The following is a 57,236-nucleotide window of genomic DNA, read 5'->3' on the forward strand; positions in this document are numbered from 1 at the left end:
TTACGCGTACAACGTTTTTTTAAATTTGATTGTTGTTGGGATGGTTATTTTTTTTTTATTTTAAATTTTTAATTTATTAATTGTTTTGTAAAACTAACATTGTTTTTCCGGGTGAAATATTAAGAAAGCATATATGAAAAAAAACATAACTGATAGTGAACTACCTAAAAAGTGGGCAATATATATACGCTTATTTCGAAGTACATTATTAATCGCAAATTGTAGAAAAGTCACTTTTCACCCTCCTAACAAAGATAAAACATCTAGAATCTTTTGATAGAATACTTTGCGGTTATCTCCACAATAAATTTCATTATAAAATTTTCCATCTTTAATAAATATAATACGATCACAATAACTTGCAGCTATTGCATCATGTGTCACAAGCATTATCGTTGTACCTAGCTCATTATTAATTTTCGATAGTTCTTCCATTACTTCTTCTGCAGCTTTTGAATCTAAGTTTCCTGTAGGCTCATCGGCTAGTATTAATTTTGGACTATGGATTATTGCACGAGCAATAGCTACCCGTTGTGCTTGACCACCAGAAATTTCATAAATATATTTATTTAAGATATTTGAAATACCTAGTTTTTCAGCAATAGTTAATACCTCATTATTCATATCTTGAGGATGTACACCATCAAGTGTAAGCGGCAAAATAATATTTTCTTTTACTGTTAATGTAGATAATAAGTTAAATGTTTGATGAACAAAACCTAGCTCCCTTCTTCTAAATAAAGCTAGTTTTTCTTTTGATAATTGATGAGGTTCTTTTCCATTTAAAATGACTTTCCCCGAAGAGGGGGCATCAATAGTTGAAATTGTATTTAATAAAGTTGTTTTTCCACTTCCTGAAGGTCCCATAATACCCACAAACTCACCCTCGTTTACCTTTAGGTTAATATTGGATAGGGCAGTATAAGGTACTTTACTTTTATAAATTTTGTCTAAGTCACATACATTTAGTAATTCCATAAATTTTCACCTTTCTTACATTCTTTTATTTAGCAGTATAATCAATTTCAATATTGACTAGTAGCACATTCACTAACATTTATCTAACAACATTGTAAGAATAAAAAGCCGATAAATGATATCCATTTATCGGCTATAACGAGAAGGAAAAACGACTTGAACTGTCGTTCCTTTTCCTACTTCAGATTCTAATGTAATGTTATGATTTAATTTTTTACATACTTCATGTGTAAGGTATAATCCCATTCCTGTCGATTCCTTAAATTTCCGACCGTTTTCCCCAGTATAAAATGGTTGAAACACTCTTGGTAAATCAGAGGCTACTATACCTACTCCGGAATCTTTTACTTCTAAAATAACCTCACGTTCTCTGCTAAAAGCTGAGATTTTAATATTCTCTTTACTTCCTGCTGAATATTTTATTGCATTAGAAAAAAGTTGATTGAGAATAAATCTAAGCCATTTTTTATCAGTTTCAACTTCCAAATCGGTATTAACTTTTACTTCTGGATAAACATTATTACGGATAAAATAGCGTTTATTTTCATCGATAACTGATTCGATTACTGTCAACAATGATACTCTTTCTACTATGAAATCTTGTTCAAAGGTTTCTAAGCGTGCAACGTATAACGCCATTTCTAAGCCATTTTTTAACCGATCTGTTTCTTCTGCAATACTATCTATTCTTTCATCATCTGCATCCTGTGCTATTAATTCAATGACAGAGAGGGGTGTTTTCATTTGGTGAACCCATTGATTCATAAAATTTAGTTGGTCCTGTTGTTTCTTTTCCCATTTCCTTAATTGATATTGATAATTTCGGTATTGTGCTTCTAGCAAATTTTCTAGTGCTTCTGTTAGTACAGTTAAATCATCGTTCTTTTGCATTTCATTCATTGTTTCTGGTGGATTAGATAAAATCGAATAAAATGAACGATGGCTAAGGTATCGATAAATAAGATATCCAACAAATAAACAAACGCAAAGGAATACAACGTAAAACATAACCCAAATACTAGAAAAACCTTCAAGCCAATAAACTAGAAGGATAATGGATAGTTGAACAATTGTTAAAACAATAAGCGGAATATGTTCTTTTAAAAATATTTTCATTTCTTAATCAATATCCTTTTTCCAAGTAATAATTAAACGATATCCAGCACCACGAATGGTTTCGATTCCATCATTAATACCTAGGGATTGTATTTTTTTTCTGACCCGACCAATATATACACTAAGTGTATTTTCGTCTACATAAGCATGTGTGTCCCAAAGCTGTTCAAAAAGCGCTTCACGTTTAACAAGAAGGGGAGCTTTAATTAATAACATCTCTAATAACACTGTCTCCTTTTTAGTCAGATTAACGACCTTTTCTCCAAAACTGAGCTCCATTCTTTCCGGGAAAAGTGTCAATCCAGATTGCTCTACAACGCGTTCATTTAGTTTAGGTGCATATTCACCATATACTCTCCTCAATTGACTACGAATTTTTGACATCACCACTTCATAATAAAATGGTTTTGTAATGTAGTCATCTGCACCATTATCCATTGCCATTACTTGATCCATCTCTCCATTTCTTGCCGATATAAAAATGATTGGACACGTAGAAACAGTGCGGATTTGACGGCACCAATAGTAGCCATTAAAGCTGGGTAAATTTACATCTAATAAAACTAAATCAGGTTTTATTTTATTGAAATCGTCCAAAATATTATCAAATTCTTCTATAATAATGCTTTCGTATCCATATCTTTTAATATGTGTTGCGAGAAGTTCAGCCATTTTAAAATCATCTTCTACAATCATTATTGTACTACTCATTTACCACACCACTTTCAAAAAGGATTTTTCAAGTACTGATAAATAATAACATACCAACTTTTACACTTTAAGTCTCTTTTACTAATACCTCACTCCAACATCTAAAGTAAAAGGACATACTTACACAAAGTTCCTAGTAAGTATGCCTCTTTTAATAAAAATATAAAATTATTGAAATCCATAGGAAAATAATTTTTTTGTTTCTATAAAACGCTTTGTATCCTCATCAGTTCCAATGATAACAGAAATCAATCTTCTATTATCTATCTTTGCTGTTCCTGTAAAACAATAACCGGCTTCATCTGTAAATCCAGTTTTTAATCCATCGATTCCTTTAAACTGCAATTCAGAAGCATAAAGCATTTTATTTGTTGGGTGAACGCTTGTCCCATTAGTTAAAGTATAAGAAGTTTGTTTTGTTACATCTAATACTTCAGGATAAGTTTTTAACAAGTGCTGTGCAAGCATCGCCAAATCTAAAGCAGACATTTTTGATTCTACATTTTCTGCATTAGGTAGCCCAGTAGCATTAACAAAGTGAGTAGTATCTGTTAAATGTAGTTTCCTTGCTTTCTCATTCATGAGATCTGTAAATGTCTCTTCATCCTTAGTAATATGTTCAGCTAATGCAACAGCAGCATTATTGGCTGATGAAATAACCATTGCATAAAATAAATCTCTTACAGTTAGAAGATCACCAGCCTGTACCTCAATTTTAACCCCTATACTATTTACAGCATTAGGACCAATGATAACTAGATCGTCCCAGTTTAATGTACCATAATGAATTTGCTCTAGTACTAAATACATAGTCATCATTTTTGACATACTTGCTGGGGCAAGAGGTAAATTTTGATTTTTACTATAAAGAATTTCTCCTGATTGAGCATCCATTAGTATTGCTGCACTCGCTTCTATATATGGTTCTTTTATAGAGGAATACTGATAGTAATATGCGAATAATAAGATAGAGATAAATAATAATGAAAATTTCTTTAATAACTGCATTTTAAACTCCTTATGTGCTTGTGATATTACATTTACAAATGTTAAGGTATATCAACTTTTTTCAACTTTTCTGATGTTGAGTTTACCTCATCTATCAAATAGCTCATATTGAAGTATCTTTAATTTACCTAACAAAGATTTTAAGTTTCTGAAAATTACAACAAGAGAGATGGAGGGGACAAATGAATAACATTTTGTTATTAGATGGGGTCATTTAAGGTTCCTTTGATGGGCTTTCGGTACGCCGAGTGCTAGCAGACATATATGTAACTCAATAGGCAAGAAACTACCTAAAAGTCCCGTGAGAAACCTTTTATGGCAAACACCCTTTAAGGGTATACCTTCATAAATATTGAGTTCAATTTTTGGTAATGTATTGTTTCACCTTATTCGCATCTTCAAAAGGGTATTGATATTCGAGAATACTTGCTACTTCAATAGCTACTTGCTCAAACAAGTCAATTGTTTCAAACAACGAATTCCAAACTTGTTCGTAATCTCCACTTGGATATGTTTTCATCAATCTTTCCCAAATTTCGTTATCAAGGTAGCACTTTAAGTACTTACTATTTTTTCCTACACTCAAAGAAAAATTGGTTTCTATACCAACTTTCCACTCAAGCATTGTTAGTAACATTTCTCTTACACTATTTAAGTGATCATAGGCGTAAAGTATTTCTTGTCTCCATAACCCTTTTGCGACATAAGTTGAAACCCACCAAAATTCATTACAACAATCAGCAAAAAATTCAGCAGAAGGCTTTTTTATCCAGTAATATTTATCTGTTGGTTCAGAAAGCTTAGGCATATTCCCATCTTTATCTAATAAAATAACTGTTAATCTATCTTCAGAACAATAAATATCTTTTTCCTCACTCGGAATCAGCATTAAATCAATTCTATTACCATCCTCAAATAGCATTAGATAGGTGAATCTCCCACCCAATTCAGGTGGAAACATTGCCATACCCTCTGGTGTTTGCATTATTATTCTTTTTCCGAAAACATTTACCCAATCAGGATTGATTAGAAACGATTGTAAGTCAGATACAAGATAAACAATGTCATAATCTCTGAAAGTATCTTTAGGCACATTAGAATTTGTTCGAGAACCATTCATTGCAACAGCTCGTACTCTTTCATCTTTCTCAGCAACTCGTAATATCAATTCCATCATTTCTTTTTCTGAACGCATTTTTTCTCCTTCTAAATAATTAATTTCGTAATACCCATTTTTATTAGGAGGTCCTCTAATTAATAATAAGCAACGTTATAAAAAAGGTTCTTTATTGACATCCTAACTTCTCCAATTATTTTAAGATTAAAATTTAATAATGTATAAAAGTTGATTTTCCGATAGCAGCACAAGAAAAAGCGACCATCATAATGAAGAATCGCATCCGTTTCTTGAAGAGGAAGTATTATAATTTAAGTAATAAAACCTTTTTCTCATAGTTGTCTAAGCACCATTGATACTTCTTTAATATATGATTGTTAATTTGTTTTCCCTCATAGTCAAATTCTTCAAAACCAAATTTCCCATAAAAACACTTTAACTCTTCAAATGGTAGACAGTAGATTTCTTTTAAATTACTTTTTTTAGCTTCTTTTACTAAGTAATCTACTAACTCATTTGCAAGCGATAGTCCTCTGAACTCATCTAATATACATATACCGCCAATTTCAGCTTCTTCTCCATTAAGATAAACAATTCTACCTACGCCTGCATATTTATCTTTATATGTAACTATTGCAATTGTTTCTCTTTCTAAATTACTTGGCACAAAACCTATTTTCTGATACTGTTCATTTACCCATTGGAGTTCATTTTTAGTTGCTAATTTTATTCCCATTTTATTTCTCCTCCCTAATTCCATAAATCAAGTATAACAAAGAAAAATTATTAACCTAAACAAACCACTCTGTTAATTCAATAAGAATTAAACAACTTTATTATCTCTGCACACATTTGAGTACCTGGGTTTTTTTTGTTTCCAAAAATTTAATATTGCTAAAAAGAGAACGTTTGTTCTAAAATGTATACAAACAAACGTTCTTACATATGATAGGTAAAGAGGAAAATCATTGTGCCAATAAAAAATATCATAATACACAGCTATTATTTGGAGTAGGAGATATTTCAATTCAAATTGGATATAAAAGGTTTATAAGTCCAGGTGCCATTCAATTTGTGGAAGTTGAACCGTTATCAGGAGGCACATCCGCAGAAATTGAAACTAATGAAAAGATGAAAATTGATGAAGCTCCAGTTACATTTATTTTTAATCAAATCGAAAGTCTATATAAAGTGATTAGCCAACATTTAATAAAATTTTGAGAGATAGTGGGAGGAACTAAGGTGAGAGAGCAACTGATTAAAGCTATGCAACGCAATCAATTAGTGAACATTATGTATGTAGCGAAAGATGGTTCCGTAACAAAAAGGCGTGTAAAAGTCATTAAAATTGTTGGTGATTTATTTCAAGCATTTTGTTTTACAAGATGTGCAAAAAAACGTACTTTTTTGATCAGTAATGTTCTAGTCGTTATTCCTTTTGTTAGTAAGGGGCGCGAAGTTATATGAATTATGAGGGTATGCCAAATAGACCTATTATGTGTATCGATATGAAATGCTTTTACGCCAGCATCGTAGCGATGTTACATGGGCTAGATGTTTTAAAAACTCCAGTTGCAGTAGTAGCAAATTTTGACCAACCAGGTAGCGTAGTGCTTGCTGCATCCCCCTTAATGAAAGAAAAATTTAGTATCAAAACTGGTAGTCGTCGTTATGAAATACCTAAACATCCTGACATTAGATTGTTTGAGCCTAAAATGAGTTTCTTTATTCAAATGTCGATGACGATTACAAAATTGATCTCTAATTACGTCCCAGTTGATGCTATACATGTGTATAGTGTAGACGAAAGTTTTGTTGATTTAACCGGCACTGAAAAGCTTTGGGGTTCACCTGAAGAAACGGCTAAGGAAATACAAAGGGCTATTCTTGACCAATTTAATATACCTAGTGCAGTAGGGATGGGACCCAATATGTTAATAGCCAAATTAGCTTTAGACCTTGAAGCAAAGAAAACAGGCTTTGCTAAATGGACGTATGATGATATTCCAAAGAAATTATGGCCAGTTAGACCCCTTTCTGAAATGTGGGGAATCGGTAAACAGATGGAAGCAAATCTAAATGCTATGGGGATACAAACAGTCGGTGGCTTGGCTAATGCAGATCTAAAAGAATTAGAAAAGCGCTTTGGTGTAATGGGCAATCAACTCTATTACCATGCATGGGGAATCGATTTATCCACATTAGGGGAGCCGTTAATAACAAACGGAGCTTTAAGTTTTGGGAAGGGCCAAATGCTGATGAGGGATTATCACACACGGAAAGAAATCTCTGTAGTGCTCCTAGAAATGTGCGAAGACGTAATGAAACGCACACGTGATGCAGGGTTTGTTGGCCGTACAATCAGCTTAGGTCTTTCCTACAGTCATAATGCCATGACCAAAGGGTTCCATCGGTCTAAAACAATTGCAGTGCCCACAAGTGAAACTCTTGTGATGTATAAAACCTGTATTGAATTACTGGATGAACACTTTGCAGGAGAGCCAGCTCGTCAATTATCTGTACGAATAACGAACCTTGAAAGAGAGCATAGTGTCCAATTAGATTTATTTGACGAACGTAAACCACAACGTCAAATCATAGGACCTACTATGGATGCCATACGCAATCGGTTTGGAGCAACATCAATATTAAGGGCAGTTTCTTATACAAAAGCTGGTACAGCTATTAATCGAGATCGCTTAGTTGGTGGTCATTTGGCATAGGAGTGATTTATTAATGATACAAGACAGAGGTAATATTAAATGGGCATCGATGATGTTGCCGGAGCATTTAGAGCTTCTTAGAGAGTACAAACAAGAGCGCATAGAACAGTTTAGAGAATTGACTGAGTGGGAACTGGAAGAACTACAAAAAACAATCGATCAAGCTTTTAATCGGCAATTGGACATAAAATTAGAAGTGTGGAAGGACTACAAAATCACACAATGGACTGGAATAATTAAATCGATTAATACTAATGTACTCATACTTGAAACACTACTTAAAACGAAAAGTATTCCAATCCAAGGTATCCAATCAGCCCAACTGGATGCTGATTATTATGATTAAAGCCGACGAAAGACAGTTACTTCATAAGTATCTTTTGTTAGAGCTAGCAGTTAAATCATTACAGGTTGATTATTGTAAATTAGAGCAGTTTAAAATGAAAACGGTATTTCTTCCAATGATGGATTCATTGCTAAAGGATCTAAGACAAGAATATTTTAACCTCAAACGAGAACTTGCACAAAAACGTATAAGAGTAGTAGGTTGGCAACCAGTAGATGAATACTTTAGTGACGTGCAAGTTGCCACTACAGGTAATGATGTAGTACTCCGTTATGCAAATCAAGCTCTTAAATCACAAGTGGAAAAGCTGTTGATTAATCATATTAGAAACAACAAATGACAGGTAATAGGCCTGTTTTTTATTAGGCTGTTTTCCCATAGATCTAAAGTTGAGTCGACTAATTTGATTGAAATTGATTTAATAAATTTATTTACAAAATTAATCTTCGTATTGAAGGTCTATATCTCTTTTAGCTTGCATTTCTTGTTCCACATCTTTTTTTAAATATAAAACATAATCCATAACAAAATGTAAATCTACCTGCCCTTTATTGTATGCCGATTCCAGAGCTTCATAATTTTTAGCGACCAAGTAATAAAATAGGTCATCTTTGTTTATTCCTTGAATTTCAGCAATTTCTATCATACTTTTCTCTTCCCGCATTTGGAAATATTTATTCTCAGTAAGATTGAAAAAATTTGCTAAAGATTTGAAATCTGTTTTGTAATTAAAAACAACTGTCCCTTCATCTTTTTTTTCTATGTGTGAAGGATTTTCAATGTTTTCCGAAGTTTGGGATTTTGCAGAAATTGAATTGTACAAAAAAATGGAAATCAAAAACATAACGACTATTGAAGGGTATAGAATTTTCTTCATGTTTACACTCCTTAATTACTATAAATTTTTATTTCAACATAACTTATTATGTTCCAGAAATATTGATTAAAATCCGAGTAAGGAAAATGCTAACAGATATAATCAATTTTGAGAGTTTTGAAAACAAATGACAAAACCTAGCTAAATAATAAGGGCTAGTTACAGGAACTGATACAATCAAAAAGGAATTGTTACTAGAGACGGATGTAGGATTCAAGACGCAAAGATGGTGGACGTTGATGATTAATGGTGAGGATCGTAGTGTTTTGTATGAGTTTATAAAATTAGATATGGCTATCAGGTCATTACAACAAGACTATTCATAGCTCGAAAAGTTAAAAATGTCCAAAATCTACATCCATATTGTAGACGATTTATTAAAAGATATAAGACATGATTTCTACAATAAAAGGCGAGTTCTGGCTAAGAAAAATATTGCCGTTGTAAAATGGGTCAAAATTGATGAATATTTCAGCGATGTAATCATCAAAACAGCAGGTGAAGATGAAGTGCTACGTTATGCCAATCAAGCTCTAAAAGCACAGGTAGAGGAGCTCATTCATAGCCGTTTGAATAAATGTGTGAAGAATATCAAATTTGCATGCAAGGAATCTTTTGCATTTGAGTGATCAGCACCGTTCATTCTTCTTAGTAAAAATTAGTACACATAGGAACAACTAAATTAGCCAACCTAAATTTATGTCAAATTTCAGGAGGTTACCATGGCTAATTCAAGACACTCAAAACCAGATGATAGATCCAATAACGTTGAACGAATCCGTGATATCGTTAAAAACACTGAAGAAAAACTTCATGAAGCGGAAATTAGTTTGGAGTTTGCAGACCCTATGCAAAGTGAAATGATTAAAGAAAAAAATAAGCGGCGTCAAAAGTCAATTGAAGGATTAAAAGAAGAAATGAAAGATGAAATGGCGGCTCGTAAAAAAGGAGAAGTGTAGAATTGGAGACTAAGAAGAGGAACTAACCTTATCTCCATTCTTTTTAATGATAAAAAAGTGCTTGCCTATAAAAGCAGATGGCTTAGAAGTTCTGTAATGGACCTCTACATAGTCATCTGCTTTTATTATGAGGTTGTAAATGACTTATTACAGCCCGTTTTACTACCTCTTTTTTGGGAGGTATAGCTGCAGATGACGGTGGGGGACAGGAATGTTCCCAATCAGTTTAAACTTACCTGTTCGAACCTAACTGAAATGGGAGAGCATTCGAGAGAAATTGAGCATCAAAGAGTTTCATTTCAAATAAAAAGGTATTGATGTTAATGTGGAAATATGAAACAAATAGGTAATTTTATTGAAAATTCTATGAAGTGCTTTTCGTATGCAGGATAGGAAAGGAGATCAAGATAAATGAAAATTACCATGCGATATGGGGTAGACGCTCCATTTTTTTAAAATTTTACGTCAATAATCGACAATTGATTGGTCTCATTGCAAAACTTTGTAAATTAATAGTGCATATTGTTACTACCTTGTGAATATAATAGCCACATGCAATTTAAGCTTTTAATTGATTTATTAAGGAATTAGGATGAAACGAAGGAGTGTGAAATTGTCGATTTCAAATCCTCAATACGCATTTTTAGAGGTTGATTTTCATAATCCTAATTTAACTCAAGCAGAACTGAAGGTTGAGAATATTTCAGAAGGGGTACGGAAAAATAATGAACTCGTAGGAAATACAAAAATAACATTGAAAATAATACCATCTAATGTATATATAAAATTAAACTGGATAATAGGATTGCTCTTATTGATACCAATAGATATTTATTGTATTACGGCTTTGGTGGTATCTGAATTCTTATCAAAATAAAAAGTTAAAACCACCATTATAAGGGTTAACCCGATGAGTACGATAGATCGTTTACTCTGAATAACCAACAACTGTAAGCTAAAGCACCGTTGTCTTAGGTTATTCTTAAGATCGAATGCGAAAGCGAGACAGTGTGTCATGAAGGAAAAAAGTAAGTGGTAATCAGCCCGGAATTATTTCCGGTTTTTTTGTACTTTAAGAAATCGAAAGAGACGGATCTAGGTGATGTTTACACAATAAGAAAATCCCCAATACACACCTTTTTCTAAGGTGAATATTGGGAGTTAGTTTATCACTATTAACGTTTATTTTCATTTTGAATACTACTGAAATCTACTTCTTCAGCGAACTCTTCTCTGTTTTCATTTTTACGTTCTCTGTTAGCATTTTGATTTTGATTCTGCTGTTTTTTGTTGTCTTGAGTTTTATTATTTTTATGTTTATTATTACCCATGATCATCTCACCTCCACCATTAGTGTGAGAGGAAGATGATTTTTTATCCGCATAACTTACAATTAATTAATGAAATATATGTGATGAAACAAAAGGTATGGATATAGTAACATTTTCACCTCCACTTTCTGAGAACGCAGCCGGTAATGTTAATTCACTTGTTAGTGGTTACTTGTCTCTTCTTAGAAAGTTCCGTTTATTCTTAGATTCTGATGGAACTGCAGATCCATCTGCGCTCAAGCAGAAAAAGACTTTTAATCGTGTATATACTCGTAGAAGAAAATGGATGTTGATGTTCCTTATCCATCGATCGAGCGGGTTGAGTTTTATCTTGTAAAGTGGGACGGCCTTGAGATCTACCACCTGCAGGAGGATGCACTTAATAAACTGTTCTTTAAGCTATGCCCGAAGAATACAGACGTTATCGATATTCTTTTGAAGACATCAACGCTTAACGATTTTTATAGTACGAACATTTTCTCAATCTATCCTGTAGCTAAGCATATTTACAGATGCGAGACTTAAGGCCGGTGATGTTACCCTGGTAGGAGATGTCCAGTATGTAACTATAGGTAATACAGGGAAGAATTTTTACTCCTTTGCCTCAAAGTATTGTAGCCATCACAATCCACTCGATTATCCGATTTACGATAGCTACGTAGATGAGGTGCTTCGCTATTTTAGAAATCGTGATAGCTTCTCAGATTTTCAGGATGGCGATTTGAAGGACTATGTTAAATTCAAAGGTGTACGTGAGCTCTTAAAAAAGGACACAATCACTGTTGAAGAAAGAGTGCAAATAACAGAGCAGATGATGATAACTATTACAGATCGTATTTCAGCAAAGGATACTGAAAACAAAGATTTTCTCAATGGAATAATTAAGTACGGAGGAGTTCCTATCATAGGAGGCGCTCTTGTATTGGAGGTTGTAATCTTAGGTGTTAGGTACTAAGATTCCGGCTTTGAAAAATTGTAGTAGATATGTTTCCGCATACCTGTTAAAACAATAAAAAATGGTTGACCTGTTCCCTATAACCAAGAGATTAATAATGGCAACTAAAGTCGTAGAAGTGGTTGGAGTTAGTTTAATAATAAAGAAATGATAAAAGAACGGATTCCCAGTAGTAGATTTTTTTGTTACACAAAGGATTGAAGATATTTTCGAAGAAATTATATAATGAAGCATGTGTTAAAATTTTTTATGGAGGCGGACTATGAAGACGGAAATGATTATAACCGTAGTTTTAATTATAGGAATGGTAATCTTAATAGAAAAAATATACGACAAAATTAATATAGAAAATTATTCTCCTATTTGGGAGTATTTTTCTAAAGCAATTCTCTATGGGTTTATTGCTAGCATTACATTACTCTATGGAAAGGAAACGCTAAGAGATGTTAATCCACTAGAATGGGCCATCATTGCAGTTTCAGCAATAGAAGGAACAGGGAACTATATTAATTATGTAAAAGAATCAAAAAGAAGAAAAGAAGAAAAAAGAAAGACTTGAGGTAATCAAACTTAGATACATAATGAAATAATTCTTCAACTTAATAGAGTCGCTGATCAAAAAGGGATTGATGCTCTTTTTGTAAGTGAAAGTAGAAAATACAGTAAGTTGGTATTTCGCTAAAGTAGAGCAGAGTCATTTTTTAATTTAATTTAACCCACCAGCACCCATATGTTGCCACATACACTCCGCACATGTAGAGTGTGTCTCGCAACTTATTTTAAAAGAAGGCAACTAACCATGGTTAGTTGCCCTGCTATAAAGTGTTTCGATTTACCACAAACCTCCCCTAACAATACCCCACATCCTTCTTCGGTGAGCTGAGTTTAGAGGATCAACTCCACAATTCATAAGCCAGTGTGCTGCATTATCTCTCTGATCTCTTGTTATAGGTACTCCACAGCAGTCAGATAGACGATCAACAAGACCATATGCACCTGCGGGACTTCTTAACTGATGATAGTTGCATGATCTAAGAGCTCCACATACACGACCGAAACAATGAGGGTTTCTAATTCTTTGTCGGAAAACACGCATTAAATTAGGATCAATATTGCCCATTGACAAAAACCTCCTTTCAAATAAAAGTAAATTACAGAAAAGATAGGAACAATATAGTATATGAGATGAAAAAGGAGGGGGGGTAGATAGATTAACTATTTTTTTTAAAAAACTCCAATAATGAACTAATTGTATTTTTTTAGGTAATGGCTCAATGTAACCAAAGGCCATACGTATTGATAGCTGTGATAGTGTATATAAAAGTGTCCTGGTAAACCTGCACCTGTAGGATAAGTGGTCCGACTAGTTTCTGTATTTTGCCATTCTAAAATTCTAATAATTCCTTCTGTGATTTCTTTTGTAGGAAACTCAGAGATAGAAATTAATGCATCAACCGCCCAACAAGTTTGTACTAGTGTAGAATAGAGTAAAGGAATATATTCTCTATGAAAATCACTCTGGCATGATTCACCCCAGCCTCCGTCAGATTGTCTTATATTTAACAACCAATCTGTTGCTTTCTGAATAGTTGGATGATCAGATGAAACCCCAACTGCCTTTAAGCCTGTGACAGCGGCCCATGTACCATAAATGTAAGATATCCCCCAACGTCCGTACCATGAACCATCATTAGTTTGATTCTTTATTAGCCATTTTACACTGTTCATTACACGAGGATGCTGCATAGTCAAATTTAAATGATTCCCTAGAAATTCCAATGTCCTGCCAGTGAGGTCAGCAGCAGAAGGATCTATAGCAGTGTCTTCAAAACTCTGTATGGGGAAAAGCCATTTAATGTATGAAGGACTATTTTTTTTAAATGCTCCCCAGCCTCCGTCATTGTTTTGCATGTTTAATAACCAATTAACTCCCGAATTCCAGGCCATACGAAATTCAGAATGACTACATGTGAAATTAGATAGTGCCCTTAATGCCGCTTGTGTATCATCAACATCAGGATTAATGGAGTTGCTTTCTGAAAAACCCCATCCTTTATTATAGTGTTTGTGTTGTAATTCCATTAAGAAGTTCGAAGCTAATTGGATAGCTGGATCCTTAATGATAAGACCCGATTCTTGTAAGGAATAAGAAATTAGCGCAGTGTCCCAAACAGTCGAAGGGGAGTTTTGAATATGAAAAACATCTCCTTTTTCGTATAAAAAAGATCTAATACCTCCAATAGCATTTTGAATAATAGGAGAAGATTTTTTATAACCTAGAGAAAGTAGTGCATAAATCATAAGAAATGTAGAACTTGCGTAACTATATAATGTCCCATCCTTTTCAATGCAATTCAATATATGTTGTTCAGCTTTTAGCCTCGTAGATTCTTTATAAGTAGGCAATATCTTTTTAAATAAACTAAACCATCTTTTTTTCTTTTTAAGTGAATTATATTTCTTTTGAGATAAAAATAAATGCTGTAAATCAGGCGTCCATTTATAAGTAACTACAAATTTATCGTGTCCTAATATTAAGATAGGAAGAAAGTGTGCTTGTACGTATGAGCTAAAATGAAAAAAATTAAATGTTAGAAACTTTGGTATATTCATGATGCTAAGTGGGATAGGAAATAGTCTTGGCCAAGGGTATAAGTTGGTAATAGCTAGTAAACACTTAGTAGAAATATGACTTTTTTCAAGTCCTCCATTCTCCACAATAAATTGTTCACTTAATTTCATCGACGGATCATCTTTATTCAAATGTCCAGAAAATAAAAGAGCTGTATATGCTTCAATTGTTGCAGATAAATTTCCTTTTTCATCATCATAAAGCTTCCAAGCACCGTTATTTTGCTGTTGCTGAAGTAGACGTGCAACAAGTTTCTTTATAAGATTCTCATCATCATAATCTAATACTCTTAACATGATAATCATATTTGCATCGGTCGTTGGGCCATTTTCAAAACAATATCTCCAAGAACCATCATTATATTGATCTTGCTTCAGATTTTTAATGATTTGTTGTATTTTTTGGTTAATCTCATTTATTAGATTCATTTAAGTTTTTACCACCTCTCCTGTTGTATTTGTAAAAATGAATTGCAATTAAGATATTTTATGATGAGAGTTATAAAGGTAAATAGACAGGTGCGGAGAATTGAGGAGGGGGAGAGTTGGAATTACATAAATTACCCAGAATTCTATTTTTAATGAGATTAGCTCATATAAACTAATAATCTATCTTATCTATAACGGGGGTGGCATTTCACTTGAAATGAGTGATTCTTTAAATATTAAACATATAACCTTAATTATGTATGTAGATGGTAAAGAAGTATTTAGCGAAATGTTATTAATGCAATTACAATTAATAGTACTTTTGACAAAGGAGATGTCATCTGGTTGGTTGTTTCACCTTTTGAAACGGGGGAAAGCCGGAGATAACGTCAAAGGCTTACCTATTACTACAATAAGCGTCTCTTTTCTTCTTCAACGCTACCATGAGAACTTACCAAATAGGGGAACACTTTATTTATTGAATAAAAATATTATGTAAACTATTAGAAGGAACTTGAAGATTTGATATGAAGTGGAATAATTCAATTAGAACATCCAAAAGAGTATGTAATCCTTACATATGACGTTGGCATTTTTTCTTTAAATAGCCGATTGTCAAAACAGTCTATCTGCACTGACAATTATATGTGTAGGCACCATCAGTAAAAGGGAGAACAGAAAAAAATCACCCATGTCATAAAGAGTGATTTTTGAAAATCATACCTATAAAAAAGTCTCAAATTTAAGCTGCTATGTTTAGATAGTTAAAATACCTCGAATTGTGATGGTAGCAGCTCCTGCAACTTTGATGACTGGTTTTAATTCATTCGGAATAACAGTCACATAAAGCGTTCCAGGTCTTCCAATCGCATCTCCTTGAGCGATTTTAAGATGTGTTATGTCACCTTGAGGAATAACGCCTTCTAAATAGAAGAAGCCCGCTAATGCACCATTTGCTGCACCAGTTACAGGATCCTCTGGTATGCCAATCCCTGGTGCAAAATCTCTTGTATATAGTTCATATTCTTGCAAATTAGTAAAAGTATAAAGATGTGTCGTACTGATATTATGTTCTTTATTATGTTTTGCTAACGCTGCTAAGTCTGGCACTGCATTGTCGATATCGATTTGATCTTTTATTGGAACGAGTAAATGCCAGACACCAGTATTCGCTAGTTTGATTGGATAGGTTAAATCAATGCTTTTGGAATTGACGCCGATTAGTCGACTAAGCTCTTCCACATCAATATCGATATCTTGTGTTTTTGGCGTTACTTGCGTCATTTCCACATCGATAACTTTTCCGTTTTCCTTATGCCATACAACCGGTACTCTACCGATATTCGTTTCTAGCACTATACCTTCCTTTTTCTCAGCAAGACCAAACTCAGTCGCCACAAGCCATGTTAACCCAACAGTTGCATGTCCGCAAAAGTTGATTTCTTCAGTGGGAGTAAAGTATTTTACTTTATAATCAATATCTTCATTATTTGAAGGTAGTAAAAATACAGACTCTGATAAATTTAGTTCTTTTGCGATACTTTGCATCTCATTTTCGGATAATTTTTCAGCATCTAGCACGACGCCAGCTATATTACCTCCAAATTTTTCTGTTGTAAATGCATCCACATGATAAACTCTAATATCTCTCATCTTATTAACCCCTTTCTAACTTTTATTGTTCCCCCCATACTAATACACTTAATGAAACCCTCATTTAGATTGGATAGATACTGTAAACCATACCATAATACAACATTTTAAGGGAATATCACACTATAAAAGAGATGATTTACTAAAACTTGCGAAATTTTCATATCTATTATATAGTAAAAAGACTATTTTAAAAAAGGGTGAACTTTTTGTTAATTGTAGAATTCTAATCTGAATCAACGTTATAGCTTATTTTGTCGAACAAACCACCTATTTAAGGGTGTTATTTGTTGTGCAAAAAAGCAAGATTAGAATTAGTTAGCTTCGTATAAACGTTTAGCGCGACTAGTTTTAGTCGCGCTTTTTCTATTCGTTGATTTAGACAATTTTAATTTTTTTCTTATTAAAATTGAGAGGACGAATCTACAATGCAAAAACAATTACAACAAATTACAGCTGATATGCAGCTTGAAGAACACTATCATACATTAGAAAAAGCTCTACTTGCTTTATATTTCCACGAAAATTGTACAACTAAATCTTTAGCTCATACGACAGACTTACCAATACCTATCGTTTCAGCAATGAAGAAAGAATTTGCCAAGCAAGGTTGGGGTAAACATAGCTTAACAAAAAAGGGCCAGCTCGCTATCTCACAATATTTTCAACTCTCAGGTGCGGATGCTAAACTGTATCTTCAGTTAACGACAGATGATGCATTTCGTACAGAATGGATCACACAAAATATTAGCGAATTAAGCACTATTTATGAAGCTAGACCTTCTGCTGACGTGGCAATCGATCAAGCAAAATGTACAGTTGAGACAGCCTTAAAACGTGCATTGCTCGCACTTGACTATACGATGCTACTCAATAAGCGTATTTTGTGTTTAGGTGATGATGATTTCATCAGTGTTGCATTAGCGTTTTTACTAAAGAAAATTGCTCCAAACTCTACCACTAAAATTGTTGTGTTAGATATTGATAGACGATTTTTATGTACGATTAGCAAAATAGCTAAGGACTATGAGCTTCCGATTAAAACAGATTATTATAACGTTCAGGAGCCTTTGCCTAAAACATACGCCCACCAGTTTGATTGCGTATACACAGACACACCGTATACCTTGACTGGCGCACAGCTTTTTTTATCACGTGCGATTAACGCATTAAAGCCTGAAGCAATGCGACATGTGTTTTTTTCCTATGCTAAACGTAGCTACCAAAAGCAGTGGCAACTACAGCAAAGCTTATATGCTATGGGCTTCGTGATTGGCAGTATCCAATACGACTTAAACACCTATGAAGGTGCGCAGATTTTAGGTGCTACAAGCCAATTATTCGTATTACAAACAACAGAGCAAATGACTCCTTATATTCCTAATCAGCGTAAATTTACGCGACCCATTTACACAGGAGAAATAGAGAGAAAATCCGTCGTTTATCAGTGTAGCCATTGTCAGCACGCCCTTACAGTCGGAGCTGGCTATCAATACAGCACGATTGCTCAACTTCAAGCCAGTGGTTGCCCAGATTGCAAAAATAACAAGTTTTCACAAATGAAGAGAACAGTACAAAAATCACAATCCAAGCATGCATTAGGGCATCATATTTTATTAGAGTTGCACGATTGCAATGACGCATTACTCAATGACGTGCAACAAATTAAAAAGATTATGTGTCAAGCCGCTCATAAAGCAAAGGCAACGATTGTAACCGAACATTTCCATCATTTTTCACCGTATGGGGTTAGCGGTGTAGTCATTATTCAAGAATCACATTTAACGATTCATACGTGGCCGGAGTACGGTTATGCGGCAATAGATGTTTTCACGTGTAACAGTAAATTAGCTCTACAAGACGCTGTTCAATATATTACTGAGCAATTTAATGCAGGGAATGCCACACAACATTACTTGCATCGAGGTAGACCATAAAACTTAAAATGAAACAGGAAAAGAAAGACAAATCGTTTTCTTTTCCTGTTTTTATATTTTCACTTGATGAGAATTACCATATGTGTCTTGCAAAATAAGAGCTAGTAGTATTGATAAAAATATTATGTTTACTAAATGAAAAGACTCAACTATTGGCAATAGAACGGAATAATTCAATCAATTAATCAGGACACCAAAAAGGGGTTTACAAGTTGTCATTAGATTTTAGAAAAGGGGAGAACAAAAAAATCACCCATGTCATGACGAGTGATTTTTGAAAATCCATTAAATGTTTAGGTTCATAACAATTTGCTCGCCAATACGTCCTATTCTTCTTTCCCCATTATCGACAAAGCCAACTTTTAAATATAAATTTTGAGCCGGAATATTTTTAAGATTAACGACTAAAACAACTTCATTATATTCTTTAAATTCCCTCTTCATAAATTCAGACAATGCTAGCATCCCTTTTTTGGCGTACCCATTTCCTTGTTGTTTATGGTCAATAGATAATGCAGTAAGCAGCATAGCTTTTGGATTATTAGAATACTCTTTTACTCTTTCTGTTGCGTGCAGGACAAAAAATCCTACAGGTACATGATCACTCAAAATAACAATCGGATATTGTCCAACCGTTTCTATAGAAATCTCTTTTGGAAGGGCAGTAAATTGACTTTGTTCTTCTGGAAGGTCAAAGTCATTTAAACTATCCACGTACTCTTCTGAGAAATGTACTAATTCGATGGTGTTCGTTTTTTGCATAAAATTGCCTCCTTTTTTCATTATTCTAATACCGGAACAAACGTTCGTCAAGAGGCTTGATTTATAAATGGTGAATAATGATAAAAATGATGCCGGCTAGAAACAATAAATGAGAGGATGTGATAGAACAATAAGGACGAAAGGGGTCACTAGACGACAGTAATCCTCGGTGTCAATATAGGAGATCACAATTGTTAATCAACAGGCGTGATAATCTTTAGAAGAAATGAAGGATATTTCAAACCCCACAATAAAAATGATTAGGGCACAAAAAATGAATAAAGAAAAAAATAAAAAAATTGTTGTAACGAATCAACAAATTTTTGGATATATAGATGATTGGCTTTCAAAAGACTTGATTCAGAATAGCAAAATTCTCATTAGAAAGGAGGTAAATCGTGGATAAAGAAAATATATATCAAGAATATGGGGATTTTATTTTTAGGTATTTATTAACCCTTACAAATGATAGTCAATCTGCTGAAGAATTAACGCAAGAGACGTTCTATCAAGCCATTAAGTCCATTGAAAACTTTCATAATAACGGAAAAGCAAAATTTTCAACGTGGTTATGTTCAATCGCGAAAAACGTGTGGTTACAAGAAATGAATCGCGAAAAAAACAAGCACCAGTTAGTGAACTCACTAAGTGATGAAACTCCTATATTTTATAATTTAGAAGATGAATATTTTAGAAATGAAGACAAAATTAATTTTTATAAAAAAGCTCAACAACTGAGTGAGATAAACCGTGAAATACTTTATCTCAGATTATTAGGTGATTTATCTTTTAAAGAGATTGGCTCCATTTTGGGAAGAACAGAAAACTGGGCAAGAGTAACATTTTATCGTGCAAAACAACAAATCAGAAAAGGTGGGGAAAATAATGAATCATAGCGTTTTTAGAGATTTAATCCCGAGCTACATAGAAAATTTAACAAGCGAAGAGACAAATAAACAAATAGAAAAACATATGGAACAATGTGAGGAGTGCCAACAGTATGTAAAGGAAATGCAGGAAAACCTGTTGGTAGAACGTACCCATGAGCAAAAAAAGGAGGATAAAAATATCGATTATTTTAAAAAGGTGCGATCAAAAAATAGGAAAAAGATTTTCATTATTGTAGGATCACTACTATCCATTTTCCTTATTATATCCATTGGTTGTTTCTTCCTCTTTGCCCACATGTGGATAGCAGATGAAAAGGGCATACAAACAACCGTCCAACAACAAGGTACAACGGTTACATTGTCCTTTCAAACGAAAAATGACAATCGTTATCCTTTATCGATGAAACATAGGGGACAGAAGTATATCTATGAGATCATTATTTATGAAAAGTGGAATGATTTTTCAGAACCAGCCAGGATTTTAAAAGATGGAAGTAATGTCACGTTTACATTTTTAGATGAAAATACATTATTACTGGACAATGGTGAAGAAAAGAAACTGACAGACGAAGACAAAATACTCATTCAATATAAAAATAGTACGGAAGAGATACTATTAAAGGATTTATACGATCCAGAAAATAAAAGAAAATGATATGAACATGAATAAGAAAAGAATAGTTGCTACATTAATCCTAGATTATTCACCGACCAATATAAAATCCCGCAGAAAAGCTTTTTACTGCGGGATTCTCTTTTTCACTTAAAGTATTTTAATTTTTTCATTATACTTGATTCTATGCTTTCCCTCAGCCTAGCTAATTCCAATAGGGAAGAGGATTATTCAATTGTATGTAATCGTCCAAGTCTCCATGTACATAACAATAAAGTAACTATAATCGTTAATATTAACGATAAAATAGACATCATTCCCCATTTATCATCACAGTTGCAAAACTCTACAAGAGATGTTGGTGTACCTATAATTGCACCCATTGTAGCCTATTCAGATCACCATTAAATACCTTTATACAGATTTGAGAGATATTGTGTAATGAGAAAAGGGATATTAATATAGATTTAAAGAAGTGCAAAATTTGGGGGAATGAAAAATGATTTTACTTAAATATAAAGTAGAGGAAAACGAGCTAACAATGTTAAAAGAAGTTTATCAATCGGTAGGATGGATGAAACATGACGAACGCATCATAAAAAAAGTTTTCAATGCAAGTACACACCAAGTTTTCGCAGTAAAAGATCATAAAATTATAGGGTTTGCGAGAGCTCTTTCAGACGGTGTATTCAATGCTGCTATTTATGATGTTGTAGTCCATAAAGATTATCAAGGAAGAGGAATTGCCAGAACTCTTTTAGAGGACATCATTCAACAATTAGAGGATGTTTCTTGTATTCAGCTAATTGCAACGACAGGAAATGAACCTTTTTACGAAAAGATCGGCTTTAAAAAATTGCAAACTGGTATGGCCATATACAAAAATCCGCAACTAGCAGAGGAGTATTTGGAAAAATAATAATCCTTGTGGTGGAGGACAAAAAAAGCTGTAGCGTACGGTATCGCTACAGCTCATTTTGACTTGCTTAGGTTAGTCAGTAAAGCGATTATAACATACAATACGACAAACTAAAAATAACAACAGCTATATTTGATGAAGTATTTAAACACAAGGAAAACTTTAAAGAAATCACAAAAATCCAAACGTGAATTCTGATATGTAAGTATTTAATGAAAAAAATTATCATTTGTCCTTGAATCTCCAGTAGCGTCACCTTTTATGATGAATTTAGTTACTCACTTTAAAAGGTAACAATCAAATATGCTATTGGAGGAAAAGCACAATGAAAAAAGAGAGTTTATTAAACAGAGGATTGGCAAGTTTAATGCATCTGTTCTCGCTACTATTAACCTTTATTTTACCTATATTGGTATACTTAGTATCAAGGAATAAGAATAAATATTTTGCTGATCATGCAAAAGAAGGGATGAACCTTCATTTTACTTTCTTCCCAGTTTTTTTGTTATTAACTTTTATGTCTAAAAAATGGAGCGCAGTTTCAAACCTTTCTTTTGCACTTATTATTCTTGAAACAATATTAATTTTAATTGCAGCAATTTATACTTTAAATGGAAAAAAGTTTTCTTATCCCGTTATACGATACTTTAAAGTCAATCATTAAGGAGAGAATAATTTGTCGGAGAAAGGGATTTTTACGATAGGTGAACTTGTGCAAATGTCTGGTGTTAGTATTAGAACACTTCGATATTATGACAGCATAGACCTACTGAAACCAAGTGATTATACAGAGGGTGGGCATAGATTATATACTACAGAGGACCTATCTACTTTACAAAACATTAAGTCATTACAGTTTCTAGGCTTGTCGCTAAAGGAAATTAAAGACATACTGCAAAAAAACACTGTTAAAGGTGAAATTATCTTAAAATCTTTAAACGATCAAAAACAGTTATTTGAGGCAAAAAAACTTGAAATTATAAATATATTATCTGATATAAACCATCTTATTGAAACAGTGAAAGATGAGGAAATCATCCATATCGAGATATTTTGTGCTATGCTTCAAAAATTAATGTTTGCTGAAAATACTGAAACATGGTTTAAAGAACACTTTTCAGATATAACTGATGAATTATTTAGTATAAATAAATCCGAAGAAATCGATCTAGATAAAAAATGGACTAAAGTTTTATCAGAAATTAAACATTTAACACTTACAAAAGCTATACCTTCTTCAAAAGAAGCTCAAGAAACAGTTAAAACACTTCTGCAACTTATGAATGAAACCTTGAAAGGAAATTTAGATTTGGTTGAAAAAAAGCTACCATCCACAGAATCATTCAACTTTCCGAATCCTTTTACAGAAAAGGAGCAAATATTTTTAAAAGAAGCGATAAATATATATCAAAATAATTGTTACAACACCCAGGCAACGATAAAGAATTAATATATGAAAATCCGGCAATGAAAAAGCCAGTTGAAAAATTGCTAGTATGAAAATTAAACCCCAATTGTTTCTAACAATTGGGGTTTAATGAAAAGCTTAATTAGTAATTAATTTCATTTTTCTAAAGAAGATTTTGATTGTTTCATCTGTGTTGCTACGAAACAAGTTATTATGACAATTACTGATAAAATCAAAAACTCCTTATGTAAATCCAAAGGCAATGGCTTCTTTAATCCAAGACAACCGATAAAAATAATAGTCAATAAACATACTATAATATACAAACTAATAAAGTATATGATAGTCTTTAACATTGAACTTTAACTAAATGCCCTATAAAGCCTCAAACTATACACCACATACTTTGACAATCACAGTTAATATCCTCTCGTACATACCTATAGAAAAAATCAGTAAATCACATAAGAATACGATTCAAGACATATAAATAAAGGTGGCGGAAAAACATAAGTTTAAAATTATAGATGATAATTAAGAAAATCTTCACTTTTTACTAAGAAAAAATGAGCTTCGTTATATATACTTATAAAAAAAGGAAATAAATGAAACCGTTTGAATATTTAAAACGTATTGGTAGTAGGGAAGAATATTGAAGTAGGTGAGGAAATGGCATACACCATTTACATAGTATTAACAAAAACAGGTACATTATTATCAAAAGCTATAGGCATGTATACTGGAAAAGAGATGAATCATGCTTCCATTGCTTTTGATGAGGAACTCTTTGAAATGTATAGCTTTGGACGTAGACAACTAAACAATCCTTTAAGTGGGGGTTTTTTGCGAGAGGACGCAGAAAGAGGGCTATTTGAAACAGCCGATTGTGTCATTTATCGTTGTAAAATATCTCATTTTCAATACTTAGAGATGATGAAAATCGTAGAATATATGCATTGGAATCGTGATCGCTATAAATATAATTTTATTGGGCTCTTTGGCGTGGTGATGCAAAAAGAGGTAAGAAGAGAGCGTGCCTATTTTTGCTCGCAATTTGTGGCGATGCTTTTAAAGGTTGGAGGGCTGAAAGTTTATCAGAACCCAGCATTAATGACACCCCATTGCATTGCACAATTACCTTATTTAGAAAAAGTATATGCTGGGAAGCTTGCAGATTATTTACAAAGTGTCCGTTCACCAGTAATGTTATACGGTTAAGGCGAAATTTTGAATCATTCTAATTATTTTTTATCCTCGCTTTGATAACGCCTCGGCGCATCTAGATATCCGTTGAGGCTTCATATTTAGGCATGTCTTTACAGATTGTCATAGGACTTAGTAACTTTTACTCAATATTCACACAGATTAATGAAAAAAATCTAGTAAGATTAGAGGTAATTAAATTAGGTATTATTCTCTTTGGAGTGTGTTATATACTTTATAGTATAATTATAGGTAATATTGGAATACATAGGGGGCGTTGTTGATGAGCGAAGAAATAAATGCATCTGGCTGGGACGCGATTGATCAGGAAGTATTAAAAGTTTACGGAGACCAGGAGCCGAAGCATTATGGAACCGTTATTCCATATTTATTAGGAGGCGAAGATCCGCTTGAAGGGATCAGTGCCTATAAAAGTGAGACACCAGTTCCACACTGGCATTTTGTAACTTATGGGTTTTCCGAATTATATGAAAAAGAATCAGAGGATGCTGAATACAGCGGATATGGGTTTGAGTTAACGTTTCGTCTTGCTCGAAATGAAGATGAGGAGGAGCCACCAGCGTGGGCGTTAAATTTGCTGCAAAACATGGGAAGATATGTTTTTGACAGTGGCAATGTTTTCAGAGCAGGTGATTATTTGGATGCTAATGGTCCAATCTGCGAAGGCGCTGATACGCTTTTAACAGCACTTGCATATACATTAGATCCTGAGTTGCCAGCGATTGATACACCAAATGGACAAGTGGAGTTTATTCAAATGGTAGGGATTACAGGGGATGAGCTTGAGGCGATGCAAACTTGGAATACTATTGGTGTACTAAATGCAGGCCTAGAATATATCCCGAGCTATGTTACGGACTTATCTCGTGCATCTCTTTTACAGATTTCATCCATTGCCGAAGCGGTAGAAAAAGGAATGGCGGAAGAAGGCTCAAACACTGGCTATTTATTTGTGGACCAACTAGCTTGGGAGCAGGGGAAAAAGGGATTGTTCAGCAAACAGCCTAATAAGTTAACGTTGGGGGCAAAGCAAGCAGGAATAATCGGTAAACTATTACGCGGGCGGATTTTAAAAGGGAAAAGACTAACCTTAGTTGGTCGAGAAATCCGAGTTGTATTTGAGCCAGGAGAAAAATGTGGGTATAGCATGGAGGAAGCGGATGCTACCATAACTTTAAATGAAAAGGCAGTTATGGAACTCAATCAAAACTTGATGCCACAAGAAAAAGAATTTGAATTATCTTCTATACCGGGAATTTCACTCCTAATTGAAAAAACATATATTAAAGATCAGCAAGGAAACATTGTAGAAACAATCGGATGATAGAATATAATCTCCCGCTAAAACGAACAGTATATCCAAATGATATGAGTTTGGGTTCGTATAAAAGTGGGAGATTTTTTTATTAGTTTGGGATGTAACGTGAAAGCTGGAGACATGATTCGAATCCAAGGATGATTACTGTAAGGAGCGTGGACGAGGTACCGATTTTATGTCAATGGCAACCTGAAGAGGTATAGATGGCTATTCACATGAAAAGATGAAATTATTACTTTGGTACCTTTCTGTAAGGGGTGATGTGTTTAAATGAAGAAACAGATGAAAAGAGCATTAAAAATCGTTGATATTGCCAAAGAGCCTTTAGAGAAAATACCATACATTACCGCTGCACCAAAGGGAGCAGGGATTTCTTATGAATGGCTTCCCGTTTACTGGGGAGAGATACTTGGAATGCCGGAGGAGTTGGATGCAATAATTATTGCTTCTGATTTACAAGGAATTGTAGGTCATAAGCAAGAGCAGGTAGAAGAAGCCCAAAAGTTACTGGGTGAGGAACTTGCGGAAGTGCTTTCCCTTTTGTTTCAAATCCATTTGTCAGATTTGGACCCTGCCAAGGTGATGGTGTGCTTATGTGGAGACTTGTATACTAATCTAACCAAAAGGGGTGCTAGCGGTAGTCCTTTGCCTGTATGGAGAGCTTTTCAGAGTCATTTTGGATTTATCACAGGCATCGCAGGAAATCACGATCTCTTGAGGAATGAGGAACTAGCGGAATTGGATTCTACCTCAGGTATCCATTTCTTCACGAATGAGGGTACGATTATGCATGCAAATCTTGCAGTAGCAGGAATCGGAGGAATTATCGGTAGGGTGGATAAACCGAATCGGATGAGGGAAGCCGATTATTTGGAAAAACTCAGAAACATTTTAAGGCAAGTTCCCGACATCCTGCTACTTCATGAAAGTCCGGAAATTAGCTCTCAGGGCCTGCCTGGAAATCCAAATATTTGGAAAGAACTACAAAATGCTGCTGAGCTTTTAGTCTGCTGTGGCCATGTTCGTTGGGACAAGCCATTAGCTGAAACAAGTGAAGGACTACAAATTTTAAATGTGGATGGGCGTGCTTTTATTTTCACAGCGACGACGCTAGATTAGAAATGCTTTATAATGTATAAAGCCATTAGAAAGTGATGAGGGCTTAGATGTAGTCGATTTTTCAGAGGACTATATCCAAAATAATTTAGAATCAAATCATATAGAGCTGTCTGAGGTTATTACCGCGATGAAACGAGGGGAGTTCTTTGGTGAGAGCTTCGATGAAATTGATTTCGTCTTCGATATAAGTGCAATGACGCTTGCAGAGCTCTATGTAATGTATCTTGGTACAGGGAAATTATATGACGGTGAGACGACTTTGAAAAAATACAGTCAATAAATGCGGATGAAGAATCGTTGAAGTTTATTTTAAGATATTTAGCTAATATAAGAGATGAAGTTCCAACTGCTGATGGTATTAGGGTAATCGCTGAATTATGGCGTGAATCAGAATGCTGGATTGAATGGAAATCTAACTTAGAATTTCTATTTATAGAGTTGAAAAGGAAGTTATCCATCCTCTAAAATGACAAGGGTATTGGATTCCAGCATTTTTATGTATAGAGCTACGCAATAGCATATTTATCTCGTCTACAGGGATGCCCCGTATCTCAGCGGCATTAGAGGAGAATGGGCGACATGTGGCCGTTGTCAATGTCTTGATGAATTTGGACAGAACTTATGTTTAACCTTATAGTTCAACCTTTTCTGCTATAATGATGACTGTAGAGATAGGGGTGATAAAAATGCATATCGTCACAATTGAAGGCGTACCATATGATTGGTTGAAGCAATTACAGGAAATTCATGCACATGTATTTGATGGAGCAAATCTCCCACTAGAAAAACTAGAAAGTAAAGAAGGACTCATTTGTTTATTAGCAATAGAAAATGAAGATATCATAGGCTTTAAACTAGGCTACATACATCCGGATGGCGTTTTTTATAGTTGGTTAGGTGGTGTCCATGAAAAGAAACGTGGTCAAGGGATTGCCAGTCGATTAATGAGGCGACAGCATGAACATCTACAGGCACTAGGCTTTAAAAAAGTTCGTACATATGGTAGAAATGAGCGAAAAGCCATGCTCATAACAAATCTTAAACACGGATATGATATTGTCTCAACTTTTTTAGATAAAAAAGATCGACATAAAATAGTGTTTGAAAAAACGTTGGAATAGGAGTTTTATTATGAAGGCATACTTAGCAAATGGATTATTTTCTTTAGGAGATCGTTTAGTTAACGAGCAGCTCGCTGCAGCAATTAGAGAGGCAGTACCAGGTATTGAATTATACGTACCACAGGAGAATGATGCGATAAATGATAAGACGGCATATGCTGATAGTTTGGCGATTGCGCAAGCGGATTTAGAGATGCTGCAAAATAGCGATGTATTAGTGGCCGTATTAGATGGCGTTGAGATTGATTCAGGTGTGGCAGCAGAAATTGGTGCATTTGCGATGCTGAATCGACCAATCGTAGGTGTATTTACAGATGTTCGCCAACAAGGCCGGGACAATATGATGAAAATAGAGGCACTTGTACGGGACGGAATTGAAAATCAGTTTGTTTATCGTAATTTATTTGTTATTGGCTTGATTAAGCGCACGGGAGTGATTACGACTTCCATTACTGAAGCTGTTAAAGCCGTTGAAAAATATAAAAAATAGGAGGAGTATTGTATGTTACTATCAACAACAGATATTGTAGCGGGAAAAGAAATTGTAGAAACTATAGGTTTAGTAAAAGGTAATTCGGTACAATCGAGAAATATTGGCCGCGATATGATGGCTGGACTTCGTAATATTGTCGGAGGAGAGATGAAGGAGTATGCAGAAATGCTCACTCGCTCTCGAGAACTTGCCACACAAGCTATGGAGGATGAAGCAAGACAACTAGGGGCAAATGCAATTGTTGCGATAAGATTTTCAACATCATCGGTCATGGACGGCACATCGGAAGTATTAGCATATGGAACTGCAGTAAGAGTAAAGGAATAATCTGCAAAAGATTTCGGTCAACAAGATTTTTACTTGGTTAAAAAAATGGTAGATGAAATTCATTAAGGTGTCACTTAAATAAAGTATGACGCTTAGGCAAAGCTAGAGGTTGGTTTCCGTTCTGGCTGGGCGCTTTGTAGCTGCCGCTTTGCTTTCGCTACAGAAAACATTTGTTGTTGCTGTCGCTACGCTTTCGCACAGATAAAACAATTGCTGCCGCTTCGCTTTCGCACAGAGCAAAACTTCCTGGGGGCGTCCGATGAGCCACTTCACTCGCGTTTCTCGCTGCAGGGTCTCATCTGTGACGCTGTGTGATCTGATCTGAGTAGCCTAGAACGGAAATCAAGCTCATTTTAAGGGCAACTTTATTAGCATAATGAAGGACTTCAATCAACGAGATTGAGGTCCTTTTTATCTGCTAATACGGAATTAACTGTAAAAATAAAGTGAATTATAACAAAAGTATAGTATGTCGTGCCAATTATACCAATAAAATAGAAATTACGTAGTTAAAAGGACTAATAGTGTCCAACTCTTTTTGTATAATAGAAAAGTAACTTTGAAGAAAGAGTGGGATATATGGTAGATTCACAACAAAACAAAGGCTATCGCGTCATTTCGATGTTTGACAGACTAATGGATGGCCAAGGAATTAACAAAAAACAAGAAGCATTTACACATAATGTTGGTGAAAAAACCATACAACGGGATTTGAATGAAATTCGAGCGTATCTGGAAAAAGCTAAATTGGGTTGCCATTTAGAATATGTGCGGACAGAAAATGTGTACAGGCTGACAAATAAAGGGGAAAGTATTTTATCGAAGGAGCAAGTTTTAGCGATTGTTAAAATTCTCATCGAATCAAGAGCACTGCTAAAATCAGAAATGAGCGCTATTATAGATAAGCTTATTTCGATTGTTGCGGCTGATAAGCAGGAGTTTATTCACAATATTATTTTAAACGAAAAACATTTGTACGTAGATTTAAATCATAAAAAGTCTCTATTGCCTTTAATTTGGGTTCTATCTGAGGCGGTTCAAAAAAAGAAAATCATTAAAATTGATTATTTACGTGAAGGCGAAATAATTCCTACAGAAAAGATTTTAAAACCACTCGCGGTCATTTTCTCAGAATACTACTTTTATTTAATTGCTTATGATAATAAACACGAAAAGGATTTGCCCATTGTGTATAGAGTCGACCGAATTCAACATTTTCATGAGCTTGATAAAAAATTCCAAATACCATATGCCGAACGTTTTCAAGAAGGGGAATTTCGCAAACGTATTCAGTTTATGCATGCTGGCGAGCTAATGCGTATGAAGTTTATCTTTAAAGGAACATCCCCGCAAGCTGTGTTAGATCGCTTACCAACAGCAAAAATATTATCCAAAAAAGATGGGCAATATTTATTTGAAGCAGAAGTTTTTGGACATGGTATTAAAATGTGGCTGCTGAGCCAAGGGGCAAACATTGAAGTGCTAGAGCCAATTGAGCTTAGAGAAGAGATGATTGAAACGATTCAATCAATGCAGCAAAATTATCGCTACATATAAAAAATAAGATAAAAATCCGCGTAGATTCTAATCTAGGCGGATTTTTACCTTATAAGAATGTAATTTCATAAAAAAGATCACCTTATTAATTCTGAAAATTTGCACATAGGTATTCTTTTCCACGCTATAATTGAGCATATACTGAATGGATAAAGGGTGGCAATAAAATGACATATAATCATGAAGAAAAAGATATATTGTATCCAGATGGTACATTAATGTATCGTGGCGGTGTGAAGAAAAATGACTTTGGTCATGACATTTATGATGGAAAAGGTACGTTATTTGACCAAGAAGGGGAGCTGTTATTCGAAGGAGAATTCGTCAATCATATGAAGCAAGGTAATGGCATCATGTATTTAAAAGGTCAAATGATTTATCAGGGCGAATTTATTCAAAATAAAAAACAAGGTAATGGAATTTTATATAAGGATGGTCAGGTATATTATGAGGGGCATTTTCGTAATGATTTAATGGAAGGTTACGGGATTTTGTATTATGAGGAAGATACAATTGCTCCATTTAAAGAGCTTCGTACACAGTATCCGCATTTAAATCAGCCGCAATATGAGGGTGATTTTGTCCATGGCATGAAGAAAGGCAAGGGAAAACAATACTATCCAAGTGGTTTTTTACAATATGAAGGTGATTTTATCTGGAATCATATGCAAGGTGCTGGAAAGCTTTACTTCGCACCAGAATCGCCAAGTGCTAAGGAGCTTTCAAATGGTGTAATATCCCTTCAATATGAAGGCTATTTCTTTGAGGATATGAAGCATGGAAAAGGTAAGAACTATTCTAGTCAAGGTGTGCTAGTGTCGGAGGGGCAATTTAAAGAGGATGCTATGACGGGACATGGTACTCTTTATTATACTAATGGACAGGCTTCCTATATCGGAGACCTTGTAAATGGAGAAAAGCACGGTCGAGGAGATTATTTTAATGAAGTGGGAAAAATTATTTATAGCGGTGAGTTTATTAACGGTGAACGTTTACGAATAACACCAGAAATAGAGCGAGAAATTGAAAAGTTACAGAAGCAGCTGGATGGACTTGTAGGACTTCCAAATGCCAAGAAGGAATTACACAATCTAATTAATTTCATTAAAATTCAAAGCTTGCGTGTTGACCATGGTTTAACAAGCTTCCCAATCACCTATCATCTAGTGTTCTCTGGAAATCCAGGTACAGGAAAAACAACAGTGGCACGTATCATAGGCCAAATATATAAACATCTTGGCGTACTCTCAAGCGGGCATTTTGTTGAAACAGATCGTGCAGGCTTAGTAGCAGGATATGTTGGTCAGACGGCTTTGAAGGTCCAGGAAGTTGTGAATAAAGCAAAGGGCGGCGTGCTTTTTATAGATGAAGCTTATTCACTAATTAATGATAAACAGGACGCTTTTGGTAAAGAAGCGATTGATAGTCTATTAAAGTCGATGGAGGATTTACGTGATGATTTAGTTGTCATCGTTGCTGGTTATACAGAGCTCATGGAGGAATTTCTTCTTGCTAATCCAGGCTTTAAATCACGCTTCAATCATTTTGTGCAGTTTGATAATTTTAGCACGGATGAGCTTTATGATATTTTTGCCATGCTATGTAAAAATAATGATTACCAGTATGGTGACGTATTTGCACACCATATGAAGGAGCAATTGCATCAAATTCCAGTCGAATCAATTCCAAACTTTTCGAACGGTCGGTATATTCGAAACTTATTTGAAAAGCTTGTGACTATTCAGTCAAACCGTCTAATTCAACAGAAAGAAATTACGAGAGAAGAATTAATGGAGTTTACAGAGAAAGATATTTTACTAGGTATAGCGGAAAATCTATTCGATAATACATTTTAACTTCTTTCAGCCAATGTCTTTAGTAGCGAAAGCAAAGCGTCAGCTACAAATGTTCGCTGAGACAGAGGAACTCAGTCTAGAAACAAGTTGCTGACGCTGCGTTAACACTACGCTTTCGCGCAAAAAACATCTGCTGCTGACGCTTCGCTTTCGCGCAAAAAACATCTGTTGGCTCGGATGTCACGCAATTATGCCTCGGCATAATTGATAAGTTGTCATTGAGGTCAAGGGATTAATAAAACTTGGCCTCAGCTGTAGACAAAAAATATGATCAATAGACAAAGTTGATTTTCACTCTTAGTCACCATTTTCCGCTAATATCAACGGTTCCTCGTTGCTGCCTATAAGCGATCTTTTCGATATAAAATGAAAAAAGGAGAGAAAGATGAAAAAACTTTTAGCTATTATATTAGTATGTGCATGTATTTTACCGAGGGTAATGACTATAAATATTACGATTGACAATAACATTAAAGTTCATAAAAATAAATAGATTAAACAATTTACAAAAAATGAAATTAGTAGTAATCTAAAACAAAAACATACGCTACCGTATTTTTCTGGAGAGATGACATGCAATTAACGAGGGAAGATTGGATAAAAGCAGGCTTACAACAATTAGCTGATGAAGGAATACATAAAGTTCGTATCGAAGCACTTGCTCGATTACTAAAAATAAGTAAAGGGAGCTTTTATCACTATTTTCGTGACCATCAAGAGCTGTTAGATTCTATGGTCGACTATTGGGAAATACATGCAACAAAGCTGATTGTTCAAAGTATGGAGCAACAGGGGGCTTCCTTAGAACAGCTATTAAAAATTAGTTTTAATCGAGATAAAAAAATGGAAATTGGTATTTATACTTGGGCAAAATATGATCCTGTTGTTGCAGCACGCTTAGTGGATATTGAAGAACAAAGAATTTCTTGTGTTGCGAAATTGTATCAAAAAAAAGGCATAAACAATGCTGAATCGATAGATAGAGCGAGACTTGCCTATTTAACGTATGTAGGATGGATGACAAGGTTTGAAGAAAATCCTAATTTTGATCTTGATAAAATGGTTGAGCTTTTAATACACGATTATAAATGTCCCTAATATGGTTATAGAACCTGAAGGGACAAAATTATTACCATAACATACGGTAGTGTATGTTTTAGGATTGCGATAATTGGAGGTAACTATATGAAATCAATTTTACCATTAGTAGCTGTGGGATTACTGTGGTTTATCAGTTTTTTGCATATATATTGGGCATTTGGAGGTCGATGGGGTTCTGCAGCTGTTCTCCCTGTAAAAGAGGGGGAGCATAAACCTGTTTTTACTCCAAGAAAATGGGGAACATTATTCGTAGCCATTCTTATTCTATTTGCTAGTATCATTATCGTTGTTCAAGGTGATTATTTGCAGAGCTTTCAAGCAAATAGTCCATCTAAAATCGGAAGTATTGTCTGTGCTATAGTTTTCACTATTCGGGCGATTGGTGATTTTAATTATGTTGGAATTTTTAAAAAAATAAAACATTCACAGTTTGCTAAATATGATACTTGGATCTACAGTCCATTATGTTTGTTCTTTGGATTTGTCTATATCATTCTATTGTTTTAAAATGAGTGACAGCGGGGGAGAAATTATAGGGGGAAACAATATTGAATCAAACGATTTACTTACTTCGTCATGGTGAAACGGAATTTAATACACAAGGACGATATCAAGGAGAGCTCGATTCTCCATTAACAGAAGTGGGTGTACATCAAGTACAACAAAATGCACAAATGCTGAAAAGTTTAATTGGAAATCCTAATGAATGGAAAATTTTTTCGAGCCCATTAGGCAGAGCCATGCAGAGCACGGAAATAATTTGTGAAACAATTGGATATGACTTGAAGAATGTTGAAAAAGATGATCGTTTAACTGAGGTTGCAGTGGGACAATGGGCTGGACTAACAATGAAAGAAATCGAAAATTCTTGGCCAAGTCTTCTTCAAAATACAGACGTGTATAATTGGTATTTTAATGCGCCTAATGGAGAAGCTTATGACTCAGTAGTGAACAGACTAAGTGCTTGGCTAGAAGACATTCAACATATACCGAAAGTGATTGCTATTTCACATGGTTTAACAGGTCGTATTTTACGAGGAGTATATGCGGATTTAAAAAAGGATGATGCACTGAAGTTAGAAGTATCTCAGGATGTATTTTTTAAATTAGCGAATAAAGATATAACGAGAATTTGTTCGGATTTCGATGATTATTAACCTATTTCAGAGGGTGTACAAATATCCGCTGAAATAGAGGAACTCAGTCTAAGTACGCCACGTCCTGTGGCAATTTATCTGTGCGAAAGCGAAGTGGGACAGCAACAATTATGCTGAGGCATAATTGTTTGTCAAGCCTTAAGAATTTCTTCATAAATTTCCTACAGGAATATTCATAAATGCCTCCTATTATAATGTGTGGGGGGCGTTTTTTTATGAAAAAATTTGTCTTATTTTGTTTTATATGTGCGGTTGCATTCTTTTTTTATTATACGAACAACACAATAACGGAACAAACGCCAATAGAGTTACCTTCGTTGCATAGTAAAAATGCTTTGTTGCTGAATGAAAAAGGAGATGTATTATTCGAAAAAAATGCAGATGACATTATTTATCCTGCATCATTAACGAAAATTATGACAGCGATTGTTGCTATTGAAATGAGTACGGATCTGCAGAAGCAAACAATCGTTACACCACAAACGATTTCTAAATTTACTGCTCAAAATGCTTCCATGGCGGGCTTTAAGGCAGGAGATTTTGTAACGATAGAAGATTTATTATATGGCACACTGCTTGCCTCTGGGGCGGATGCTACAGGAACACTTGCGGATGCGATGGCAGGTAGTGAAGAAGCATTTGTGACATTAATGAATAATAAAGCGCATGAATTAGGGATGAATGATACCCATTTTGTCAATGCCAGTGGATTACATGATCCCGCTCATGTCTCCAGTGTCCGTGATATAAGTAAGCTATTTCGTTATGCCATTAAAAATCCTACCTTTTATCAAATTTTGACTTCGAAAAGTTATATGACTCATGTCCCAAATGAATTAACGATAACAAGCTCACTATTAGCTAAAATACCAGGTGGGGAAGGTACAATATTGGGCGGGAAAACGGGCTATACACCTGAAGCGGGTCTTTGCTTAGCCTCGATTATCGAAAAAGATGGTAAACAATATATTTTCGTGACGACGAATGCGAATGGGCAGGCTTGGACACCACCATTCCATATTGAAGATGCTCTTACAGCGTACGGTGCGCTGTAAGCGGAAAAAATATGAAAAAATAATAACTTTTTTATCGTTTCAATCGTCATATTTATAGGGTGCACTGCACAAGTACCTGAAAAAGGCGTCTTGGGGCCTTTGACAAATGAAAGTTGGCAAAATAGCTAAAACAGTATTCATGCTTGGGAATACAATCGATCATTTTCATTTAAGAGGGGAGGTACTACATGCCAATTGTTTTCATCATCTATTGCCAGCGCTACCACGGGGGATTTTTGATGAAGAAAAGGAGGAAATTATTTTAGAAAATTATCAGTAAACAAATTGATAACCGTTCATCCTAAAAAATGTGTAATTCAGAAATTATAAATCAGAAAAACTAGTTGATTCCTACTATTTCCTGGGATAATTTATTATTCTATAATTAAAGTCGAATCCTATACTTTTATGGAAAAAACATATGAGAAAAGACATCTGTGATGAAAAGGGCGGTGACGAACGATGAAAAAACTTTTACCCTATGCTATTATTTTGACTTTTTTAATCAGTTTTGTGTTTGTAGGTAATACTTCTGCAAATGCTGAGGGTACACCAGTTATTCAATCAGTAGCTAATGACACAACAGTTTATGTAGAACCTTCCGTAGAAAGTGCCGTAATCGGTCAAATAGTGAAGGGTAGTTATGTAACAGCTACACCAGTAAGTGAGGGATGGACTCGAATTAAAGCGCAACAGCTAGAGGGATATGTAGAAACGGCAGCATTAGTAAGCCTTACATCCGAAAAATATGTAGTGACGAAAAAAGATGGAACAACATTATTTACATACCCTAGTCCAAGTGCACAAAAAGCCGGACAGATTTACGAAAATAGTATGGTCTTTGTATATGGATCGGCACCTGGAGGTTGGTCATTTGTCCAACATGGTCATCAAACAGGTTATGTAGCAACAAATTCTTTAAAGAAACCTGTTGCGACAAAAAAACGAGTAAATGCTACTAATGGCGCTGTGCTTCGTTTAACTGCTAGCCCAAGTGGCGAGGTTCTCGGTACAATTGCCAATAAAACAGTCGTTCAGCAATATACAACGCTAGCAGGCTGGGCCTATGTAGAAGCAGGTGAACAAAAGGGCTATGTGAAAGCTTCAGAGCTAGCAAATATCCAAATAACTGATAACAAAGTATACAATAAAGGTGTACCAGTAGCGAAAGGGGCAAATAAGCGTGTGGCTTTAACATTTGATGATGGGCCAGATGCAAAAGTTACCCCACAAGTTTTAGCGATTTTAAAGAAATATGATGCAAAGGCTACATTTTTTATGGTTGGGCAAAATGTCTCTAAAAATTCAGCAGTCGTAAAGCAAATTTATGAGGCTGGCCATGAAATAGGCAATCATACATGGGACCATGCAAAGTTAACAGCCTTATCGACAGCGAATGTTAAACAAGAGGTTGATCGAACTAACAATGCAATTAATGCAGCGATTGGTCAGTATCCAACGGTTTTCCGTCCACCATATGGTGCAACGAATGATAAAGTTCGTTCTGTCATGACGATGCCTTCTATTCTATGGTCAATCGATACACTAGATTGGAAGCATCGCAATGCTGATAAAATATTAACGTATGTGAAAGCATCGGTGAAAGATGGCAGCATTATTTTAATGCATGATATTCATCAAACGACAGCAAATGGTTTGGAAAACGTAATTCTTTACTTGCAAAAACAAGGCTACGAATTTGTAACTGTTAGTGAAATATTACAATAATCAATAAGTCAAAAAATAAGCCGTGCAATTGTCATTATTAGACAGTTGCACGGCTCATTGATTATTTAAATAGATTGATCGTCGTTATAATAATTGGGATACCGAAAACATCGATTAAAAACGCTCCTACAATGGGTACTACAAGAAATGCTTTTTTAGATGGACCGAAGCGTTGGACAACTGCTGACATATTGGCCATTGCATTTGGCGTTGCCCCTAAACCGTGACCAGCAAAACCGGCAACCATAACCGCCGCATCGTAATTCTTTCCAAGAATCTTAAACAATACAAAGATACTAAATAAGACAATGAAGAATACTTGGGCGAAAACAATGATGAATAGTGGTAGTGCTAAATCAGCAATTTCCCATAATTTAATACTCATGAGCGCCATTGAAAGGAAAACACCTAAAGTCACATCGCCGATTAAAGAAATGCTCTTCATGTTAATCGCTTCAGGTTTTATTTTATCCATAATATTGCGCACTAGTACAGCTACAAACATTGAACCAACATAGCCAGGTAGTACGAAACCTGTAGCTTCTGAGAATAATGTTCCAACATATGTACCTACAGCCATACAGAACGTAATTAATAATACTTGTGTAAAGAATGAATCGGATGTAATTTGTTCATGTTTATTTTCAAAATCAATTTCTTCCGTTTCTTGTTCATTTGGCGTTAAATTATATTTACCAACTAAGTACTTTACAATCGGACCACCGATTAAGCCACCAGCCACTAAACCACATGTAGCTGCAGCCGCACCGATTGTCATGGCTGATGAAATACCTAAGTCTTCTAATGTTTGTCCAAATGCTGCAGCGGCACCATGGCCACCTTCCATAGAAACAGCACCAGCCATCATACCGATTAATGGATGAATCCCCATTAGCGATGCAAGAGATACACCAATAACATTTTGCATTAATGCTAGGAAACCACAAGCCAACCAATAAATAATTAATAGTTTTCCACCAAGCTTCACAAGTTTAAAGCTTGCTCCTAAACCAATTGTTGTGAAGAAAGTAATCATAAATAAGCTTTGTAATGACGTATCAAGCGAAATTTCTAATACGCCTGTTGTTTTTAGAATAGTGGTCAATGCGGCGAATAGTAAGCCACCAACAACAGGTGCTGGTATACAAAAACGCTTTAAAAAACCGATTTTATTGATGAGCCAGCCGCCCAATGCGAATAGTGCAACTGCTAGAAATACTGTTGTAATTTGATTAATTTCGATCATGAACCTTATCTCCTAAGTAAGTGATTTAGTGCTTCGTAAACAAAATAAGCACCTAGTTTAACTGTGCGCCCATTCTCATCCAGAGAAGGATTTACCTCACAAATATCAAAAGAATGTGTATTTGGATGTGAAGTGACTTGTTGAAGTATCGTGCGTACAGTTTTTGGATCTAGTCCAAATGGTGATGGAGCACTAACACCCGGTGCAAAAGCAGCATTTAGTACATCCATACAGAGCGTTAAGAGAATATAATCATGATTATCCATATATTGCTGAAGATCATGCATGATTTGTGCTTTATTTTCTGGCGTCATATTTTCTTCTAACACATAGTTCACATGTAACTCATCGGCTTTATCAAATAGTTCTTTTGTATTGCCGAAAGGTTGTATGCCTAAAACAAAGTAATCGGCATGTGGATCCTGCTCTAAAATCTGACGGAACATTGTGCCAGACGATGGTTGCTCATCGTATGGTCGTAAATCGAAATGAGCATCTATATTGACGATCCCGATTTTCGCATCTTTAGGTAACGATGCACGAACGCCTAAATAATGTCCGTATAATGTTTCATGTCCACCGCCAAGCACGACACATTGTATTTTTTTATTTAGCAATGTTTTGACAATTTCACCGAGCTCATGCTGTGCCTCTTCTAAAGCGTGATTAAGACAAAGAACGTTACCAACATCTATAATTTGCTGTTCATCATTAAATGTCCAAGGTAAGTTAGATAATGATTCACGTAGAGCATTAGGTGCACTTGCTGCCCCTACACGTCCCTGATTACGACGTACACCTTCATCACATATAAAGCCCACAATACCGGCATGCTGATTATCTGAAGCGCTTACATCATTAATAGGAATTCTTTTCACTTTTTGATGTAAACGGAAACTACTCGTATTAGTAGTTGAATCTATACGGCCTTTCCACTGTTTTTGATCTGTCATTGTATACATATCTTCATCAACCCCATTTCCAATATTATTCTAGTGAAAATATTGATATGAATAAATTATATATTCACATAATTATTATTTCTAATATATAATTAATATTAATCTATAGCTTAAAACTATAAATGAGGAGGATGTTGTTGTGGATTTTAAACAATTACAATATTTTTTAGCAGTTGTGGAGCAAATGAATTTCTCGAAGGCAGCTGAAAAACTGCATATTTCTCAGCCTTCTCTAAGTAATGCTATTAAAAAATTAGAGCAAGAAATTGGCTCACCTTTACTTGAAAGGAATACAAGAAATCTTCAATTAACAGAAGCAGGCGAGCTTTTATATGAACGAGCAAACGTTATATTGAAAAACATGGAAGTTTTAAAAATAGAAATGGATGAGGTAATTGTACGTGGCACAAGTGAAATAACGATAGGCGTGATGGAATCGATTAAGCATTGGCTCCCAAAAGTCATTACAGAGTATAAAAAAGAATATCCAGAAATGATGATTCATCTAGTAGATATTTTAGGGAGTAAGCGTGTTGAAAAATCGCTTAAAAGCTATAAAACACATTTAATTATTACAAATCAAATAATGGATGATGAAGAGCTCGAAGTTCACTGCTTATATGAAGAGCGACTTGTAGCCGTTTTACCATTAAATCACCCATTAGCGAAGAAAGAGAAGCTGACGATCGCAGATTTAAGTGAAGAGCCTTTTATTATTAGTACAGAAGGCTTTCAAACGAGACATGACATTTTAGATGCATTTGAAAAGGCTGGAAAAAACATTAATATCCAATTTGAAATTGAACGCTTTGAGACGGCTGTATCTCTCGTTCGTGAAAATTTAGGGATTACCATTTTACCAGAAAACTATTTAAAAGGTCCTACAGCTAAAACTATTGTACAAAAGGAAGTAGATTGCCCCAATTTACGGCGAAATGTTTATGTAGTGTATTTAAAAAATCGCCATTTACCTTTGGCTATTCGTGAATTGCTTACCGATATTATGAAGAAAGGCAAAACACTTTAGACTATAGAAAGCTTAAACGACAACTGTTGAAAAAAAGCAATCATATTCTTGGAGTATGTTAAAGATTTGGCTGTCCAAGTTTTCTACGTAAATTATCAATATACAAGAGAGGGGACAATATGAGAAAAATAGTAATTGGTATTTTAATAGTTTGTTTATACTGTTTTCCTTTTGTTTATTTTTCGATGTACCAAGATTTTGCTAACCGATCAATGCTCGGCTACTTAATGATGATTGTAATGACTTCACTTTTTGCTTTTTTGGGGAAATTTCTATGTAATTCAATTCCTTTTATTATCGGTAATATTGTATCGGCAGTTAGTTCCTTTTACTTTATCGGTAGGATGGAGGACACGTTAGGGATAGGATGGGATGATGGATATTTTAAACCCTTATCGCCTTCTCAACTAGTAGTAATTGTGAGTGTCTTAAATTTAATACCTCAGTTTTTCGCTATGAAGTTAGCTAAAGGACACAAAAATAAAGTTAAAGATTAAATTAATTGAGATGAGTGACTTCTTTGAAATAGAAGTTACTCTTTTTTTATGTTACTAATTGTTTCTTTACGTAATTTACCAATTTTAATGAATGGTTTATCACTCAAAATTGTAGATGATGTTTGTTAAAACGTATACCATTTATAAAAGTTGATTGGAGTGGAGACTGGGCGACTCCTCGGACGCCCCCAGGAAGCTCTGCTCTGTGCGAAAGCGAAGCAACAGCAATTGTTTTATCTGTGCGAAAGCGTAGCGACAGCAACAACAAATGTTTTCTGTAGCGAAAGCAAAGCGGCAGCTACAAAGCGCCCAGCCGGAACGGAAATCAACCATACGTTATGTAAGACGCTATTCTGATTTGAAGATACATATTATGGCAAAATAGTGTTTTGACTTGTATTTTTTTATCGTAATGAGATTTTCTATACGCTGAAAACACTGTCTTGAGTATGAATTTTCTCTATAATTCAAATTTTTGTTTAATAGACATTGATTTACAAGAAATATAACGGTAACATTTAATGTAAGAATAAAAATGAATATTCATTCATTTATCATTTTGATGTTCAAATAAAGGGGGGCTTTTTTATGAATTTTTCTTATAGTGAAAAAGTAGTCGAACTACAAGAGAAGCTGACAAATTTTATGGAGCAATACATTTATCCAAATGAGGCAGTGTTTGCTGCACAGGTAGAAGCAATGGAAGATCGTTGGGGAGCGATCCCACCAATTATGGAGGAATTAAAGAGCAAGGCAAAAGAAGCGGGCCTATGGAATTTATTTTTGCCAGATAGTGAATATGGTGCAGGTTTGACGAATTTAGAATATGCACCTTTATGTGAAATTATGGGACGCTCTTTACTTGCTCCTGAAGTGTTTAATTGCAATGCGCCAGATACGGGAAATATGGAGGTGCTTGTGCGTTACGGCTCAGAACAGCAGAAGAAGCAGTGGCTAGAACCGCTATTACGTGGAGAAATACGTTCCTGCTTTGCAATGACTGAGCCTGCAGTTGCGTCTAGTGATGCAACAAACATCGAGGCAAGTATTGAACGGGATGGCGATTATTATATTTTAAATGGACATAAGTGGTGGACGACAGGAGCTGGTGATCCTCGTTGTAAAATCGCTATTTTTATGGGGAAACATAAGGATTCTACAGCACCGATCCATGAGCAACAGTCGATGATTTTAGTGCCGATGGATACACCAGGAGTGAAAATAGAGCGTATGCTTACGGCATTTGGCTATGATCACGCACCAGAAGGACACGGTGAGGTGACGTTTACTAATGTTCGAGTACCAGTTGAAAATATTTTGTGGGGAGAAGGAAAAGGCTTCGCGATTGCGCAAGGTCGTTTAGGGCCGGGTCGTATCCATCATTGTATGCGCCTTATTGGAGCTGCTGAACGTGCATTAGAGGAAATGTGCGTGCGTGTTCAGGAGCGACATGCTTTCCATCGACCACTCGCAGACCAAGGTGTGATGCGTGAGCGTATTGCGGAGTCCCGTATCGATATTGAGCAGGCAAGACTCTTAACGCTAAAGGCAGCGTACATGATGGACACAGTAGGAAATAAAGAAGCGAAGGCAGAAATTGCGATGATTAAAGTAGTGGCGCCAAACATGGCATTGCGAGTTATTGACCGAGCAATTCAAGCATTCGGTGCTGCTGGGGTAGGACCTGATACGACGCTTGCGGCACAGTGGGCAAATTCCCGAACATTACGTTTAGCGGATGGACCGGATGAAGTGCATCGTAACACGGTTGCCAAGCTGGAGCTGAAAAAGCATGCTAAAAAACAAGAGGAGCTGGTGAAATGACGGTACTAGACTTATTTAGCTTAAAGGGGAAAACTGCCATCGTAACAGGGGGAGGACGCGGTCTTGGAGCTCAAATTGCACAAGGCTTTGCTGAAGCAGGCGCTAACATTGTACTGTGCTCAAGAAAGGTCGAGGCATGCGAAGAGGTAGCCGCAGAATTAGCTGAATTAGGTGTACAAACATTAGCTCTTGCCTGTGATGTGACAAAGCCAGAGGATATAGCGAACGTAGTGTCAAAAACGCTTGAATCATTCGGCCGAATTGATATTTTAGTCAATAACAGTGGTGCGTCTTGGGGTACTCCAGCTGTTGAAATGCCGTATGAGGCTTGGCAAAAAGTCTTCGATGTTAACGTCAATGGCACATTTTTAATGAGCCAAGCTGTTGGCAAAATAATGCTAGAACAAAAGAGCGGAAAAATTATTAATATCGCCTCGGTTGCAGGGCTAGGTGGTACATTACCTGATTTCATGGATACAATTGGCTATAACGCAAGTAAAGGTGCAGTCATCACTCTAACAAAAGACTTAGCCGTAAAATGGGGACCATATGGCGTCAATATAAATGCGATTGCCCCAGGATTTTTCCCAACCAAAATGTCAAAAGTCTTAATTGAGCGTGGACAAGATTATTTAATGGGAGTGACGCCGTTAAAACGTTTAGGAACTGAAAATGACCTAAAAGGAGTTGCATTATTTTTAGCCGCGGCTGCCTCAGATTATATAACGGGGGATGTCATAGTTGTTGATGGCGGCATGAGCTCGATCATATAAGGGAGGGGTACAATGGATACGATACAAGTAAGGGCAAGTGAACGTATTGATGAAGTGAAATTACATTCATTTTTAAAGAGTCAATTTCCGGAGTTACCAGAGGGAAAGTTAGAAATTTCACAGTTTAGTGCTGGACATTCAAATTTAACTTATTGCTTAAAAGTAGGCGAATTTGAAGTTGTTCTTCGTCGACCTCCACATGGACCAGTTGCTAAAAAAGCGCATGACATGAAACGAGAGTTTACGATTTTATCAGCATTACATCCATTTTTAGCTGCTGTACCAAAACCTTATGTATACGTTGAAGATCGAGAGATTATCGGTAGTGATTTCTTTTTAATGGAACGTAAAAAGGGTATCGTACTTGATACTCATTTTCCACCTGGAACCGAAAATACAGAGGATTTAGGACGGCTCATTTCAGAAAAGATGGTTGATTCACTTGTTGCTCTTCATGCAATACCATATAAGGAAACGAAGCTACAGGATATGGTGAAGCCAGACGGATTTATGGAACGACAAGTACATGGCTGGATTGAGCGCTATGACAAAGCGAAAACGGCAGAGCATGCTGAAGTAGCGGCATTGACAAAGTGGTTAAAGGATCAAGTACCTTCTAATCATGAAGCTACCATTATTCATTATGACTACAAGCTTAATAACGCAATGTTTACAAGCGATTACTCTGAGATGATTGGTCTTTTTGATTTGGAGATGACAACTGTGGGGGACCCATTAGCAGATTTAGGCGTGGCCATGAGCTACTGGATGCATGCAGATGACCCCAAAATGCTACTATACGCATTTGGTGAACCGCCAATAACGACTTTACCAGGGTTTTATACACGTCAGGAATTCATAAACCGATATGCAGAGAAAAGCGGGCGTGATGTTTCAGCCATCGATTATTATATTACATTTGCCTACTTTAAATTAGCAGTAATATGTCAGCAAATCTATTATCGATATGTGAATGGTCAAACAAAAGACGATCGTTTTGCACAAATGGACAAAATGGTAGCTGCACTAATTCATCAGGCTTCCAAGGCATTATAAACTATGGTATAAATGACGGTTGCTTGTAAAGCAGCCGTTATTTCACGTTATTAAATACTTTTCTGTCAATGAAATTAAGTGTCAAATTTATATAATGTAAATTAATACTTTTTTGCTGTAAAAAATGTGCATGCATGGGTTAGGAGCATGCAGCTCATTCGAACGTGGAAAGTACTTTTACAACTGGTTGTTTTTTTGAACCTGGATATTTATTTCCATGGATTTGATTGACATAAAAAGTGTATTAAGCATATAATACATTACGAAGAGTGTATTGTGTGCTTAATACACTTTTACATTTTTTTGAGAATGGTGTATTAAGCTGTTAATACACCGAGGCCGATTAGCGGGTAATGGCTAAATAATAAATCGGGTAGTTCTTTAAAAGTACTTAGCGCACAAATATGTTCAATCTGTATTAAGTGCTTAATACACGAAAAATATAATTCTCTGGGAGTTGAGTTAATTGACTGTAAAGTTTAATAATCGGGATCCAGTTTATGTCCAGGTTATCCGACATTTTAAAGAGCAAATCGCCCAGGGTTATTTTGAACCTGGTCAGGAGATTCCATCAAGAAGAGAACTAGCCAACCAGCTGAAGATTAACCCAAATACTGCACAACGAGCTTATAAGGAAATGGAGGAACAAGGATTGATTTTTACTGAGGGAAATATGCCTAGCTGCATTACTAAAGATGAAGCGGTCCTTAAAAGTGTCCGTGAGGAATTGATTATTGAAGCGGTTGACTTATTTTTAGGTTCTATTAAATCCATCAATGTACCGTTATCCGAAGTGCTGGAACTAGTTAAGAAAAAGCATGATGCCGAAAGTGGAGAAGCGGAGGAATCGAAATGATCGAAGTAAAAAATGTTATGAAAAAATACGGCAGGAAACAGGTATTAAAAGGACTTTCTTTTACTGCTGAAAAAGGAGAAATTACTTGTTTAATCGGTATAAACGGCGTAGGAAAGACGACAATCATGAAAGCTATTATGGCGCTCACTCCGATTAATAGCGGTGAAATTTTGATTGATGGAGAAAAAATCCGGAAAGAAAGCTTTGAAAAAGTTACCTTTATTCCAGATACGATTACGATGTTGCCGCAAATGAAAATTTGTGATGCCTTTGCGTTCATGGCCGATTTTTATAAAAACTGGGATCCTCAAAGAGCAGAAGAGTTGCTGCAATTTTTTAAACTAGACCCTACTGAACGGATTGCCAATTTATCAAAGGGGAATATGGCTAAAGTCAATATGATATTAGGTTTGGCACTGAATGTGGATTACTTACTGATGGATGAACCATTTTCTGGTATTGATATTTTCTCCCGTGAACAGATTGCCGAAGTGTTTACAAGCCACTTAATTGAAGATCGTGGTGTGATTATCACAACCCATGAAATTAGTGATATTGAACACTTGATTGATAGAGCAGTGCTTATTGATAACGGTGAAGTATTAAAGGAGTTTAGCGTAGAGGAAGTACGTGAAAAGGAAGGGAAATCAGTCGTTGATGTCATGAGAGAGGTGTATTGTGGATGAAAAACTTTTTCAAACTTCTTAATTTCGAAGTAAATCGAATTTTTAAATTATACCTAACTTTAATAGGATTGATAATTGTCAGTCAGTTCATTGGGGCGATTGTCGTGTCGAAAGTATATATGAATGACGCAGATCAGGTGATGTATAAAAATCAACTATCAATGAGCCAATATATTAAGGAATACGGGGTTTCTCCTTTTCATCGTTTCATTGAATCTGGTTGGTTTATGATGCCAATCTTTTTTAGCATCGCAATGTTGATGATTTATGTTTTCTTTATTTGGTATCGAGATTGGTTTGGAAAAAATACGTTTATTTACAGATTATTAATGTTGCCAACTGAAAGAATTACTATTTATCTCGCAAAATTGACGACTGTTATGTTGTTGGTACTTGGTTTGGTTACGTTGCAAATATTGTTAATCCCGATCGAAATACAAATTTTTAATAGTATTATACCAACAGATTTACAATCGCATTTTTCATTTTATGATATTTATAGTTTAAGAATGTGGGGCTGGCTGTATCCGAAAACCTTGACAGAATTTATCCTGATTTATGGAGTCGGGCTTATCTTTGTAACAGTTCTATTCACTGCCATTTTAATTGAACGAAGTTACGGTTTAAAAGGCATTTTTTTCGCAATCATTTATGGAATGCTTTCGTTCGGAGTCCTTTTTGTACCAATACTAGTGAATGAATTTGATAGTGGCTATTTTTACGCACTTGAAGTCTTTCTAATGGAACTGGTAATGAGCGTCATCGTATTAAGCAGTGCCATTTGGATCGCAAATCATTTGCTAAAAAATAAAATCAGGGTCTAAGGGGGGAATAACAATGAAAAAATATTGGAAAACGATATTGATTAGTTTAATCATCGTGACGACAATCGGTTCTTACTATATTCAACAGGCAATGGCAAAGGGTGTATCCTTTAAAATTGAAACAACTAGCGGAAATAAGGGAGAAATCGACAATCTTATTCTTCAAGCGAGTTATCAGAGCGGTGATATTATTCGAGGGTTGCATATATCAAAGGATGGTTCGACTAATCAGAGCAGGTCTTTCATTGGAGAGTTGATAGGACGAAATAACCCTTTGATGTTTCAAAAATATATTCAAGAACACCGTAGTTTTATGCGTGGAAAAGAATTAAATCCTGGTCTGTATTTTGAAGACGAAGACCGTTTGATTTACACCACCTTTCAAAGTAACGGTCGAAAAGAGGGCCGAGGAAATTTGTTCACTCTTCAAATCGATACACTTGATAAACAAACAAATGACAGTTCTTCATTTGAAATCAATATGCCAGACCAAGTGAGATATGACTGGATCAATGAGAGAGATGTCTATGTAAAAAATGGAAAAATAAGGATTTTAGGAACTAGCTATCTCAATGGTGAGGAAGAGCTGCATATATATACGATTGATGAAAACAAAAAGGAATTAGAGCAGGACTCAATACTTGCAAAATTAGCGTCAGAAGAGAGATTCCAGGCCAGCATCAATATATTTAATGACAATAATAAAGTACAAAATGAAAATTATCTCTTATATATGGTTGAAAATTACAAATACCTAGATGATGATAAGCGTGAAACGATTTCTAGTAAAATGTATCTTTATAACTATCTCAATAATGAAGTGAAGGAATGGACAATTCCAGCCGAATTAGAACCATATAAGGAGTCTATGATTCTTCATGGAACAGATATATTCATTCCTGTTCGCTCAGACAATGGTTTAGAACTGAACCGTTATAATATAGAAAAGAAACAGTGGGAAGAGCCTTTAAACTTAAAATATCCAAGCATTGAAAATGATGAAGAAAAACTTTTTTTACAGGTTACAGATGGTAAACTATATTTAGTCGATCGTGTTTTTGACGGTCATTTCCTCTTTATCGGTGATTTACGTACAGGTGAATCATTATATGAAGGTAAAATCATCATCGAAAACAAAGAAAATCTAGCTGCAGATTACTCACTAATTATCGAGCAATTATATAACATTAATTAAAGAACATAAAATTTAGAATGAAGATGGTGTTTAACTTCTTTCAGCACTTGTTTAATGTTAACGTAAGTGAAACTGCAGTTACAGAGATCTCCCAGCTCTATAGGTGGTGAGATAAATGCGAATTTAAGTTACTTTTCAGCGGGTGTCCAAACACCTGTACCTGTCGCGACGCTTTCGGCACAAAAGACACCTGTACCTGTCGCGACGCTTTCGGCACAAAAGACACCTGTACCTGTCGCGACGCTTTCGGCACAAAAGACACCTGTACCTGTCGCTACGCTTTCGGTACAAAAGACAACTGCTGAAATAGAGGAACTTAGTCTTAGAACGCCACGTCCTGTGGCATTACCGAAATGACCCACATCGTGTCGGCCCTCATGAAGTATGAGAATTGGCTAACTGACCTGGAACTTCTACATGCAGGAAATGTTTGACTTTTTTGCGGGAGTTGTGAAATCTTATTCATTAGGTAATTGAACTAACTAGCTAATGGCTTGTGAAACTTGTACTTAAACTTTTGGGATGCTTTACTTGAAGAACATTGAGTTGCTTAGGCAGCTCTTTTTTTATTGGACTAACTGTGCAATTTAGTTTAATTGAAGGAATGCTTCTTACTTTATAGAATACATATTATATGTATTTTTTTAGGAGGTAAATAGATGATTTTTGAAATAACCAATCAAGTTCGTGTAACTGATTTTAACGAAGGGTATAAGTGGTATGAAGCATTACTAAGCAAAAAAGCTAATTTCATACCACACGACGGATTTGCTGAATGGGAAATAATCCCTGGTTGCTGGTTGCAAGTTGCTGAAGGAATACCATCAGAGGAAAGAGGACCTTTACGTTTAGGGGTAACTGATATAGTAGCTGAAAGAGATCGACTAGTTAAAGAGTTGGAAATTGACGAATTTGAGATATACTCCCGTGAAGAAGTTTCTGCAAAATGGGGAACTTTCACTGACCCTTGGGGGAATCGACTTGGACTATTTGAGTATTTGGATAAGAAAGAAGAAAATGACCGTATAAAAACAATTATGGGAGTTTAAATATTTTGCTTGTTGTACTAACGGAGGCAAAAGTTTAAGATCAAGCTACCGAAGTCAAAGGTAGCTTTTCTTATTGAACTAACGGCGCGGATTAATTTAATAAAGACCGATATGATAAATAGATTTCCATCTATAAAAATCAAAGGGAGGGATTCATATGGAAAACTTTGAAGATCTATTGCCAAGACATAAATTTGATAATGATAGAGTAGAAATGATTAAAAAAATGGATAGAGTTAAAATATTGCCTTTACTTCCTAACCTCCTTGAATGGATTCAAGATATGAATTGGCCAGTGGCACCAAGCGTATTAGAATTACTTTTAACTTTTCCAGAAGATATTGTTCCACATGTGCAAGATATTTTATCTTCAGATGATGATAACTGGAAGTGGTTTATTTTACATTTTTTAGTTACAGAATTACCAGTAGAGTCAAGAGTTCAGTTTAGAGAGTATTTAACTAGAGTGGCTGAAACACCTACACATAATGAACTCGCAGAAGAACTTGATGAAATCGCAAAAGAGATTTTGGAAACAATCTAAAAAATACCCCTTTTTCAACTACAGGATGCGATTGTTCAATAGAGCAGTCGCTTTTTCACTAAAGGGGCATGATAGTTGAACAAATTAGGAGGTAATAATGAAATAATGGGAGAGGGAAGATTTATAACTTCAATGTAGTATAGACCTGGTCTAATGTTAAAATTACTGCGAAAATAGGAGGTATTGAATTGGAGAAATTAATTAAAGAGTACGCCTTAGGATACACAATGCTTAGGGAAGCCATCGAAGGATTAAGTGAGGAGGAGTTTCGTTACAAGCCCGAACCGGAAAAATGGAGCATTCATCAAATCCTTATACATGTCACTGATTCTGAGATTTCGTCCACATCTAGGTTAAAAAAAGTTCTGGCGGAGGATGAGCCGATTCTGATTTCATTTGACCAAGATGCATAGGCTAATAACTTGGGCTATGATTTGTTGGACCGTGAACAGCATTTGCTTCTTTTCAAATTATTACGTTCCAGTATGCAACCTATTCTGGATCAACTAACTAGTGAACAGAGCAAGCGAGTGGGGGTATATGTCGATCAGGCCCGGTTCACATTTAAGCAATTGCTGGAATATCGGGTGCAACATGTCCGCGACCACCTTGATCAAATTGAACGGGTAAAGAATGCATATCAAGAAAACCAAACCTATTAAACGAGCGAAGGCATTACTTGAAGAGCATTGAGTTGCATGTGCAGCTCCTTTTTTATTGAACTAACGGAGCGGCTAGGGGGAAGGACAATTATATTATTTCTCGAATAAAAAGATAAATAACTGGGATAAAGGAAGCGGTGAGATTAATAGCCGAAAAAACAATTTATTTCTAGATTATAAAACTGAAAGAAGCATTATCAACAGACTTCGGAGTGAGGAGGCGAATTTAAGAAAAGTTTATGAATTAATCACTAAAAAATAGGCTGAAAAGAATGAATATATCGATAGTTGCATTCAAATTTACTATAAATATAAAAAATAACGGTTGTTTTAGCAGCAGCGGTTTTATTTTTGTCTAAACAACAGATTATCCGACATTATTTATTATATTTTAAGACATATTCTCGCATCAAATCTATTATCATAACAAAAATTATTCCCGTTAAGAAAATCAAGGGAGAGCGAACGCATGTTCTTGTTTTATCATATTGCTCTCATTTGACAAGTTTTTTACGTCAAAAGAGGGGGGGGATAAGTTGGACTATAAACAGGGAAGGAAGTCTTACTGGATTCAGAAGAACTATTAGCGTTGTATAAACCATTTAATTTTTTCTACTATTAAAAAGACAAATATTGTTAAGTAATATGAAAAGATCAGGTTCATAAACAGGAGCCTGATCTTTTATTGTGTTATTCCCAAGTTTGATCTAGCTTATCACTGTAAAACTTAATAGCCTTGCTATAATCTTTTATGCCTTTATGATTAGTAGTGTGAATTATTGTGTTTAATAAAGTTCCCATAGCCTTTGAATGCTCACTAAGATTATAGAGTGTCATCGCATAGAAAACTTTTAAATGTTCGGCTTCTGGAAATTCACTTAGAGCTTGTTCAAAAATACGTTTCGCCTGTTCATATTGCCCTAATGTACGATAGGTACTACCTAATCCTAAATAAGCGTCTACTAAAAATTCGGGTTTAAGCCCTAATTGAATCGCTTTTTCATAGTGAGGGACAGCTTCTTGTTCTTTTCCTAATGAATCAAATGTCCATGCACATTGAAATTGGTAGTATCCATTTTCAGGCTGTTCTTTAACTAGTTCTACCATTAATTGATTTGCTTCTTCCAATTTACCATTCTCTCTTAGTGTAATAATGTGTTGTAATCGTTTATCCATTTTCTTGTATCCTCTAACTTTCTATTTTTTTCTAATATTTAATTATTTTAAACTTTTGAATTAATATTGTATACTTGGTTCAAGTTTTTAAAATTCACTTTTCTGTATTATCAGACATATCGAATAGAAAAATAAATCGACAACAACGAAGCGGCTCAACGCTCGTTTTTCAATTAATAAAAAAATAATGAGGTGAATTAGAATGCTTGAGCGTTCTATGGAGAAAACACGGGAATGTAAAAAAGAAAGGGAGTGATAGAAAGAAGAGCACAATATGAAGCTCTTCTATATAAAAAGAAAAGAGGACGATTATAATGAATAATTATCAAAGCATCTTTAGTGAAGGATTTAATTTAAAATATTGTATGAAGGGACAAGGCAAGCCGATATTGGTAGTGGGTAGCAGTGTATATTATCCACGCTTGTTCTCGGAAAATTTATATAAACATTTTCAATTTATCTTCTTAGATCATAGAGGTTTTGTAAAGCCTCCTCGTTCTTTAATGAAAGAAGATTACACTTTGGATAAAATTGTTGAGGATATCGAAACAGCAAGACAATGGCTAAAGCTTGAGGATTTCATCATTTTAGGACATTCTGGGCACGCATTTATGGCTTTGGCATATGCAGAAAAATATCCTCAATATGTTCAGAAGGTTATTTTATTAAATTCAGCACCGACAAACAGTCAAAAGAGACAGCAACAAAGTATATCATTTTTTAATGAGACTGCCAGTGCTGAGCGTACAAAGCAATTTGAGCATGATATTGCCTTCTTAGAGAATGATATTCACAATGATCCTGAAAGACGATTTGTGCATATGTGTATCCGCATGGGAGCGCATAGCTTTTATGATTATACGTTCGATGCTGCTTATATGTGGGATGGCGTCTATACAAATATGGAAGTTATCGATTACCTTTGGGGTATAGCTTTTGCTGAACGAAATCTAATCCAATCTATGGCTCAATTAGATAAACCTATTTTTGTAGGGTTAGGAAGGTACGATTATTTAGTCGCTCCTGTCTCACTGTGGGATGTCATTGATTATTCAAATGAAAATGTGAAGAAGGTCATTTTTGAAAAAAGTGGCCATAACCCAATGTTTGAAGAACCAGATACTTTTGATAATGAATTAATCGATTGGATTAATGAATAGAATGATGACATAAGGTTTATTAATTTATAACCCTAAATACAAAAATCGCTAGAGAAATTAATAAATTTCCCTAGCGATTTTTCGTTTAATTGTATATTTAACCTCGAAAAGTGAACTTAAGTGCTACCTTATCTAATACAGTAGCGATTATGATCCCTACTGTATATCGAACCAAGTCCTCTACAAGAAAACCTTTGCCAAGTACCAAAGCCCCGAGCGTTGTCCCACGAATCTGATTAATCCAGTCTTCCTGATACAACTGGCTAAATTCGATGCCGAAGCTAAACAAAAAACTGAGCCAAATGGCTATGAGGGTGCACTTACGCACTAGCAACAATCGAAATCCGAAATAGACCATCATAGCCCATAGCATGTCCCCTGCGTTCTGAGCTATAAATGACGGAAGTAGAAGACTCCATTTTCTAGATGCTAGACCTAAAAAGATGGTGATCACAATGGCTATCAAATAAGCTATTCGCATATTACGGTAGTGCAAGTTGCTAGATTTATGCTCATAAGTCAATAGAATCACTCTTTCGGTTGTTGATATTAATTCATTATCTCATAATTGATGTCCGAAAGATTGATGTGTGTACGCACCTTTGACGAAAGATTACCAAATTATTTAGTGCATCTTGTACTTTTCTTTAAGCAATCCGTATATTTCTAAATCTACAACACCTTTACCAGACCATGACGTAGCTTGTCTTAAAAGTCCTTCTTTTATAAAACCATTTTTCAGGAGAACCTTTTTAGATGCTTCATTTAATGGCATAACATCAGCTTGTATTCGATTTATATTAACTTCCTCAAATAAAAATTTGACAAGTATTTTAAGCGCATCCGTCGCAAGGCCCTTACCCCAATAGTCCTCTGCAAAAAAGTAACCAATCGTCACCATATTCACTTTTTGATTAAAATCCATTGCTTCTATAATACCTACTAATTTATCACTATGAGACTTTTGAAAAATGCCCCATTTAATTCTACTTTTCTTCAGGTAATCCCTATCAAAATGGCCAATCATTTTACCCACAGTTTGGATATTATGTTTCGGGATTATCCCACAATATTCAAATACCTTTTCATTATCATAAATCGCAAATACTTCCTGTAAATGTACATCTTCAATTTTTTTAAGCACTACATTTTCGGAGCTTAAAAATGGGAATTCTGCTGCAAACACTTTTTCGCTATTCATAGTATTCTCTCCTTATTTTTTCCCTTTTAAGTTAAAGGGCAATATTCAATTGAGTTTTGAATCCTTATCATAATTCCTCTCTATTGACATTATTGAAGATAGACTAAACTTTTGGTAATTTATTATATTTAGTACATTATATTGTAGAATTGATTGAAAACAAATACATTTACAGAATGGAAATCTATAAATAAATTACTCTAAGCATATAAAAATGGTTCATCATAAAGAGTTGGGATAAAAAAATGTATGCTATATGTATAAGTTGATCTTCGTTCCGACTGGGCGACTCCTCGGGGATCAGCAATAGAGGAACGAAGGCTAAAACCATCATGTCCTGTGATAACGCCTTCGTGACTAGCATCGTGTTGCCTCGACGCCCCCAGTAAAGCGCTCAGTCGGAACGTAAATCAACCACTCGCTTTGGTGTTGATTGAATATATTGCTTTACATCTCTTTTAAATGTATAATTTTACTATATTATACAGAAAGCGAGTGATTCATGATGATAGTCAGCTCTATTTTCCCAACAAACAAATATAAGGTGTGGAAGAAGTAAGAATAATAGATTCTTCTGCACGAAATCGGAGGAATTGACATGTATAGTTATTACGGACCTTTATGTACAGAACTTTATGATTTGACAAAACCAGTAGGATATTCTATTGGTGGAGATATTGAATATTATCTTGAACGCTTAAAAGGAACTAAGGGAAGAGTACTTGAAGCGGGGGTTGGCTCTGGACGCTTCTTAATCCCTTTACTTGAAAATGGATATAATGCTGAGGGGATCGACTACTCACCTGAAATGTTAGATGCATGCCGAAAACACTGCAAAGAAAGAGGATTCAAGCCAAATCTATATGAAGGTAACTTAAGCAATTTTTCATTAGACTCAAAATATGAAGCGATTGTTATGCCGACGGGTTCGTTCTGTTTAATCGAGAATTCAAAAGATGCGATGGATGCATTAACATGTATGCATAATCATTTGATTCCTGGTGGCCGCTTAATTGTAGACATGCTTTTACCTACAGACTGGCGAACAGGGGAAATTACTTCATCCTACTATGAAATTTCGCAAGAGGAAGGAATTTCAATCGAAAGAAAAGCCATTGAAATGAACTGGATTGATCAATATACGCTAACCGTTTTAAAATATGAAAAATGGCGAAATGGTAAATTAATTGATACAGAGTTACAAAGATTTCCGGTAAGATGGTACGGTATAGAAGAATTCAAGCTTATATTAACAAACATAGGCTTTTCTGATATTACTTGTTCCGCTGAATATGTTTATAACAAGGAGCCTTCAAAAGAGCATTCACTAATTACATTTGAAGCTGTTCGTAAATAAATAAACCTGCTAGATTTTAGCTAAGAAAGTAGCTAAATATCTAGCAGGTTTTTAGATTTAATCATAATTCTTTTTTTCTCATACCTTGTCCAATGCTACAGATTCCTGTACCGTTGATCGCTTAATGTTAAATTCATTCCAGATCGAGTCCTTTTCATCTAGCAATTCCTTTCCATTCCAAATGATGTCGTAAATGTCACCCTCGTAAGCAATGGCTCGGCCAAATGCAAATGAAATAAAATAGTCCTTCCAAGATTGGAATGCATGGCTTCCGGCATCAGCTGCTCGCGTTATATAGCTCCATGTCTGTTCCTCGGTAATATAACCAACTATGTAGCTCCATCTTGCAACATTTACAGCTCGGTCAAAATCCCAGGCAGCAATAGTGTCCACCCGTTCAAAATCGGATTTCGTAAAGGAAAGTTTCTTCATCATCGCTTCTTGGGCTGCTTCAAAGCATTCCTGCGATTTTCCCACTTCCTCTTCTGAGAAAGACTGGCCAGCTTTCAATGCCATATGAAGCTGACCAAACCTCGTACGATGCCCTTCAGTAAGCAGCCATTCCAGGGTTTCTATAGCCTCCAACGAATTATTTACGTCCCAATATGAAGAAAGGACCTCCCTCAAAGTTTCATTATCTACATCTATCGGCAGTATCCGTGGCGAATCAGTGCGGTAAAGAGCGAGATTGGCACCGTAGGCAAGCAAATGCTGTTTCTCCTTCGGTAAAGGGTTAGCCATCTCCATTTCTAATCGTAATTTTTTTTCATTTTTTTTCATTCGCTTGCTCGCTGTAATTAAACCTACAATAAGTAAAAACACAATCACTACGATAATTCCTACAATATACATAAGGATCTTCAATTAGCACATTCCTCTCAATGCTTTTTATTTGGCGCAGTTTAAATTATGCATCACTCACTTTTAGTGAATGATAGTAAAATTATACATTTATAGGCAATGTTATACAATAAGACTATTTTATTACTTGTTCCTGATAGTTAGTATGACAATTTTTAGTAGGAATAAAGGCTTCTGGAAGAGCGATTGAAAGGAACTAAAGAAAGGGGACTGGAAGTTTCTTAATTCCTTACTTGAAAAGGGATAAAATGTTGATTCATGCTGATATATATTTATTTTGAAACCTCATAAACTGGATCAATCAATATAACTACTAGACACAATCCATTTTTTTCTTGCTTTATTTTTACTGTATAAAGGAAAAATATGATTGTCTATATTTCAATGAAGGAAGAAGGGTTTTCCATGCATAAAGATATGAATTATGGTAGCGACTTTAAATATATTCCAGCAACATCAATTTGGAGTGGAGATGGTGTAGAAGTATTGCCAGATTTATACCAACATACGATTCAAATTGTTAATATCGTACTTTACGGTGAACCTCATAAGAAAGAGTTCGTATTAGTTGATGCAGGCATGCCAAAAAGTGCAAAGGAAATTATTTCAATAGTCGAGGAGAGATTTGGATCAAATTGTCGACCTAAAGCATTAATTTTAACGCACGGGCACTTTGATCATGTTGGAGCGATAATTGATCTAATTGAACATTGGGGTATGCCGGTTTATGCCCATCCTTTAGAATTACCTTATTTAACTGATATAAAAAATTATCCTGAACCTGATACTACTGTAAATGGTGGCTTAATAGCAAAAATATCATCCATTTTCCCGAATGAAGCTATTAACTTAGGAAACAAC

Annotated in this window: 66 protein-coding genes and 1 pseudogene (1 of these 67 running past the window's edge); 48 read left to right on the top strand and 19 right to left on the bottom strand. The window is 35.2% G+C overall.

The window, feature by feature from the left end:
- Positions 1–237: 237 nt before the first annotated feature.
- The 6 genes from ACMZ42_RS16080 to ACMZ42_RS16105 all read right to left on the bottom strand — a co-directional run bounded on the left by ACMZ42_RS16080 (position 238) and on the right by ACMZ42_RS16105 (position 5,666).
- Entirely contained in the window at positions 238–978 is a 741-nt protein-coding gene (locus ACMZ42_RS16080; RefSeq protein WP_415732010.1) for an ABC transporter ATP-binding protein, read from the bottom strand.
- Positions 979–1,104: 126 nt separating this feature from the next.
- Complete coding sequence (locus tag ACMZ42_RS16085; RefSeq protein ID WP_415732011.1) at positions 1,105–2,094, bottom strand: sensor histidine kinase; 990 nt, start codon at positions 2,092–2,094, stop codon at positions 1,105–1,107.
- A gap of 3 nt (positions 2,095–2,097) precedes the next feature.
- Positions 2,098–2,805, bottom strand: a complete 708-nt coding sequence (locus ACMZ42_RS16090) for a response regulator (protein WP_415732012.1) — start codon at positions 2,803–2,805, stop codon at positions 2,098–2,100.
- A gap of 168 nt (positions 2,806–2,973) precedes the next feature.
- Positions 2,974–3,813 carry a D-alanyl-D-alanine carboxypeptidase family protein gene (locus tag ACMZ42_RS16095; RefSeq protein ID WP_415732013.1) on the bottom strand — a complete coding sequence of 280 codons (840 nt, stop codon included), beginning with the start codon at positions 3,811–3,813 and terminating at the stop codon, positions 2,974–2,976.
- Between the two features lie 358 nt (positions 3,814–4,171).
- A complete protein-coding gene (locus ACMZ42_RS16100) occupies positions 4,172–5,008 on the bottom strand; it encodes an aminoglycoside 6-adenylyltransferase (RefSeq protein WP_415732014.1) in 837 nt (278 codons plus the stop codon).
- A gap of 226 nt (positions 5,009–5,234) precedes the next feature.
- Positions 5,235–5,666 (bottom strand): GNAT family N-acetyltransferase, encoded by a 432-nt coding sequence (locus ACMZ42_RS16105; RefSeq protein ID WP_415732015.1) that lies wholly within the window; start codon positions 5,664–5,666, stop codon positions 5,235–5,237.
- 209 nt (positions 5,667–5,875) lie between these two features.
- On the opposite strand from ACMZ42_RS16105, the gene ACMZ42_RS16110 reads away from it, so the two are divergent.
- From ACMZ42_RS16110 to ACMZ42_RS16130, 5 genes are read left to right on the top strand one after another with little or no spacing between them, the layout of a single operon-like run.
- On the top strand, positions 5,876–6,151 hold the full coding sequence (locus ACMZ42_RS16110) for a hypothetical protein (protein WP_415732016.1): 276 nt from the start codon (positions 5,876–5,878) through the stop codon (positions 6,149–6,151).
- Positions 6,152–6,172: 21 nt separating this feature from the next.
- A complete protein-coding gene (locus tag ACMZ42_RS16115; protein WP_415732017.1) occupies positions 6,173–6,397 on the top strand; it encodes a transcriptional regulator in 225 nt (74 codons plus the stop codon).
- Positions 6,394–7,653 (top strand): DNA polymerase thumb domain-containing protein, encoded by a 1,260-nt coding sequence (locus ACMZ42_RS16120; protein ID WP_415732018.1) that lies wholly within the window; start codon positions 6,394–6,396, stop codon positions 7,651–7,653. Before ACMZ42_RS16115 ends, ACMZ42_RS16120 begins: the two co-directional genes overlap by 4 nt.
- Before the next feature lie 13 nt (positions 7,654–7,666).
- Positions 7,667–7,999: a YolD-like family protein gene (locus ACMZ42_RS16125; RefSeq protein ID WP_415732019.1), complete on the top strand. Its 333-nt coding sequence runs from the start codon at positions 7,667–7,669 to the stop codon at positions 7,997–7,999.
- Positions 7,992–8,339: an aconitate hydratase gene (locus tag ACMZ42_RS16130; protein ID WP_415732020.1), complete on the top strand. Its 348-nt coding sequence runs from the start codon at positions 7,992–7,994 to the stop codon at positions 8,337–8,339. Before ACMZ42_RS16125 ends, ACMZ42_RS16130 begins: the two co-directional genes overlap by 8 nt.
- A gap of 99 nt (positions 8,340–8,438) precedes the next feature.
- On the opposite strand, the gene ACMZ42_RS16135 is transcribed toward ACMZ42_RS16130, so the two are convergent.
- Complete coding sequence (locus ACMZ42_RS16135) at positions 8,439–8,876, bottom strand: hypothetical protein (RefSeq protein WP_415732021.1); 438 nt, start codon at positions 8,874–8,876, stop codon at positions 8,439–8,441.
- Between the two features lie 341 nt (positions 8,877–9,217).
- Between ACMZ42_RS16135 and ACMZ42_RS16140 the strand changes: the two genes are divergently transcribed.
- From ACMZ42_RS16140 to ACMZ42_RS16150, 3 genes are all read left to right on the top strand, one after another.
- Complete coding sequence (locus ACMZ42_RS16140; RefSeq protein ID WP_415732022.1) at positions 9,218–9,505, top strand: aconitate hydratase; 288 nt, start codon at positions 9,218–9,220, stop codon at positions 9,503–9,505.
- Positions 9,506–9,598: 93 nt separating this feature from the next.
- Complete coding sequence (gene tlp / locus ACMZ42_RS16145; RefSeq protein WP_053595505.1) at positions 9,599–9,835, top strand: small acid-soluble spore protein Tlp; 237 nt, start codon at positions 9,599–9,601, stop codon at positions 9,833–9,835.
- 613 nt (positions 9,836–10,448) lie between these two features.
- Positions 10,449–10,712, top strand: a complete 264-nt coding sequence (locus ACMZ42_RS16150) for a hypothetical protein (RefSeq protein WP_415732023.1) — start codon at positions 10,449–10,451, stop codon at positions 10,710–10,712.
- Positions 10,713–11,010: 298 nt separating this feature from the next.
- Here ACMZ42_RS16150 and ACMZ42_RS16155 read toward each other — a convergent pair whose 3' ends face one another.
- Positions 11,011–11,166 (bottom strand): hypothetical protein, encoded by a 156-nt coding sequence (locus ACMZ42_RS16155; RefSeq protein ID WP_170938954.1) that lies wholly within the window; start codon positions 11,164–11,166, stop codon positions 11,011–11,013.
- A gap of 721 nt (positions 11,167–11,887) precedes the next feature.
- On the opposite strand from ACMZ42_RS16155, the gene ACMZ42_RS16160 reads away from it, so the two are divergent.
- Positions 11,888–12,121 (top strand): hypothetical protein, encoded by a 234-nt coding sequence (locus tag ACMZ42_RS16160; protein ID WP_415732024.1) that lies wholly within the window; start codon positions 11,888–11,890, stop codon positions 12,119–12,121.
- Between the two features lie 262 nt (positions 12,122–12,383).
- A complete protein-coding gene (locus tag ACMZ42_RS16165) occupies positions 12,384–12,680 on the top strand; it encodes a hypothetical protein (protein WP_370081098.1) in 297 nt (98 codons plus the stop codon).
- A 686-nt stretch (positions 12,681–13,366) separates the two neighbouring features.
- On the opposite strand, the gene ACMZ42_RS16170 is transcribed toward ACMZ42_RS16165, so the two are convergent.
- The gene (locus ACMZ42_RS16170; RefSeq protein ID WP_415732025.1) at positions 13,367–15,181 is read right to left on the bottom strand and encodes a prenyltransferase/squalene oxidase repeat-containing protein; all 1,815 of its coding nucleotides are present in this window, start codon (positions 15,179–15,181) and stop codon (positions 13,367–13,369) included.
- Positions 15,182–15,398: 217 nt separating this feature from the next.
- Between ACMZ42_RS16170 and ACMZ42_RS16175 the strand changes: the two genes are divergently transcribed.
- Positions 15,399–15,680 (top strand): hypothetical protein, encoded by a 282-nt coding sequence (locus ACMZ42_RS16175; protein WP_415732026.1) that lies wholly within the window; start codon positions 15,399–15,401, stop codon positions 15,678–15,680.
- Positions 15,681–15,937: 257 nt separating this feature from the next.
- Here ACMZ42_RS16175 and ACMZ42_RS16180 read toward each other — a convergent pair whose 3' ends face one another.
- Complete coding sequence (locus ACMZ42_RS16180) at positions 15,938–16,834, bottom strand: PhzF family phenazine biosynthesis protein (RefSeq protein WP_415732027.1); 897 nt, start codon at positions 16,832–16,834, stop codon at positions 15,938–15,940.
- 428 nt (positions 16,835–17,262) lie between these two features.
- Here ACMZ42_RS16180 and speD point away from each other — a divergent pair, with 428 nt between their 5' ends.
- Complete coding sequence (gene speD, locus ACMZ42_RS16185) at positions 17,263–18,771, top strand: adenosylmethionine decarboxylase (protein ID WP_415732028.1); 1,509 nt, start codon at positions 17,263–17,265, stop codon at positions 18,769–18,771.
- A 285-nt stretch (positions 18,772–19,056) separates the two neighbouring features.
- Here the strand turns inward: speD and ACMZ42_RS16190 are convergent, their stop codons facing one another.
- A complete protein-coding gene (locus tag ACMZ42_RS16190) occupies positions 19,057–19,533 on the bottom strand; it encodes a GNAT family N-acetyltransferase (RefSeq protein WP_415732029.1) in 477 nt (158 codons plus the stop codon).
- A 274-nt stretch (positions 19,534–19,807) separates the two neighbouring features.
- Here ACMZ42_RS16190 and ACMZ42_RS16195 point away from each other — a divergent pair, with 274 nt between their 5' ends.
- From ACMZ42_RS16195 to ACMZ42_RS16205, 3 genes are read left to right on the top strand one after another with little or no spacing between them, the layout of a single operon-like run.
- The gene (locus ACMZ42_RS16195; RefSeq protein WP_255350012.1) at positions 19,808–19,939 is read left to right on the top strand and encodes a hypothetical protein; all 132 of its coding nucleotides are present in this window, start codon (positions 19,808–19,810) and stop codon (positions 19,937–19,939) included.
- Positions 19,932–20,429, top strand: coding sequence for an RNA polymerase sigma factor (locus tag ACMZ42_RS16200; RefSeq protein WP_415732030.1), 498 nt, complete (start codon positions 19,932–19,934; stop codon positions 20,427–20,429). Before ACMZ42_RS16195 ends, ACMZ42_RS16200 begins: the two co-directional genes overlap by 8 nt.
- A complete protein-coding gene (locus tag ACMZ42_RS16205) occupies positions 20,419–21,078 on the top strand; it encodes a zf-HC2 domain-containing protein (protein ID WP_370081122.1) in 660 nt (219 codons plus the stop codon). Before ACMZ42_RS16200 ends, ACMZ42_RS16205 begins: the two co-directional genes overlap by 11 nt.
- Before the next feature lie 185 nt (positions 21,079–21,263).
- On the opposite strand, the gene ACMZ42_RS16210 is transcribed toward ACMZ42_RS16205, so the two are convergent.
- Positions 21,264–21,419 (bottom strand): hypothetical protein, encoded by a 156-nt coding sequence (locus ACMZ42_RS16210; RefSeq protein ID WP_415732031.1) that lies wholly within the window; start codon positions 21,417–21,419, stop codon positions 21,264–21,266.
- A gap of 116 nt (positions 21,420–21,535) precedes the next feature.
- Here ACMZ42_RS16210 and ACMZ42_RS16215 point away from each other — a divergent pair, with 116 nt between their 5' ends.
- The 18 genes from ACMZ42_RS16215 (at position 21,536) to ACMZ42_RS16300 (ending at position 37,419) form a co-directional block, all read left to right on the top strand.
- Positions 21,536–21,955, top strand: a complete 420-nt coding sequence (locus ACMZ42_RS16215; protein WP_415732032.1) for a GNAT family N-acetyltransferase — start codon at positions 21,536–21,538, stop codon at positions 21,953–21,955.
- Positions 21,956–22,280: 325 nt separating this feature from the next.
- The gene (locus ACMZ42_RS16220; protein WP_370081126.1) at positions 22,281–22,619 is read left to right on the top strand and encodes a DUF4870 domain-containing protein; all 339 of its coding nucleotides are present in this window, start codon (positions 22,281–22,283) and stop codon (positions 22,617–22,619) included.
- Positions 22,620–22,631: 12 nt separating this feature from the next.
- Positions 22,632–23,405, top strand: coding sequence for a MerR family transcriptional regulator (locus ACMZ42_RS16225; RefSeq protein ID WP_370081128.1), 774 nt, complete (start codon positions 22,632–22,634; stop codon positions 23,403–23,405).
- Positions 23,406–24,032: 627 nt separating this feature from the next.
- Positions 24,033–24,581, top strand: coding sequence for a hypothetical protein (locus ACMZ42_RS16230; RefSeq protein ID WP_370081130.1), 549 nt, complete (start codon positions 24,033–24,035; stop codon positions 24,579–24,581).
- Positions 24,582–24,849: 268 nt separating this feature from the next.
- Positions 24,850–25,911 carry a suppressor of fused domain protein gene (locus tag ACMZ42_RS16235; RefSeq protein ID WP_415732033.1) on the top strand — a complete coding sequence of 354 codons (1,062 nt, stop codon included), beginning with the start codon at positions 24,850–24,852 and terminating at the stop codon, positions 25,909–25,911.
- A gap of 264 nt (positions 25,912–26,175) precedes the next feature.
- Entirely contained in the window at positions 26,176–27,024 is an 849-nt protein-coding gene (locus ACMZ42_RS16240; RefSeq protein ID WP_415732034.1) for a metallophosphoesterase family protein, read from the top strand.
- Between the two features lie 127 nt (positions 27,025–27,151).
- Complete coding sequence (locus tag ACMZ42_RS16245; RefSeq protein ID WP_415732035.1) at positions 27,152–27,304, top strand: hypothetical protein; 153 nt, start codon at positions 27,152–27,154, stop codon at positions 27,302–27,304.
- Between the two features lie 406 nt (positions 27,305–27,710).
- Complete coding sequence (locus ACMZ42_RS16250; protein ID WP_415732036.1) at positions 27,711–28,145, top strand: GNAT family N-acetyltransferase; 435 nt, start codon at positions 27,711–27,713, stop codon at positions 28,143–28,145.
- Positions 28,146–28,155: 10 nt separating this feature from the next.
- Entirely contained in the window at positions 28,156–28,635 is a 480-nt protein-coding gene (locus ACMZ42_RS16255; RefSeq protein WP_370081140.1) for a nucleoside 2-deoxyribosyltransferase, read from the top strand.
- Positions 28,636–28,647: 12 nt separating this feature from the next.
- Entirely contained in the window at positions 28,648–28,965 is a 318-nt protein-coding gene (locus ACMZ42_RS16260; protein WP_370081142.1) for a YbjQ family protein, read from the top strand.
- Between the two features lie 579 nt (positions 28,966–29,544).
- Complete coding sequence (locus tag ACMZ42_RS16265; protein ID WP_370081154.1) at positions 29,545–30,522, top strand: helix-turn-helix transcriptional regulator; 978 nt, start codon at positions 29,545–29,547, stop codon at positions 30,520–30,522.
- A 167-nt stretch (positions 30,523–30,689) separates the two neighbouring features.
- The gene (locus tag ACMZ42_RS16270) at positions 30,690–32,378 is read left to right on the top strand and encodes an AAA family ATPase (RefSeq protein WP_415732037.1); all 1,689 of its coding nucleotides are present in this window, start codon (positions 30,690–30,692) and stop codon (positions 32,376–32,378) included.
- A gap of 573 nt (positions 32,379–32,951) precedes the next feature.
- A complete protein-coding gene (locus ACMZ42_RS16275; protein WP_370081158.1) occupies positions 32,952–33,476 on the top strand; it encodes a TetR/AcrR family transcriptional regulator in 525 nt (174 codons plus the stop codon).
- 87 nt (positions 33,477–33,563) lie between these two features.
- A complete protein-coding gene (locus ACMZ42_RS16280; protein WP_402870562.1) occupies positions 33,564–33,986 on the top strand; it encodes a DUF3995 domain-containing protein in 423 nt (140 codons plus the stop codon).
- A gap of 41 nt (positions 33,987–34,027) precedes the next feature.
- Positions 34,028–34,636, top strand: a complete 609-nt coding sequence (locus tag ACMZ42_RS16285) for a histidine phosphatase family protein (protein WP_415732038.1) — start codon at positions 34,028–34,030, stop codon at positions 34,634–34,636.
- Between the two features lie 215 nt (positions 34,637–34,851).
- Positions 34,852–35,691 carry a D-alanyl-D-alanine carboxypeptidase family protein gene (locus ACMZ42_RS16290; RefSeq protein ID WP_402870568.1) on the top strand — a complete coding sequence of 280 codons (840 nt, stop codon included), beginning with the start codon at positions 34,852–34,854 and terminating at the stop codon, positions 35,689–35,691.
- 106 nt (positions 35,692–35,797) lie between these two features.
- A complete protein-coding gene (locus tag ACMZ42_RS16295) occupies positions 35,798–35,971 on the top strand; it encodes a hypothetical protein (RefSeq protein ID WP_370081166.1) in 174 nt (57 codons plus the stop codon).
- Between the two features lie 182 nt (positions 35,972–36,153).
- Positions 36,154–37,419: a polysaccharide deacetylase family protein gene (locus ACMZ42_RS16300; RefSeq protein WP_370081168.1), complete on the top strand. Its 1,266-nt coding sequence runs from the start codon at positions 36,154–36,156 to the stop codon at positions 37,417–37,419.
- Between the two features lie 61 nt (positions 37,420–37,480).
- Here the strand turns inward: ACMZ42_RS16300 and gltS are convergent, their stop codons facing one another.
- Together gltS and hutG are read right to left on the bottom strand one after the other, a co-directional pair.
- Complete coding sequence (gene gltS / locus ACMZ42_RS16305) at positions 37,481–38,665, bottom strand: sodium/glutamate symporter (protein WP_370081170.1); 1,185 nt, start codon at positions 38,663–38,665, stop codon at positions 37,481–37,483.
- 5 nt (positions 38,666–38,670) lie between these two features.
- Positions 38,671–39,627: a formimidoylglutamase gene (gene hutG, locus ACMZ42_RS16310; protein WP_415732040.1), complete on the bottom strand. Its 957-nt coding sequence runs from the start codon at positions 39,625–39,627 to the stop codon at positions 38,671–38,673.
- Positions 39,628–39,766: 139 nt separating this feature from the next.
- Here hutG and ACMZ42_RS16315 point away from each other — a divergent pair, with 139 nt between their 5' ends.
- The 9 genes from ACMZ42_RS16315 to ACMZ42_RS16355 all read left to right on the top strand — a co-directional run bounded on the left by ACMZ42_RS16315 (position 39,767) and on the right by ACMZ42_RS16355 (position 48,365).
- Positions 39,767–40,654: a LysR family transcriptional regulator gene (locus ACMZ42_RS16315; protein ID WP_370081174.1), complete on the top strand. Its 888-nt coding sequence runs from the start codon at positions 39,767–39,769 to the stop codon at positions 40,652–40,654.
- 119 nt (positions 40,655–40,773) lie between these two features.
- Positions 40,774–41,151: a hypothetical protein gene (locus ACMZ42_RS16320; RefSeq protein ID WP_415732041.1), complete on the top strand. Its 378-nt coding sequence runs from the start codon at positions 40,774–40,776 to the stop codon at positions 41,149–41,151.
- 588 nt (positions 41,152–41,739) lie between these two features.
- Complete coding sequence (locus tag ACMZ42_RS16325) at positions 41,740–42,975, top strand: acyl-CoA dehydrogenase family protein (protein WP_415732042.1); 1,236 nt, start codon at positions 41,740–41,742, stop codon at positions 42,973–42,975.
- A complete protein-coding gene (locus ACMZ42_RS16330) occupies positions 42,972–43,748 on the top strand; it encodes an SDR family oxidoreductase (RefSeq protein ID WP_415732043.1) in 777 nt (258 codons plus the stop codon). Before ACMZ42_RS16325 ends, ACMZ42_RS16330 begins: the two co-directional genes overlap by 4 nt.
- A gap of 12 nt (positions 43,749–43,760) precedes the next feature.
- Positions 43,761–44,804 (top strand): phosphotransferase family protein, encoded by a 1,044-nt coding sequence (locus ACMZ42_RS16335; protein WP_415732044.1) that lies wholly within the window; start codon positions 43,761–43,763, stop codon positions 44,802–44,804.
- Between the two features lie 466 nt (positions 44,805–45,270).
- Positions 45,271–45,660 (top strand): GntR family transcriptional regulator, encoded by a 390-nt coding sequence (locus ACMZ42_RS16340; protein WP_370081184.1) that lies wholly within the window; start codon positions 45,271–45,273, stop codon positions 45,658–45,660.
- On the top strand, positions 45,657–46,346 hold the full coding sequence (locus tag ACMZ42_RS16345) for an ABC transporter ATP-binding protein (protein WP_370081186.1): 690 nt from the start codon (positions 45,657–45,659) through the stop codon (positions 46,344–46,346). The genes ACMZ42_RS16340 and ACMZ42_RS16345 overlap by 4 nt, the downstream gene beginning before the upstream one ends.
- Positions 46,343–47,170: a hypothetical protein gene (locus tag ACMZ42_RS16350; protein WP_415732045.1), complete on the top strand. Its 828-nt coding sequence runs from the start codon at positions 46,343–46,345 to the stop codon at positions 47,168–47,170. Before ACMZ42_RS16345 ends, ACMZ42_RS16350 begins: the two co-directional genes overlap by 4 nt.
- A 13-nt stretch (positions 47,171–47,183) precedes the next feature.
- Positions 47,184–48,365: a hypothetical protein gene (locus ACMZ42_RS16355; protein WP_415732046.1), complete on the top strand. Its 1,182-nt coding sequence runs from the start codon at positions 47,184–47,186 to the stop codon at positions 48,363–48,365.
- A 128-nt stretch (positions 48,366–48,493) separates the two neighbouring features.
- On the opposite strand, the gene ACMZ42_RS16360 is transcribed toward ACMZ42_RS16355, so the two are convergent.
- Positions 48,494–48,727, bottom strand: coding sequence for a hypothetical protein (locus tag ACMZ42_RS16360; protein ID WP_415732047.1), 234 nt, complete (start codon positions 48,725–48,727; stop codon positions 48,494–48,496).
- 297 nt (positions 48,728–49,024) lie between these two features.
- Here ACMZ42_RS16360 and ACMZ42_RS16365 point away from each other — a divergent pair, with 297 nt between their 5' ends.
- The 3 genes and pseudogenes from ACMZ42_RS16365 to ACMZ42_RS16375 all read left to right on the top strand — a co-directional run bounded on the left by ACMZ42_RS16365 (position 49,025) and on the right by ACMZ42_RS16375 (position 50,620).
- Positions 49,025–49,414 carry a VOC family protein gene (locus ACMZ42_RS16365; protein WP_415732048.1) on the top strand — a complete coding sequence of 130 codons (390 nt, stop codon included), beginning with the start codon at positions 49,025–49,027 and terminating at the stop codon, positions 49,412–49,414.
- A 157-nt stretch (positions 49,415–49,571) separates the two neighbouring features.
- The gene (locus ACMZ42_RS16370) at positions 49,572–49,958 is read left to right on the top strand and encodes a DUF5071 domain-containing protein (RefSeq protein WP_415732049.1); all 387 of its coding nucleotides are present in this window, start codon (positions 49,572–49,574) and stop codon (positions 49,956–49,958) included.
- Between the two features lie 188 nt (positions 49,959–50,146).
- A pseudogene (locus ACMZ42_RS16375) lies at positions 50,147–50,620 on the top strand (DinB family protein).
- Between the two features lie 690 nt (positions 50,621–51,310).
- Here ACMZ42_RS16375 and ACMZ42_RS16380 read toward each other — a convergent pair.
- Positions 51,311–51,796, bottom strand: coding sequence for a tetratricopeptide repeat protein (locus ACMZ42_RS16380; RefSeq protein ID WP_415732050.1), 486 nt, complete (start codon positions 51,794–51,796; stop codon positions 51,311–51,313).
- Positions 51,797–52,110: 314 nt separating this feature from the next.
- On the opposite strand from ACMZ42_RS16380, the gene ACMZ42_RS16385 reads away from it, so the two are divergent.
- On the top strand, positions 52,111–52,956 hold the full coding sequence (locus ACMZ42_RS16385) for an alpha/beta fold hydrolase (RefSeq protein ID WP_415732051.1): 846 nt from the start codon (positions 52,111–52,113) through the stop codon (positions 52,954–52,956).
- A 97-nt stretch (positions 52,957–53,053) separates the two neighbouring features.
- On the opposite strand, the gene ACMZ42_RS16390 is transcribed toward ACMZ42_RS16385, so the two are convergent.
- Together ACMZ42_RS16390 and ACMZ42_RS16395 are read right to left on the bottom strand one after the other, a co-directional pair.
- Positions 53,054–53,437 (bottom strand): DUF2809 domain-containing protein, encoded by a 384-nt coding sequence (locus ACMZ42_RS16390; protein WP_415732093.1) that lies wholly within the window; start codon positions 53,435–53,437, stop codon positions 53,054–53,056.
- A 144-nt stretch (positions 53,438–53,581) separates the two neighbouring features.
- A complete protein-coding gene (locus ACMZ42_RS16395; RefSeq protein ID WP_415732052.1) occupies positions 53,582–54,157 on the bottom strand; it encodes a GNAT family N-acetyltransferase in 576 nt (191 codons plus the stop codon).
- A 598-nt stretch (positions 54,158–54,755) separates the two neighbouring features.
- Here ACMZ42_RS16395 and ACMZ42_RS16400 point away from each other — a divergent pair.
- Positions 54,756–55,514: a class I SAM-dependent methyltransferase gene (locus ACMZ42_RS16400; RefSeq protein WP_415732053.1), complete on the top strand. Its 759-nt coding sequence runs from the start codon at positions 54,756–54,758 to the stop codon at positions 55,512–55,514.
- A gap of 78 nt (positions 55,515–55,592) precedes the next feature.
- On the opposite strand, the gene ACMZ42_RS16405 is transcribed toward ACMZ42_RS16400, so the two are convergent.
- A complete protein-coding gene (locus ACMZ42_RS16405; RefSeq protein WP_415732054.1) occupies positions 55,593–56,378 on the bottom strand; it encodes a DUF1266 domain-containing protein in 786 nt (261 codons plus the stop codon).
- A 402-nt stretch (positions 56,379–56,780) separates the two neighbouring features.
- Here ACMZ42_RS16405 and ACMZ42_RS16410 point away from each other — a divergent pair, with 402 nt between their 5' ends.
- Positions 56,781–57,236 carry the 5' portion of an MBL fold metallo-hydrolase gene (locus tag ACMZ42_RS16410; RefSeq protein ID WP_415732055.1) on the top strand. It continues 390 nt past the right edge of the window, so 456 of the gene's 846 nt are visible here — the first part of the coding sequence; it begins with the start codon at positions 56,781–56,783; its stop codon lies beyond the right edge, outside the window.

Source organism: Lysinibacillus sp. NPDC056185, assembly GCF_047737915.1.
Lineage (GTDB): Bacteria > Bacillota > Bacilli > Bacillales_A > Planococcaceae > Lysinibacillus.

Bases quoted from the DNA above. Each gene is read 5' to 3' on its own strand.
- ACMZ42_RS16100 (WP_415732014.1), bottom strand. From the start codon at position 5,008: ATGCGTTCAGAAAAAGAAATGATGGAATTGATATTACGAGTTGCTGAG.
- ACMZ42_RS16080 (WP_415732010.1), bottom strand. From the start codon at position 978: ATGGAATTACTAAATGTATGTGACTTAGACAAAATTTATAAAAGTAAA.
- ACMZ42_RS16190 (WP_415732029.1), bottom strand. From the start codon at position 19,533: ATGCAAAAAACGAACACCATCGAATTAGTACATTTCTCAGAAGAGTAC.
- ACMZ42_RS16365 (WP_415732048.1), top strand. From the start codon at position 49,025: ATGATTTTTGAAATAACCAATCAAGTTCGTGTAACTGATTTTAACGAA.
- ACMZ42_RS16235 (WP_415732033.1), top strand. From the start codon at position 24,850: ATGAGCGAAGAAATAAATGCATCTGGCTGGGACGCGATTGATCAGGAA.
- ACMZ42_RS16290 (WP_402870568.1), top strand. From the start codon at position 34,852: ATGAAAAAATTTGTCTTATTTTGTTTTATATGTGCGGTTGCATTCTTT.
- ACMZ42_RS16230 (WP_370081130.1), top strand. From the start codon at position 24,033: ATGGCATACACCATTTACATAGTATTAACAAAAACAGGTACATTATTA.
- ACMZ42_RS16270 (WP_415732037.1), top strand. From the start codon at position 30,690: ATGACATATAATCATGAAGAAAAAGATATATTGTATCCAGATGGTACA.
- ACMZ42_RS16085 (WP_415732011.1), bottom strand. From the start codon at position 2,094: ATGAAAATATTTTTAAAAGAACATATTCCGCTTATTGTTTTAACAATT.
- ACMZ42_RS16295 (WP_370081166.1), top strand. From the start codon at position 35,798: ATGAAAGTTGGCAAAATAGCTAAAACAGTATTCATGCTTGGGAATACA.
- ACMZ42_RS16215 (WP_415732032.1), top strand. From the start codon at position 21,536: ATGATTTTACTTAAATATAAAGTAGAGGAAAACGAGCTAACAATGTTA.
- ACMZ42_RS16195 (WP_255350012.1), top strand. From the start codon at position 19,808: ATGAATAAAGAAAAAAATAAAAAAATTGTTGTAACGAATCAACAAATT.
- ACMZ42_RS16255 (WP_370081140.1), top strand. From the start codon at position 28,156: ATGAAGGCATACTTAGCAAATGGATTATTTTCTTTAGGAGATCGTTTA.
- ACMZ42_RS16120 (WP_415732018.1), top strand. From the start codon at position 6,394: ATGAATTATGAGGGTATGCCAAATAGACCTATTATGTGTATCGATATG.
- ACMZ42_RS16390 (WP_415732093.1), bottom strand. From the start codon at position 53,437: ATGCGAATAGCTTATTTGATAGCCATTGTGATCACCATCTTTTTAGGT.
- gltS (WP_370081170.1), bottom strand. From the start codon at position 38,665: ATGATCGAAATTAATCAAATTACAACAGTATTTCTAGCAGTTGCACTA.
- ACMZ42_RS16385 (WP_415732051.1), top strand. From the start codon at position 52,111: ATGAATAATTATCAAAGCATCTTTAGTGAAGGATTTAATTTAAAATAT.
- ACMZ42_RS16275 (WP_370081158.1), top strand. From the start codon at position 32,952: ATGCAATTAACGAGGGAAGATTGGATAAAAGCAGGCTTACAACAATTA.
- ACMZ42_RS16250 (WP_415732036.1), top strand. From the start codon at position 27,711: ATGCATATCGTCACAATTGAAGGCGTACCATATGATTGGTTGAAGCAA.
- ACMZ42_RS16350 (WP_415732045.1), top strand. From the start codon at position 46,343: ATGAAAAACTTTTTCAAACTTCTTAATTTCGAAGTAAATCGAATTTTT.
- hutG (WP_415732040.1), bottom strand. From the start codon at position 39,627: ATGTATACAATGACAGATCAAAAACAGTGGAAAGGCCGTATAGATTCA.
- ACMZ42_RS16300 (WP_370081168.1), top strand. From the start codon at position 36,154: ATGAAAAAACTTTTACCCTATGCTATTATTTTGACTTTTTTAATCAGT.
- ACMZ42_RS16220 (WP_370081126.1), top strand. From the start codon at position 22,281: ATGAAAAAAGAGAGTTTATTAAACAGAGGATTGGCAAGTTTAATGCAT.
- speD (WP_415732028.1), top strand. From the start codon at position 17,263: ATGCAAAAACAATTACAACAAATTACAGCTGATATGCAGCTTGAAGAA.
- ACMZ42_RS16165 (WP_370081098.1), top strand. From the start codon at position 12,384: ATGAAGACGGAAATGATTATAACCGTAGTTTTAATTATAGGAATGGTA.
- ACMZ42_RS16370 (WP_415732049.1), top strand. From the start codon at position 49,572: ATGGAAAACTTTGAAGATCTATTGCCAAGACATAAATTTGATAATGAT.
- ACMZ42_RS16260 (WP_370081142.1), top strand. From the start codon at position 28,648: ATGTTACTATCAACAACAGATATTGTAGCGGGAAAAGAAATTGTAGAA.
- ACMZ42_RS16180 (WP_415732027.1), bottom strand. From the start codon at position 16,834: ATGAGAGATATTAGAGTTTATCATGTGGATGCATTTACAACAGAAAAA.
- ACMZ42_RS16320 (WP_415732041.1), top strand. From the start codon at position 40,774: ATGAGAAAAATAGTAATTGGTATTTTAATAGTTTGTTTATACTGTTTT.
- ACMZ42_RS16175 (WP_415732026.1), top strand. From the start codon at position 15,399: ATGAGTGATTCTTTAAATATTAAACATATAACCTTAATTATGTATGTA.
- ACMZ42_RS16125 (WP_415732019.1), top strand. From the start codon at position 7,667: ATGATACAAGACAGAGGTAATATTAAATGGGCATCGATGATGTTGCCG.
- ACMZ42_RS16095 (WP_415732013.1), bottom strand. From the start codon at position 3,813: ATGCAGTTATTAAAGAAATTTTCATTATTATTTATCTCTATCTTATTA.
- ACMZ42_RS16330 (WP_415732043.1), top strand. From the start codon at position 42,972: ATGACGGTACTAGACTTATTTAGCTTAAAGGGGAAAACTGCCATCGTA.
- ACMZ42_RS16140 (WP_415732022.1), top strand. From the start codon at position 9,218: ATGTCCAAAATCTACATCCATATTGTAGACGATTTATTAAAAGATATA.
- ACMZ42_RS16380 (WP_415732050.1), bottom strand. From the start codon at position 51,796: ATGGATAAACGATTACAACACATTATTACACTAAGAGAGAATGGTAAA.
- ACMZ42_RS16110 (WP_415732016.1), top strand. From the start codon at position 5,876: ATGATAGGTAAAGAGGAAAATCATTGTGCCAATAAAAAATATCATAAT.
- ACMZ42_RS16090 (WP_415732012.1), bottom strand. From the start codon at position 2,805: ATGAGTAGTACAATAATGATTGTAGAAGATGATTTTAAAATGGCTGAA.
- ACMZ42_RS16400 (WP_415732053.1), top strand. From the start codon at position 54,756: ATGTATAGTTATTACGGACCTTTATGTACAGAACTTTATGATTTGACA.
- ACMZ42_RS16210 (WP_415732031.1), bottom strand. From the start codon at position 21,419: ATGGGTGCAATTATAGGTACACCAACATCTCTTGTAGAGTTTTGCAAC.
- ACMZ42_RS16355 (WP_415732046.1), top strand. From the start codon at position 47,184: ATGAAAAAATATTGGAAAACGATATTGATTAGTTTAATCATCGTGACG.
- ACMZ42_RS16170 (WP_415732025.1), bottom strand. From the start codon at position 15,181: ATGAATCTAATAAATGAGATTAACCAAAAAATACAACAAATCATTAAA.
- tlp (WP_053595505.1), top strand. From the start codon at position 9,599: ATGGCTAATTCAAGACACTCAAAACCAGATGATAGATCCAATAACGTT.
- ACMZ42_RS16280 (WP_402870562.1), top strand. From the start codon at position 33,564: ATGAAATCAATTTTACCATTAGTAGCTGTGGGATTACTGTGGTTTATC.
- ACMZ42_RS16130 (WP_415732020.1), top strand. From the start codon at position 7,992: ATGATTAAAGCCGACGAAAGACAGTTACTTCATAAGTATCTTTTGTTA.
- ACMZ42_RS16325 (WP_415732042.1), top strand. From the start codon at position 41,740: ATGAATTTTTCTTATAGTGAAAAAGTAGTCGAACTACAAGAGAAGCTG.
- ACMZ42_RS16155 (WP_170938954.1), bottom strand. From the start codon at position 11,166: ATGGGTAATAATAAACATAAAAATAATAAAACTCAAGACAACAAAAAA.
- ACMZ42_RS16135 (WP_415732021.1), bottom strand. From the start codon at position 8,876: ATGAAGAAAATTCTATACCCTTCAATAGTCGTTATGTTTTTGATTTCC.
- ACMZ42_RS16395 (WP_415732052.1), bottom strand. From the start codon at position 54,157: ATGAATAGCGAAAAAGTGTTTGCAGCAGAATTCCCATTTTTAAGCTCC.
- ACMZ42_RS16245 (WP_415732035.1), top strand. From the start codon at position 27,152: ATGAAACGAGGGGAGTTCTTTGGTGAGAGCTTCGATGAAATTGATTTC.
- ACMZ42_RS16240 (WP_415732034.1), top strand. From the start codon at position 26,176: ATGAAGAAACAGATGAAAAGAGCATTAAAAATCGTTGATATTGCCAAA.
- ACMZ42_RS16265 (WP_370081154.1), top strand. From the start codon at position 29,545: ATGGTAGATTCACAACAAAACAAAGGCTATCGCGTCATTTCGATGTTT.
- ACMZ42_RS16335 (WP_415732044.1), top strand. From the start codon at position 43,761: ATGGATACGATACAAGTAAGGGCAAGTGAACGTATTGATGAAGTGAAA.
- ACMZ42_RS16205 (WP_370081122.1), top strand. From the start codon at position 20,419: ATGAATCATAGCGTTTTTAGAGATTTAATCCCGAGCTACATAGAAAAT.
- ACMZ42_RS16345 (WP_370081186.1), top strand. From the start codon at position 45,657: ATGATCGAAGTAAAAAATGTTATGAAAAAATACGGCAGGAAACAGGTA.
- ACMZ42_RS16105 (WP_415732015.1), bottom strand. From the start codon at position 5,666: ATGGGAATAAAATTAGCAACTAAAAATGAACTCCAATGGGTAAATGAA.